The 56,457-nt window shown below is 65.9% G+C and carries 52 protein-coding genes and 1 pseudogene (1 of these 53 only partly in view); 24 read left to right on the forward strand and 29 right to left on the reverse strand.

The window, feature by feature from the left end; translation table 11 throughout:
* The 8 genes from QM685_RS15675 to QM685_RS15710 form a co-directional block, all read right to left on the reverse strand.
* A partial coding sequence (locus QM685_RS15675; RefSeq protein ID WP_415117285.1) for a ribokinase occupies positions 1–686 on the reverse strand: 686 nt, incomplete at its 3' end.
* Between the two features lie 144 nt (positions 687–830).
* Positions 831–2,123 carry a hypothetical protein gene (locus QM685_RS15680; protein WP_415117286.1) on the reverse strand — a complete coding sequence of 431 codons (1,293 nt, stop codon included), beginning with the start codon at positions 2,121–2,123 and terminating at the stop codon, positions 831–833.
* A gap of 81 nt (positions 2,124–2,204) precedes the next feature.
* Positions 2,205–3,248, reverse strand: coding sequence for a LacI family DNA-binding transcriptional regulator (locus tag QM685_RS15685; protein ID WP_415117287.1), 1,044 nt, complete (start codon positions 3,246–3,248; stop codon positions 2,205–2,207).
* Between the two features lie 86 nt (positions 3,249–3,334).
* On the reverse strand, positions 3,335–4,390 hold the full coding sequence (locus QM685_RS15690; RefSeq protein WP_415117288.1) for an ABC transporter permease: 1,056 nt from the start codon (positions 4,388–4,390) through the stop codon (positions 3,335–3,337).
* Positions 4,387–5,982: a sugar ABC transporter ATP-binding protein gene (locus tag QM685_RS15695; protein WP_415117289.1), complete on the reverse strand. Its 1,596-nt coding sequence runs from the start codon at positions 5,980–5,982 to the stop codon at positions 4,387–4,389. The genes QM685_RS15690 and QM685_RS15695 overlap by 4 nt, the downstream gene beginning before the upstream one ends.
* Positions 5,983–6,300: 318 nt before the next feature.
* Complete coding sequence (locus QM685_RS15700; protein WP_415117290.1) at positions 6,301–7,275, reverse strand: sugar ABC transporter substrate-binding protein; 975 nt, start codon at positions 7,273–7,275, stop codon at positions 6,301–6,303.
* A gap of 174 nt (positions 7,276–7,449) precedes the next feature.
* The gene (gene corA, locus QM685_RS15705) at positions 7,450–8,427 is read right to left on the reverse strand and encodes a magnesium/cobalt transporter CorA (RefSeq protein ID WP_415117291.1); all 978 of its coding nucleotides are present in this window, start codon (positions 8,425–8,427) and stop codon (positions 7,450–7,452) included.
* Positions 8,428–8,667: 240 nt separating this feature from the next.
* Complete coding sequence (locus QM685_RS15710; protein ID WP_415117292.1) at positions 8,668–9,084, reverse strand: hypothetical protein; 417 nt, start codon at positions 9,082–9,084, stop codon at positions 8,668–8,670.
* A 375-nt stretch (positions 9,085–9,459) separates the two neighbouring features.
* Between QM685_RS15710 and cydX the strand changes: the two genes are divergently transcribed.
* Both cydX and QM685_RS15720 read left to right on the forward strand, forming a co-directional pair.
* On the forward strand, positions 9,460–9,618 hold the full coding sequence (gene cydX, locus QM685_RS15715) for a cytochrome bd-I oxidase subunit CydX (protein WP_415117293.1): 159 nt from the start codon (positions 9,460–9,462) through the stop codon (positions 9,616–9,618).
* Positions 9,615–10,193, forward strand: coding sequence for an AAA family ATPase (locus QM685_RS15720; protein WP_415117294.1), 579 nt, complete (start codon positions 9,615–9,617; stop codon positions 10,191–10,193). The genes cydX and QM685_RS15720 overlap by 4 nt, the downstream gene beginning before the upstream one ends.
* A 65-nt stretch (positions 10,194–10,258) precedes the next feature.
* Here the strand turns inward: QM685_RS15720 and QM685_RS15725 are convergent, their stop codons facing one another.
* Together QM685_RS15725 and QM685_RS15730 are read right to left on the reverse strand one after the other, a co-directional pair.
* Complete coding sequence (locus QM685_RS15725) at positions 10,259–11,356, reverse strand: saccharopine dehydrogenase C-terminal domain-containing protein (RefSeq protein WP_415117295.1); 1,098 nt, start codon at positions 11,354–11,356, stop codon at positions 10,259–10,261.
* Between the two features lie 244 nt (positions 11,357–11,600).
* Positions 11,601–12,059 carry an Lrp/AsnC family transcriptional regulator gene (locus QM685_RS15730; protein WP_233830395.1) on the reverse strand — a complete coding sequence of 153 codons (459 nt, stop codon included), beginning with the start codon at positions 12,057–12,059 and terminating at the stop codon, positions 11,601–11,603.
* Between the two features lie 338 nt (positions 12,060–12,397).
* Between QM685_RS15730 and QM685_RS15735 the strand changes: the two genes are divergently transcribed.
* Together QM685_RS15735 and QM685_RS15740 are read left to right on the forward strand one after the other, a co-directional pair.
* On the forward strand, positions 12,398–12,922 hold the full coding sequence (locus QM685_RS15735) for a Spy/CpxP family protein refolding chaperone (protein ID WP_415117296.1): 525 nt from the start codon (positions 12,398–12,400) through the stop codon (positions 12,920–12,922).
* A gap of 229 nt (positions 12,923–13,151) precedes the next feature.
* Positions 13,152–13,589 carry a PGDYG domain-containing protein gene (locus tag QM685_RS15740; RefSeq protein WP_415117297.1) on the forward strand — a complete coding sequence of 146 codons (438 nt, stop codon included), beginning with the start codon at positions 13,152–13,154 and terminating at the stop codon, positions 13,587–13,589.
* A 45-nt stretch (positions 13,590–13,634) separates the two neighbouring features.
* On the opposite strand, the gene QM685_RS15745 is transcribed toward QM685_RS15740, so the two are convergent.
* The 8 genes from QM685_RS15745 to QM685_RS15780 form a co-directional block, all read right to left on the reverse strand.
* Positions 13,635–14,000, reverse strand: a complete 366-nt coding sequence (locus tag QM685_RS15745; RefSeq protein ID WP_415117298.1) for a DUF3022 domain-containing protein — start codon at positions 13,998–14,000, stop codon at positions 13,635–13,637.
* Positions 14,001–14,136: 136 nt separating this feature from the next.
* Positions 14,137–15,033: a YhfC family intramembrane metalloprotease gene (locus QM685_RS15750; protein WP_415117299.1), complete on the reverse strand. Its 897-nt coding sequence runs from the start codon at positions 15,031–15,033 to the stop codon at positions 14,137–14,139.
* A gap of 85 nt (positions 15,034–15,118) precedes the next feature.
* The gene (locus QM685_RS15755; protein WP_415117506.1) at positions 15,119–16,240 is read right to left on the reverse strand and encodes a LacI family DNA-binding transcriptional regulator; all 1,122 of its coding nucleotides are present in this window, start codon (positions 16,238–16,240) and stop codon (positions 15,119–15,121) included.
* Between the two features lie 34 nt (positions 16,241–16,274).
* The gene (locus QM685_RS15760) at positions 16,275–17,240 is read right to left on the reverse strand and encodes a 2-hydroxyacid dehydrogenase (RefSeq protein WP_415117300.1); all 966 of its coding nucleotides are present in this window, start codon (positions 17,238–17,240) and stop codon (positions 16,275–16,277) included.
* Positions 17,240–18,529 (reverse strand): MFS transporter, encoded by a 1,290-nt coding sequence (locus tag QM685_RS15765; protein WP_415117301.1) that lies wholly within the window; start codon positions 18,527–18,529, stop codon positions 17,240–17,242. The genes QM685_RS15760 and QM685_RS15765 overlap by 1 nt, the downstream gene beginning before the upstream one ends.
* A gap of 207 nt (positions 18,530–18,736) precedes the next feature.
* Entirely contained in the window at positions 18,737–19,726 is a 990-nt protein-coding gene (locus QM685_RS15770; RefSeq protein WP_415117302.1) for a sugar kinase, read from the reverse strand.
* A 79-nt stretch (positions 19,727–19,805) separates the two neighbouring features.
* On the reverse strand, positions 19,806–20,612 hold the full coding sequence (locus tag QM685_RS15775) for a sugar phosphate isomerase/epimerase (protein WP_415117303.1): 807 nt from the start codon (positions 20,610–20,612) through the stop codon (positions 19,806–19,808).
* 168 nt (positions 20,613–20,780) lie between these two features.
* Entirely contained in the window at positions 20,781–21,674 is an 894-nt protein-coding gene (locus tag QM685_RS15780; protein ID WP_415117304.1) for a LysR family transcriptional regulator, read from the reverse strand.
* A 126-nt stretch (positions 21,675–21,800) separates the two neighbouring features.
* Between QM685_RS15780 and QM685_RS15785 the strand changes: the two genes are divergently transcribed.
* From QM685_RS15785 to QM685_RS15810, 6 genes are all read left to right on the forward strand, one after another.
* Complete coding sequence (locus tag QM685_RS15785; protein WP_415117305.1) at positions 21,801–22,895, forward strand: YeiH family protein; 1,095 nt, start codon at positions 21,801–21,803, stop codon at positions 22,893–22,895.
* Between the two features lie 220 nt (positions 22,896–23,115).
* Complete coding sequence (locus QM685_RS15790; protein WP_415117306.1) at positions 23,116–23,853, forward strand: glutathione S-transferase; 738 nt, start codon at positions 23,116–23,118, stop codon at positions 23,851–23,853.
* Between the two features lie 117 nt (positions 23,854–23,970).
* Complete coding sequence (locus tag QM685_RS15795) at positions 23,971–25,704, forward strand: ClcB-like voltage-gated chloride channel protein (protein ID WP_415117307.1); 1,734 nt, start codon at positions 23,971–23,973, stop codon at positions 25,702–25,704.
* A 151-nt stretch (positions 25,705–25,855) separates the two neighbouring features.
* Positions 25,856–27,193: a C45 family autoproteolytic acyltransferase/hydolase gene (locus tag QM685_RS15800; RefSeq protein WP_415117308.1), complete on the forward strand. Its 1,338-nt coding sequence runs from the start codon at positions 25,856–25,858 to the stop codon at positions 27,191–27,193.
* 255 nt (positions 27,194–27,448) lie between these two features.
* Positions 27,449–27,703, forward strand: coding sequence for a hypothetical protein (locus tag QM685_RS15805; RefSeq protein ID WP_415117309.1), 255 nt, complete (start codon positions 27,449–27,451; stop codon positions 27,701–27,703).
* 119 nt (positions 27,704–27,822) lie between these two features.
* The gene (locus tag QM685_RS15810) at positions 27,823–28,053 is read left to right on the forward strand and encodes a DUF2795 domain-containing protein (protein ID WP_415117310.1); all 231 of its coding nucleotides are present in this window, start codon (positions 27,823–27,825) and stop codon (positions 28,051–28,053) included.
* Between the two features lie 223 nt (positions 28,054–28,276).
* Here the strand turns inward: QM685_RS15810 and QM685_RS15815 are convergent.
* Positions 28,277–29,159, reverse strand: a pseudogene (locus QM685_RS15815) (LysR family transcriptional regulator); the annotation flags it as partial.
* Positions 29,160–29,420: 261 nt separating this feature from the next.
* Between QM685_RS15815 and QM685_RS15820 the strand changes: the two are divergent.
* A complete protein-coding gene (locus QM685_RS15820) occupies positions 29,421–29,633 on the forward strand; it encodes a hypothetical protein (protein ID WP_415117311.1) in 213 nt (70 codons plus the stop codon).
* A gap of 91 nt (positions 29,634–29,724) precedes the next feature.
* On the opposite strand, the gene QM685_RS15825 is transcribed toward QM685_RS15820, so the two are convergent.
* Positions 29,725–30,342 (reverse strand): TetR/AcrR family transcriptional regulator, encoded by a 618-nt coding sequence (locus QM685_RS15825; RefSeq protein WP_415117312.1) that lies wholly within the window; start codon positions 30,340–30,342, stop codon positions 29,725–29,727.
* Positions 30,343–30,561: 219 nt separating this feature from the next.
* On the opposite strand from QM685_RS15825, the gene QM685_RS15830 reads away from it, so the two are divergent.
* From QM685_RS15830 to QM685_RS15840, 3 genes are read left to right on the forward strand one after another with little or no spacing between them, the layout of a single operon-like run.
* Complete coding sequence (locus tag QM685_RS15830; protein ID WP_415117313.1) at positions 30,562–31,707, forward strand: efflux RND transporter periplasmic adaptor subunit; 1,146 nt, start codon at positions 30,562–30,564, stop codon at positions 31,705–31,707.
* Entirely contained in the window at positions 31,704–34,832 is a 3,129-nt protein-coding gene (locus tag QM685_RS15835) for an efflux RND transporter permease subunit (RefSeq protein ID WP_415117314.1), read from the forward strand. Before QM685_RS15830 ends, QM685_RS15835 begins: the two co-directional genes overlap by 4 nt.
* 25 nt (positions 34,833–34,857) lie before the next feature.
* Positions 34,858–36,444 (forward strand): efflux transporter outer membrane subunit, encoded by a 1,587-nt coding sequence (locus QM685_RS15840; protein ID WP_415117315.1) that lies wholly within the window; start codon positions 34,858–34,860, stop codon positions 36,442–36,444.
* Positions 36,445–36,604: 160 nt separating this feature from the next.
* Here the strand turns inward: QM685_RS15840 and QM685_RS15845 are convergent, their stop codons facing one another.
* Positions 36,605–39,106: a penicillin-binding protein 1A gene (locus tag QM685_RS15845; RefSeq protein ID WP_415117316.1), complete on the reverse strand. Its 2,502-nt coding sequence runs from the start codon at positions 39,104–39,106 to the stop codon at positions 36,605–36,607.
* 507 nt (positions 39,107–39,613) lie between these two features.
* Between QM685_RS15845 and QM685_RS15850 the strand changes: the two genes are divergently transcribed.
* The 4 genes from QM685_RS15850 (at position 39,614) to QM685_RS15865 (ending at position 42,701) form a co-directional block, all read left to right on the forward strand.
* Positions 39,614–40,240, forward strand: a complete 627-nt coding sequence (locus tag QM685_RS15850; RefSeq protein ID WP_415117317.1) for a hypothetical protein — start codon at positions 39,614–39,616, stop codon at positions 40,238–40,240.
* A gap of 131 nt (positions 40,241–40,371) precedes the next feature.
* Positions 40,372–40,623, forward strand: a complete 252-nt coding sequence (locus QM685_RS15855; protein WP_415117318.1) for a hypothetical protein — start codon at positions 40,372–40,374, stop codon at positions 40,621–40,623.
* Positions 40,624–40,686: 63 nt separating this feature from the next.
* Positions 40,687–41,367: a PspA/IM30 family protein gene (locus QM685_RS15860; protein WP_415117319.1), complete on the forward strand. Its 681-nt coding sequence runs from the start codon at positions 40,687–40,689 to the stop codon at positions 41,365–41,367.
* 152 nt (positions 41,368–41,519) lie between these two features.
* A complete protein-coding gene (locus QM685_RS15865) occupies positions 41,520–42,701 on the forward strand; it encodes a tetratricopeptide repeat protein (protein WP_415117320.1) in 1,182 nt (393 codons plus the stop codon).
* Between the two features lie 123 nt (positions 42,702–42,824).
* Here the strand turns inward: QM685_RS15865 and QM685_RS15870 are convergent, their stop codons facing one another.
* Positions 42,825–43,496: a TetR family transcriptional regulator gene (locus QM685_RS15870; protein WP_415117321.1), complete on the reverse strand. Its 672-nt coding sequence runs from the start codon at positions 43,494–43,496 to the stop codon at positions 42,825–42,827.
* Positions 43,497–43,672: 176 nt separating this feature from the next.
* On the opposite strand from QM685_RS15870, the gene QM685_RS15875 reads away from it, so the two are divergent.
* Positions 43,673–45,187: a flavin-containing monooxygenase gene (locus QM685_RS15875; RefSeq protein ID WP_415117322.1), complete on the forward strand. Its 1,515-nt coding sequence runs from the start codon at positions 43,673–43,675 to the stop codon at positions 45,185–45,187.
* 73 nt (positions 45,188–45,260) lie between these two features.
* Entirely contained in the window at positions 45,261–46,253 is a 993-nt protein-coding gene (locus tag QM685_RS15880) for an alpha/beta fold hydrolase (RefSeq protein WP_415117323.1), read from the forward strand.
* A 14-nt stretch (positions 46,254–46,267) separates the two neighbouring features.
* Here the strand turns inward: QM685_RS15880 and QM685_RS15885 are convergent, their stop codons facing one another.
* From QM685_RS15885 to QM685_RS15905, 5 genes are all read right to left on the reverse strand, one after another.
* Positions 46,268–46,390 (reverse strand): hypothetical protein, encoded by a 123-nt coding sequence (locus tag QM685_RS15885; protein ID WP_415117324.1) that lies wholly within the window; start codon positions 46,388–46,390, stop codon positions 46,268–46,270.
* Between the two features lie 231 nt (positions 46,391–46,621).
* Positions 46,622–47,440 (reverse strand): ABC transporter permease subunit, encoded by an 819-nt coding sequence (locus tag QM685_RS15890; protein WP_415117325.1) that lies wholly within the window; start codon positions 47,438–47,440, stop codon positions 46,622–46,624.
* Complete coding sequence (locus QM685_RS15895; protein ID WP_415117326.1) at positions 47,437–48,369, reverse strand: ABC transporter permease subunit; 933 nt, start codon at positions 48,367–48,369, stop codon at positions 47,437–47,439. The genes QM685_RS15890 and QM685_RS15895 overlap by 4 nt, the downstream gene beginning before the upstream one ends.
* The gene (locus QM685_RS15900) at positions 48,366–49,535 is read right to left on the reverse strand and encodes an ABC transporter ATP-binding protein (RefSeq protein WP_415117327.1); all 1,170 of its coding nucleotides are present in this window, start codon (positions 49,533–49,535) and stop codon (positions 48,366–48,368) included. The genes QM685_RS15895 and QM685_RS15900 overlap by 4 nt, the downstream gene beginning before the upstream one ends.
* 90 nt (positions 49,536–49,625) lie before the next feature.
* The gene (locus tag QM685_RS15905) at positions 49,626–50,726 is read right to left on the reverse strand and encodes a polyamine ABC transporter substrate-binding protein (RefSeq protein WP_415117328.1); all 1,101 of its coding nucleotides are present in this window, start codon (positions 50,724–50,726) and stop codon (positions 49,626–49,628) included.
* Positions 50,727–51,284: 558 nt separating this feature from the next.
* On the opposite strand from QM685_RS15905, the gene QM685_RS15910 reads away from it, so the two are divergent.
* Both QM685_RS15910 and QM685_RS15915 read left to right on the forward strand, forming a co-directional pair.
* Positions 51,285–52,574 (forward strand): Nramp family divalent metal transporter, encoded by a 1,290-nt coding sequence (locus QM685_RS15910; RefSeq protein ID WP_415117329.1) that lies wholly within the window; start codon positions 51,285–51,287, stop codon positions 52,572–52,574.
* A gap of 100 nt (positions 52,575–52,674) precedes the next feature.
* Entirely contained in the window at positions 52,675–52,878 is a 204-nt protein-coding gene (locus QM685_RS15915) for a DUF1289 domain-containing protein (RefSeq protein ID WP_415117330.1), read from the forward strand.
* A 90-nt stretch (positions 52,879–52,968) separates the two neighbouring features.
* On the opposite strand, the gene QM685_RS15920 is transcribed toward QM685_RS15915, so the two are convergent.
* On the reverse strand, positions 52,969–53,643 hold the full coding sequence (locus QM685_RS15920) for an OmpW/AlkL family protein (RefSeq protein ID WP_415117331.1): 675 nt from the start codon (positions 53,641–53,643) through the stop codon (positions 52,969–52,971).
* Positions 53,644–53,884: 241 nt separating this feature from the next.
* On the opposite strand from QM685_RS15920, the gene QM685_RS15925 reads away from it, so the two are divergent.
* On the forward strand, positions 53,885–54,661 hold the full coding sequence (locus QM685_RS15925; RefSeq protein WP_415117332.1) for a uracil-DNA glycosylase: 777 nt from the start codon (positions 53,885–53,887) through the stop codon (positions 54,659–54,661).
* Positions 54,662–54,999: 338 nt separating this feature from the next.
* A complete protein-coding gene (locus tag QM685_RS15930) occupies positions 55,000–55,512 on the forward strand; it encodes a hypothetical protein (RefSeq protein ID WP_415117333.1) in 513 nt (170 codons plus the stop codon).
* A 188-nt stretch (positions 55,513–55,700) separates the two neighbouring features.
* Here the strand turns inward: QM685_RS15930 and QM685_RS15935 are convergent, their stop codons facing one another.
* Positions 55,701–56,457: the final stretch of an ABC-F family ATPase gene (locus QM685_RS15935; protein WP_415117334.1), read on the reverse strand. The gene runs 836 nt beyond the window's last position; only the last 757 of its 1,593 coding nucleotides appear in the window; the start codon falls outside the window, past its right edge; its stop codon occupies positions 55,701–55,703.

Raw genomic sequence — 56,457 nt, forward strand, 5'->3', positions numbered from 1 at the left:
GGCAAAGCGCGAAATGAACGATAAGAGGCCTGTTGCGCGCGCAGCGCCGCGGCGGCCTTCGCCGCGTCGTCGGGCGAATCGACCGGCAGGCCGCTCAGCGCGGCGGCTTCGAGTTCGTTGGGAATCAGATAGTCGATCAGCGGCAGCCAGTCGGCCGGCAAAGGCCCGGTGGCGGGCGCGGGATTGAGGATCACGGTCTTGCCGAGCCGCCGCGCCGCGGTGAGCGCCGCGCGTACCGACGCCGGCGGCGTTTCGAGCTGGCAGATCACGACGTCCGCGGCGGCGAGCGCCGCCTCGTGACGCGCGATCGTCTCGGGCGTCACTTCGCCGTTGCTGCCCGCGACGATCACGATCGTGTTCTGGCTCGCATCGTCGACCACGATCAGCGCGACGCCGCTCGGCTGTGTGCCGGTCTCCAGCGCCGCGCAGTCGATGCCTTCCGCTTCGAGGTCCGCGCGCAACTGCGCGCCGTTCGCGTCGGCGCCGACGCAGCCGAGCATCGACACCCACGCGCCGAGCCGCGCGGCCGCGACCGCCTGGTTGCCGCCCTTGCCGCCCGCGACCTGCGCGAACGTGCGGCCGGCCAGCGTCTCGCCCGGCTGCGGCAGACGCGGCGCGCGCACCACGAGGTCCATGTTCAGACTGCCGACCACCGTCACGCGCGAGCGCGTTTCGTTGTTTGCCACTTACCTGTCCTCCATTGCATGCGGGGGTAGAGATTGCTGTTTCACGCGCTTTCCGGCCATCCCCGCTTGCCGCCCATGCGCGCCCCGTGACGCGTCGGTCGCGCATCCAGTCCAGACATGAGCAAGTCGCCTTGCGACGGGGCGTCAGTTCGAGTCATTGTCGACCTGACATCCAGCCGATTGCAACGCGGCATGTGCGGCTTGAGTCGCCTGCCGGAAGGCCGGATTCTCCGGCGCAAAGCTCGCCTCCTGGTCGGCCCGATCAGCCTTGATTGCCAGGTCTTCGCAGCGCAGCCTGTTGCTCCACGGACTCCCGTCGTTGCGGACGATCACGAAATCCTCCGGATAGCCGCGCAGATACCGGACGGTGAAGACATCGCCGCGATCGGGGTAGCGGGTGGCATTTCGCGACGGATAAACGTTGAAGTCGTCGCTTCTGAACGTGGCTTCGATGACGGCGCCGCCGGAGGGGCGAATCAAAATGTGATAGCCGACGACATTCTGATTGTTATAGACGTCGTTGGTCGGAAACGTACCGGTGACGGTCGCCTGAGCCTGACTGCCGAAGTGATAGATGAGCGCCACGACCCAATCCGGGCCGATGATCACGTTCACCAGCGCGTAACCGGCGATGACGACTGCAAGCCACAGGATCACGAAGCGGCGCTGGCGGATCGCGATCATGCCGATGAGTAACGAGGACAATATCGCGACCGGCACGAATTCGAAACGCCAGTGCGTCAGCCACCACATCACGTGCACGATTGGCACGAACATCGCGCTGCGGGCCGGCAGAAGACGTTCCGGGGGATGCCAGGCATCGGGCGCGACGGCCGGCGACGGCGCATCGTGGACGGCTTTGGCCGGCTCCGGCGGCGCCGGCACATGGGCGCCGCTGCCGGCCAGGGTCAACGCCTCGAAGCGCGCATCCCAGTCGGGAAGACTCGAAACGGACTGCGGCACCGTTGCACGGGCCACCGCGATTTCCACGCCGTGACGCGCCGCCTTCGTGCCCGGCGAAATCTGGATGATTTCGTCGTCCGCGCTGTCGGTCTGGACGCGCTGCGGCGCGTGCGGCGTGACCCCGAAGCCGCGAAGTTCGGTCCGCGCCCGGGCAACGTTCGAAAAATGGTAGAGATCGATCGTCAGCGTCGCATCGGGCGCCGAGTTGGCTGGCGCGCCGGTCTTCAGCGCCGACCAGACGCAGGTGAGCTTGCCGGGCTCGTCGCGGACGGAATCGACCGAGAAGGTTCCGTCCCCGGGCAATGCAATCAACGCATGAACGGCGCGGTTCTGAACATGCCCGCACATATCGCCGGCGGGAACATCCTCCGGTTCGGTCGCGGCCGTCGCCGCAGTCACCCGGGGCAGAAGATTCGAGACCAGCAGCGCCGCAACGATGGCAGCAGCGAAGTGTCGACCGACACTCTTTCGCACGACGGTCCTCCATGCATGCTGTTGCGGTGGATGATTACGACGTTGCTGGAACAACGATCAACGGCAGCCCACGCATGCCCATCACGCGGCCAGATTCCGCCGCCCTTCGCCGGCCCAGGTCGCGGTCGATTCGCGCACGATCAGCCGCGGCGACACGACGCGCCGGCGCGCCGGCGCGCGCACGCTGTTGGCCGCCGAGGCCGCGGCAATGCGCTCGATCAAGGTCTGCGCGGCCATGTCGCCGAGCGCGCGCACCGACTGACCGACCGTCGACAGCGACGGGAACGTGAAGCGCCCGAGCTCGATGTCGTCGAAACCGATGATCGAGCAGTCGCGCGGCACGCTGATATTGCGCTCCGCCGCCGCGCGCAGCGCGCCGATGCCCATCATGTCGTTGCCCGCGAAAATCGCCGATGGCTTGACTGTGTCGAACAGTTGCGCGGCCGCGCGATGCCCGCCCATCCCCGAAAAATCGCTTTCGACGATCGCCTCGGCCGGAATCTCGATGCCGCGCTCGGCCATCGCGCGAATGAAGCCGTGCACGCGCATCGCGCTGACCGCGGTCTGCACCGGCCCGGTGATGCAGCCGATGCGCACGTGTCCGAGCTCGAGCAGATGGCGGGTCGCGAGATACGCGCCCTTTTCGTGATCGATCTGCACGAGGTCCGCGTTGAGCCCCTCGATATTGCGGTCCACCACGACGAGCGGTTCGTGCGCGTCGGCGAGCGTCTGCGCGAGCACCGCGTCGTCGCCGGCGGACGCGACGATCAGCCCGTCGATGCGCTTTTCCTGCAGCACGCGCAGATAGTTGCGCTGCTTCGCGGGGTCATCGTCGGAGTTGCAGAAGAACACGCAGTAACCGTTGCGCGCGCAGCCGTCCTCGATGCCGCGCGCGAGCTCGGCGAAATACGGATTCGTGCTGTTCGGCACCACGAGTCCGATCGTCGCGGTCGCGCGCGCCTTCAGCGAGCGCGCGACCGCCGACGGCACATAGTGCAGTTGACGGATCGCGTGCTCGACTTTCGCGCGCACATCGGCCGACACCGGCCGCGAGTTGTTCACCACGTGCGATACCGTCGTGAACGACACGCCTGCCACGGCTGCTACATCCTTGATCGTCGCCATAACCTGTTATCCCATGCAAAAACCGTTGCGGCCTGTTTTTCCCGCCGGCCGCGGCGCCAGGGCCACACCCGCGCCACACCATTCCATCACGCGCGCTTGCGGCGGCTGCGGTACGTATCGAGCACCACTGCCACCACGATCACCGCGCCGGTAATCATCCGCTTGGTCGGCTCGTTCGCGCCGATCTGCGCGAGTCCCGCCGCCAGCACCGAGATGATCAACACGCCGAAAAACGTGCTGATCACCGACCCTCTGCCGCCCATCAGGCTGGTGCCGCCGATCACGACCGCCGCGATCACCTGCAGCTCCATGCCGACGCCCGCGTTCGGGTCGGCCGCCTCGAGCCGCGAGATCTGGAACAGCGCCGCGAGCCCCGACAGCGCGCCCATCAGCGCGAACACGATCACCTTGTAAGGCCGCGGATTGACGCCCGCGAGCCGCACCGCCTCCTCGTTCGTGCCGATGCCGACGAGGTAGCGGCCAAACACCGTGCGCGTCAGCACCAGTTGCGCGATCACCATCACCGCGACCGCGATCAGGAAGGCCGGCGAGATGCCGAGCGCGATCGGGTTCGACAGGAAGTCGAACGCGTCGCCGATGTAGGCGGTGCGCGAATTGGTCATCTGATACGCGAGGCCGCGCGCCGCTTCGAGTACGCCGAGCGACACGATGAACGACGGAATCCGCCAGCCCACCGTCACCGCGCCGGTCACGGTGCCGGTCAGCGCCGCGACCGCGACGCCGCACAGCGCCGACGGCAACGGCCCCCAGCCCCATTTCAGCGCGGCCACGCTGACCACCGACGCCCCCAGCGCCAGCACCGAGCCCACCGACAGGTCGATCCCCGCGATGATCAGCACGAAGGTCATCCCGACCGACATCACGACGAGGTCCGGAATCTGGTTCGCGATCGTGCTGAACGTGTCGTAGGTCAGAAAGTGCGAACTCAGCAGCGAGAACAGCACGATCATCGCGAGCAGCGCGCCGGCGAGGCCCAGGTAGTTCGAAAAGCCGAGCCGCGTGCCGGCCGGCTTGCCGCTCGCGAGCGGCGCCGACGGGTCGGCGGGCGGCGCGGCTTGCGCTCCACCTTGCTGGCCGCCCGGCTCCCCGCCCGCCGTTTCGCGCCACGATCGATCGGTCATGACAGACTCCCTGCTTCGTTGGCGCTGTGCGTATGCAGCAGCGCGTCGCGGTTGCGATAGCCGGCGAACGCGGCCGCGAGCAGCGCATCCTGGGTCCAGCTCGCGCGCTCGAACACGCCCGTCATGCTGCCCGCGGACATCACGCCGATCCGGTCGCAGATCAGCATCAGCTCGCGCAGATCGCTCGACACCATCACGAGCGCGCATCCGTCGCGGGCGAGCGCGCCCATCAGGCCGTAAATATCGAACTTCGCGCCGACGTCGATGCCGCGCGTCGGTTCGTCGAACAACAGCACGCGGCATTCGCGCGCGAGCCAGCGGCCGATCACGACCTTCTGCTGGTTGCCGCCCGACAGCTCACCGACGATCTGTCCCGGCCCCGAGCTGCGAATCCGCATCGCGTCGATCTGCCGCTGCGCGAGCGCGTTCTCGCGCCGCGCGTCGACGAGGCCGCGCCGCGCGACGCTGCCGAGATTGCCGAGCGACACGTTGGCCGCGATCGGCTGCGGCAGCAACAGGCCTTCGCCCTTGCGGTCCTCGGTGATCAGCGCGATGCCCGCGCGCACCGCGTCGGCCGGCGTGTCGATCCGTACCGGCGTGGGCGGCGCGCCCGGCGTCGCGGCGAGCGACACGCTGCCGCCGTCCTTCCGGTCGGCGCCGTAAATCAGCCGCATCAGCTCGGTGCGGCCCGCGCCGATCAGGCCGCTCACGCCGAAAATCTCGCCCGCGCGCACCTCGAACGACACGTCGCGCACGACCTTGCCGCGCGAGAGCCGGTCGACCTTCAGCAGCGGCGCGCCGATGTTGCGCTCGCCGAGATCGATGTGCTCGCCGAGTTCGCGCCCGACCATCCACGTGACGATCTGGTCGCTCGTCAGGTTCGCCATCGCATCGACGTGCACGAGACGCCCGTCGCGCAGCACCGCGACCTGTTCAGCGACCCGCGCCAGCTCCTCGAGCCGGTGCGAGATATAGACGAGCGCGACGCCGCGCGCCTTCAGCCGTTCGATCTGCTCGAACAGCAGATCGACCTCGCGTGCGGTCAGCATCGCGGTCGGCTCGTCGAGGATCAGCACGCGGCAGTCGCCGATCAGGTTGCGGGCGATCTCGACCATCTGCTGATGACCGATGCCGAGTTCGCCGACCAGCGTGTCCGGATCGATCGCATCGAGCCCGACCTGCGCCATCGCCTCGCGCGCGTTCTCGCGCAGCCGGCGCCGGTCGATCCAGCCGAGGCTGAACGCGCCCGCGCGCGGCAGCCGGTTCAGGAACAGATTCTCGGCCACCGACAGGGTCGGCAGCAGATTGAGCTCCTGCATCACCATGCGCACGCCGAGCGCTTCGGCTTCGGTGCGGCTCGCCGGCACGTACGGCGCGTCGGCGAGACGCATCGTACCGGTGCTCGGCTCGACCAGCCCGCCGATGATCTTCGACAGCGTGCTCTTGCCCGCGCCGTTCTCGCCGGTCAGCGCCAACACCTCGCCGGCGCGCAGCGACAGCGAGACGTCGGCGAGCACCGGCTCGGCATAGGTCTTGCCGATGCCGCTGACGGACAGTACGACGGGCAACGCGTCGTGATCGGTTGAATCCATTGCGATCCTGGTTCCGTGGCGCTCTCGCGGTTCGTCGGGCTTGCCCAACGAATTTGCCCAGCGAACCCGCCTGGCGGCCACGAGTCATGCCGGCTCAATGCGCGAAATGCGCGCGGAATGCGCGGGCGCTCATCGCCGCGCTTCCTCTCACCGCGCGGCCGCCGTCATGACGTTTATCTCTGACATTAACGGCGGCGCGGCGGGTTTCTTGAGCGTTTGTTGAATAAATACGGATCGGCGGGTTGCCGCGCCGCTGCCGCGACGGGTTTTTGGCCCGGCCCGCGGTGCACGCCGGGCGCGCCGCGCCCACTTGTCCGCTTACTTGAGCGTGTCCTTCGTCACGAGGTCGACCGGCGTTTCGACCACGCCCGACAACTGCGACTGCTTCTTGTTTTCGCTCAATGCCTTCAGCGCGGTATCGATGCCGAACACGGCCTGCTTCGCCGCGTACTGGTCGGCGGTGGCGAGCACGCGGCCGTCCTTCAGCATCGGATGGATCGCGTTGATGTTGTCATAGCCGACCACCAGCACCTTGCCCTGCTTGCCGGCCGCGCGCACGGCCGAGACCGCGCCGATCGCCATGTTGTCGTTGCCGGCGAGCAGCGCCTTCAGGTTCGGATACTCGTTGAGCATCGCCGACGCGACCGCGTTGCCCTTGTCGATTTCCCATTCGCCCGATTGCACCGATACGACCTTCGCGCCGACCGTCTGCATCGCCGCCTTGAAGCCCGCGGTGCGCTGCTGCGCGTTGGTGGTGGTTGACACGCCTTCGATGATGCCGACCTCGTCGCCCGACTTCAGCCGCTTCGCGAGGTAGTCGCCGACCTTCTGCGCGCCCTTGGCGTTATCCGGACCGACGAACGGCACGTTCAGGTCCTTCGACTTCAGCACGTCCTGATCGAGCCGGTTGTCGATGTTGACGACGATGATGCCCGCGTCGACCGCCTTCTTCACGACCGGCACGAGCGCTTTCGAATCGGCCGGCGCGAGCACGATCGCATCGACCTTCGAGACGATCATCTGCTCGACGATGCGGATCTGGTTCGCGGTATCGGTTTCGTCCTTGATGCCGTTCGTGATCAGGTCGAACTGGCCGGGGTTGTGTTTCTGATAGTCCTTCGCGCCGTTTTCCATGGTCAGGAAAAACTCGTTGGCGAGCGACTTCATCACGAGCGCGACCTTGGGTTTATGAGCCGGCGCGTTCTGAGCGTACGCGGCGGAAAAAGGCAGGACGGCGGAGGCGGTGGCGAGAACTGCGACGGCAAGCATGCGGCGACGGATCCAATGGCTCATGCGTATCTCCAAGGTTGTCAGGCTCGCGGGCGAGCCGTATTTTTTTGACGCGCAAACGTTTGCGAGGCCTATTCTCGACGCAAGCCTTCTGGAATGTCAACGACTCGCGGTGTTGCACTGCACCGGGTCCCCCTCGCTCAGTCCGTGCGTGGCGAGGTTGCCGCCCGTTGCAAACTACAGCCAGCCGGCCTTGCGAAAGCGCCCGTACAACACGAGATCGATCACCACCATGACCAGCAGAACGACCGGATAGCCGTACTTGAAATGCAGTTCGGGGATCCGCTCGAAGTTCATCCCGTAGATGCCGGCGATCATCGTCGGCACGGCAAACAGCGCCGCGAACGAGCCGAGCCGCTTGGTGATCTCGCTCTCGGCGAGCGAGATCATGCCGAGATTCACCTGCACCGCGGTCACGACGATTTCGCGCCGGCCCTCGATGGTCCGGACGATCCGCTCGAGGTGGTCGTAGACGTCGCGGAAATACGCCTGCATCCCCGCGCAGACGCTCGGAATGCGGCCGCCCGTCAGCTTGCCGACTGCTTCCTGCAGCGGCACGATATGGTGCTGCAGGATCACGAGCCGGCGCTTCATCGAGTACAGATCCTGCACGATCGCGCGCGAGGCCGCCGAATCGTTCTTTTCGAAAATGCGGTCCTCGAGCGCTTCGAGCTCGGTGCTCATCGCCTCGATGACCGGGAAATAACGGTCGACCACGTCGTCGATCAGCGCATACAAAACGAACGCCGAGCCCTCCTTCAGCAGATGCGGCTCGCGCTCGCAGCGCGCGCGCACGTTCTGGAAGCCGGTGCGCGTGCCGCGGCGCACCGACAGCACATAGTTGGCGCCGACGAACACGTCGATCTCGCCGATCGTCAGTTCGCCGTTGTCGTCCATCTCGACCGTATGCATCACGGTGAACAGTGAATCGCCGTATTCCTCGATCTTCGGCCGCTGATGGCCGTATTGCGCGTCCTCGATCGCGAGTTCGTGCAGGTTGAACTCGTCTTTCATCCCCGCGAGCTCTTCGGGGCTCGGATCCTTCAGCGCAACCCAGACGAAGCACTCAGGGCGCGCGACGTAGTCGCTGATGCTGTCGATATCGATGTCAGCGAGCTTCCGGCCGTCCTGGTAGGCGGCGCAATTGATCAGCATGTTCGAGTTACCTTGCAAGCAGAACAGACAGGGCCGCGCTCATGCGCAAGCGTTATGCAATGGTTGCGTAAGCGTTGCATAAGTCGGGCATCCGGCCTGCATTTAACGGATAAGCGCGCGTCGGCACCGGTTGTATGAGCCGCCATGTTAAGGCGCCGCGGGCGCACTGCGCGTATCGAATTGTTAATTATGAGCATCCCGTGTGAACACCCGATGTGAACGACGTGCGCGAACGGCATGCTATTGCGCGACCCGGTGCAGGCCGATGCGGTGATCGTCGTTGAACGTCACCGACGCGCGATTCGTGTAGCGCGGATCGGCCGTCACCATGAAGTTCAGCTCGACGACCGGGTCGAACTGCGTCGACACGCCAATGCGATGCGCGCCGGGCGGCAGATAGAAGACCACGTGCTCGCCGTTCATCAGGTCGGTCACGCGCTCGCCGTCGATATAAACGAGCGCATCGCGAAAACGCACGATCACGTCGCGTGAACGCTCGCGCCGCACGTCGACCGCGACGAGTCCTGGGCCCGCTTGCGTATAGCCGGCTTTGACGATGCGCCCGGCCGGCACCGGCTTGAACGGGACCGGCTCGGCCGGCGCCGACGCGCAGCCGGCGAGCGTGAGTATCGCGAACGCGGTGAATGCGGCAGTCAAGGTGGCGGCCAGGACGCTGACCAGGGTGTCAACCGGGGTGCCAACGGAGGGGGCGGCGGAGGCGAACGCGGAAATCCGGGTGGCCCGGCCGCGGCGAGACAGGCGCATCGGCATGCTGGTTCTCCGGTGTTGTGGCGCGATCGTCCGCTTGACTGCCATGCATGATAGCAACGCGCGCGCGTTCCGCCAGCCAGGTAGTTCAGCCAGGCGCCGCACCGGTTGCCCGCCGGATCGCTCGGGCGAACGCCGCGCCTCTTGCATGGCGCGGCGTTCTTCTTCATGATCGCTGGAAACGGGGCCGCGCCGGCGGCGCGCCGCGTTCGTCCGCCAGCATTTCGACCCGCGCTGCCGCACGCGCGCTCAAGGAGACTTGCGATGTGGTACTTCACCTGGATTCTCGGCGTGGGCGTGGCCTTGGGCTTCGGCATCATCAACGTGATGTGGCTCGAGACCAACGGCAAGTTCGCGCGCGATCCGCAACACCCCGCTGCCCCCGCCTCCCCCGCGCCCGTGGCTGAGGACAAGTCTTCGTGACCTTGCTGGTTTTCTTTTGCGGTCACGCGGGAACCGGCAAGACCACCCTCGCGAAACAGTTGATCGGCCCGTTGATGAAAGCGGCCGGCACCCCCTTCTGCCTGCTCGACAAGGACACGCTGTACGGCGGCTACAGCGCCGCCGCGATGGCGATGCTGACCGGCGACCCCGGCGACCGCGACAGCCCGCTGTTCCTGCAGCATCTGCGCGACCCCGAATATCGCGGTCTCATCGACACCGCGCGCGACAATCTCGAACTCGGCGTGAGCGCGCTCGTGGTCGGACCGCTGTCGCGCGAAGTGCGCGACAGGAAGCTCTTCGATCATCGATGGCTCGGCGTGTCGACGGACGTGACGCCGCGCGTCGTGTGGGTTCATACGTCGGAAGAGACCGCGCGGCAGCGGATCGTCGCGCGCGCGAATCCGAACGACGCCTACAAGCTCGCGCACTGGGACGAATACCGGCAGCGCCGCTTCGTGCCGGACGGCGCGGTCCGCGACGGTCTGCTGATGTTCGACAATACCGCGCCGACGGCCGCGGATTACGATGCGCTGGTCGCGCGAATCGTCGGCTGATGACCGAACGACGCGCAAAAAAATGCCCCGCCAGGCGGGGCATTTCCACTACAGCGTCGAGCCATTCAAACCGTCGCCGCCGCTTCCAGCGACTGCCCTTCGTACAGCTTGCCGAAGCGGTTCGCGAGGAAATCGCCGAGCGACACCTGCTCCTGACGCACGAAACCCTTTTGCGGCAGCTTGCGCTCGCGAAACAGATCGAGCACCGCGCACATCGCGCCGGCGGTGGTGATCTGGATTGCGCTCATCGGCACGCCGCAGACGGTCTTCGCGAAGATCTTGCGGGTGAACACTTCCTGCACGAGCTGACCGTCGCGCATGCCGCTCACCGTGATGAACACCAGCACGACGTCCTGCGCGGTCGACGGCACCGAGCGGCGCATGATCGTCTTCAGCGTATCGCGATCGCTCGACAGGCGCAGGTCTTCGAGCAGGAACTGCATCAGGTTGCGATGCCCCGGATAGCGCACCGACTTGTAGTCGAGCGATTCGACGCGGCCCGACAGTGTTTCGCACAGCGTGCCGAGCCCGCCCGACGTATTGAACGCCTCGTATTCCGTGCCGTCGAGCGAGAAATGCTCGAGGCCTTCGAGCGGCTGCACCCACTGCGTGCGGCCGTCGCGGATTGCTTCGCACGGCTGGCAGTACTCGTTGATCAGACCGTCGACGCTCCACGTCAGGTTGTACTTCAGCGCATTGGTCGGGAACTCGGGCAGCGCGCCGACGCGCATCTTCACGTCGCGGATTTCCGTGAAGCGGTTCGCGAGCTCGTGCGCGGCAATGCCGATGAAGCCCGGCGCCAGACCGCACTGCGGCATGAACGCGTGGTCGGCGTCATCGGCGATCGCGCGGATCGCGTGGGTGGCGCGCACGTCCTCGGTCAGATCGAAGTAATGCACGCCCGCGCCCTTCGCGGCCGACGCGACGTTCACCGCGAGGTAGTACGGCAGCGCGTTGACCAGCACGTCGAAGCCCTGAATCGCGGCGCGCAGCACGGCGGCGTCGGCGGAATCGACGCGGCGCGTCGGAATGCCCTGGGCGGCGAGCTTGTCGAGCGCGTGCTGATCGCGGTCGAACGCGACGACCTCGTAGTCGCCCGTCTCGCGCAGCATATGAGCAATGGTGTGACCGATCAAACCTGCGCCAACGATCGCTACTTTCATGTGCTTCTCCTTGTTATCCGTGTGCCTGTGTCGAGCTTCAGAAGGGCGCCGCGCGTACCGCGCGGCGCCCGCGGGCCGAACCCCTGAGCAACAGTTTAGGGAGAAGTAAAAACGGTTCATACGCGCAAAATGCTGCGATATGACCATGAACTTCGACGTTATGACGAATGCGCCGAACGTTTCGTCGAAATATCGTAAAAAAGGTGTTAACGAATGTGCCGGGGCGGACGGGTCGGGCGCGATCTCACACCGTGCCGCGATCGATCTTGCGCGCGAGAATGATCGACGTCGTGGTGCGCTCGACGCCTTCGAGACCGCCGATCTGATCGAGCAGGTCGTTGAGCCGGTCCGGCGAATCGGCGCGCAGCCACGCCACATAGTCGAACTCGCCGCTCACCGCGCACAGCAGTTGCACCTCGGGCATTTTCGCGAGGCGCTTCTGCACGGCCGGCCCGTACTTCGGCGCGATGATGATGCCGACGTACGCGACGATGCTCGAATCGAGCACGTCCTGGCCGAGCCGCACGCTATAGCCGGCGATCACGTTGCTGCGCTCGAGCCGCGCGATGCGCGCGATCACCGTGGTGCGCGCGACGCCCAACTGGCGCGCGAGATTGGCGACGCTTTCGCGGGCGTTGGCTTGCAGCAGCGCAACGAGGTTGCGGTCGAGGTCGTCGAGCTGATCGAGGCGCGGAGGTCTCATCGAAGGGAAACAAGGTTGGCTGAAGATGTCGCGGATTATCGCGCGACTTCGCGCGCGGCGGCGCGCTGTCGCGACAGTTGATGACAGTCAGGCGGCACATCGTGGAGTGGCCATAAGTTGCCGCAAGCGGAGCGCATCGGCGGGCCGGCGGCCCGTTTCCCTTTCGTTTCGGTTGTAAGCGTTTGTCGCGCTGGAACCATATTGTAGGAATATCGTGTTACTAATAGCGGCGACGGGCGAATACGGCAGCGGCTCGCCGTGCGCCGCTATTCGCTCTCGGCGCGTGGGGACCGTCCGTGCGCGCCTTGTCCCAATACGAACAGACATCAGGAGTTTCGATGAAAAAAGCACTGGTTATGCTGGCTACCGCCGTTTCGATGGGCGGCGCGTTTGCTCAGGCTTCCACGCCCGCGGCGGCGCCGGAAAATACCGCTTCGGCCCCTGCGGCCAAGGCCGGCTATGAGCGCAACGTCGAAGACCGCATCGCCTATCTGCACGCGCAACTGAAGATCACTCCGGCCCAGGAAGCGCAATGGAAGACCTTCGCCGACGTGATGCGCAGCAACGGCGAAACGATGGGCCAGTTGTTCCAGCAGCGCAAGGCGGCCACCAACGTGACCGCGCTCGACGACATGAAGCAGTACGCGGAGATCGCGCAGGCGCATGCAGACGGCATGAAGAAGCTGGTCGATGCATTCGATCCGCTGTATGGCAGCCTGTCGCCGGAGCAGAAGAAGCTCGCCGATGCGACGTTCCATCGGGGCGGCCCCGAAGGCCCCCACCACCATCGCGGCCATCACGGCAAGGGCAAGAGCAGCAAGCCGGCAGCCGAGCCGGCTAGCGACGCAACCGTGAAGCCGTAACGAAAGCGCGCCCGCGGCGCGGGTTGCCGCGTTGCGGGCGTGGCTGCTTCGGTGTCGGGTGTTGCGGGCTGGAAGGCGGTATGCGCGCGCGGGCGCAGTGCGGTGCTCGCGCGTGCCGGGCGTGTATGTCGGGCCCCCGCTCGGCCCATTCGTCTGGCATGATTCGGGGCGCGGACGCACAATGGATCTACAGCAACGCCACGCCCCCCTCCAACCACCCTCCCGCTTCATGACCGAACTCAGGAATCTCGATCTGCGTGACGATCCGCACGCGCAACGCGTCGTCAAGGACGAAACGGTAAGCGTCGAATTCGCCGCCGCCGAAGGCCAGTTGATGAGCCTCGAAGGCCCGAACCGCTACGTGCACGGCGACGCGCTGATCACCGGTTCGACCGGCGAGCGCTGGGTCGTGTCGCGTGGGCGCTTCGACGCCAAATACGTGCCCGCCAACGCCGCCGTCGCTCACGGCGAACCGGGCACCTATCGTAATCGCCCGGCCGTCGTGCTCGCTCGCCAGATGAACGAAGCGTTCTCGCTCGCGCGCTCCGCGGACGGCGGCGACGTGCTGCACGGCGCGGCCGGAGACTGGGTCATGCAATACGCGCCGGGCGACTACGGCGTCGTGCAGGCCGCGCGCTTCGCGAAGGTCTACCGGCGCGCGGACTGAGGGGCCTCGGTCCGCTTCAAGCCATTTAAGTCCGCCATACAGGCATCAGGCGAACTCGTCGCCGAGATCGACCGTGACCTCGCGCGGCACCGCTTCGCCGTTCGCATACATTTCCTCGAGCGAGCCGAGGCTCGCTTCGACATACGCGCGCAACACCGCGAAGCTGCGTCCGCGCAACCGGGCCGGCAATGCGCGATAGCGCGCGAGCGCCGCCGGCGCGATCGCGACCGTCATCACGATGCGGCGCGCGGTCGAGCCGAAGCGCATCGCGACCCAGTGAATCGTCAGCGCGGGTGTGCCGTCTTCGGCCGCGCGCTCGGTGAACTGCGTCTGCTCGGGAAACAGATCGCTGATGACGCGCGCGAGCTCGTCGAACTCAGGGTGCGCGCAGTCGTATTGGTATGCTTCCATGAAGGCCGCCGGAAAATGGGGATCCTGAAGGGGGTCCTGAAACGTAGGCGCATTTTAGAGAAAGGCTTGCGGGATAGCGAGGCAGGTGAGCCCGGTCCGGACCCGACACGGACCCGCTCCGCGCCCGATGCCTACCTCACGCCGCGGCCGGCCGCCTGTAAGTCCGCATCAGCCATCCCGCGACGAACACCGCCGCCACCGCATATATCGTATCGACCGCCTCGAGCGGCAGAAGCCGTGCCTGCGACATCGCGGCGGGCACGTCGATCAACGCGTGCAGCACGATCGCGAGCGGCAGGATGCCGCGCGAGCCGGCCCGCACGCCGCGCCACATCAGCACCGACAAACCGATCTGGAACACCAGCGCCGCCACGCGCTCGAGCGCGAAGATGCCGGCCAGTTGCGGCGTCAGGCTCGCGAGAATCAGATGCACGCGCATCACCGATTCGCCCGGCAGGTTGCCGAGGTAATCGTCGAGCCGGCCGCGGTTTTCGAGGATCGCGAACACGATCCACTGGAGCTGCACGAGCACGCCGACCATCCATGCTTCCGCGCCACCGTGGCCGAGACCGTAACCGAGCGCGGCACCATCGTCGGCGCGCAACGCGGCGGTACGCGCATCGGCGTAGGCGCGCGTGCCGCTCGTGCCGGCGTCAGCGCCGGCCTCCGGCTTGACGCTGGCCCTCGCGCCCCGGTTCGCCGCCGGGCGCGCCATCGCCCGCTTTATGAGCAACCGCATGCCGAGGAACCGCCCCACTTCCTCGCAGACGCCCGCGGCCAGCGCGCCGTAGACGACGAACGCGAGCGGATGCGACAGGAACGCTGCCGTCGCGTCGTTGCCGCGCAGCAGGTAGTCGTGCAGCGCGCGCTCGATCACCATCGCGAACAGCGCGAACACCGCGACGCCGGCGATCGCGTCGCGCGGCCTGAGCGCGAGCGGCTGACGTAACTGGCGATAGATCAGGAACGGTAAAGCGGCGACGACGAGCGTGGCGAGCACGAGGCTCGCAAGCGTAAGTGGTGCGACGAGCATGAGTTTCCTTGCCGGGTTTTCCGGCGATCACCGGCGCGCAACCGCTGCGCGCCGCAGCCCCGAATGATCGCAGATTGAACGCGGATCAGCGCGAAGTCGATGCACGCACGATCAGTTCGCCAGCCAGCAGGCAGTCGCGCGCGTCCGTCTGCGCGCCCTCGATGCGCTCGTACAGGAATTCGACCGCGCGATAGCCGATCTCGTAAGTCGGCTGACGGATCGTCGTGATGCCGGCGAGTTCGGCCCAGTCGGGGTCGTCGATGGAAAGCAGCGCGACGCGGGTTTGCCAGTGCGCGCCATAACGCGCTTTCAGATGCAGCGCGAGACACAGCGCGACCGGCGCATTGGCCGCGAATAGCGCGACGCGGGCGGGGGCGCCGGGCGTGTCCGCGCCGCGTTCACCACGACCGCCGGAGCCATCGCTAGCGCCGCTGCTTACCGCATCGATCGCGCGGTCCAGCCCGGCGAGGCTGCGCTCGACGTCGGCCGCATCCGCGAGATTCAGCACCAGCGTATGGCCGCGCGCGTGACCGCTCACGCCGCGATGCGCGCGCATCGCGTGATCGAACGCCTGCACCCGCAGTTGCCGCGAGCTGACCCGCTCGAACGGCTGAACGACGAACCAGATATGCTCGAAGCCCTGCTCGAGCAGATGCCGCGTGCCGAGTCCGGCGGCGGCGCGATTGTCGAGCCCGACCATATCGGCGACGAGCCCTTCGACCTGCCGATCGACGAGCACCGCCGGAATCCCGCCGCCGCCGACCGGCCGCAGCGTTTCCTCGCGCACGCCGAGCGCGTTGACGATCACGCCTTCCACGCGGTACGTCGTCAGCAGTTGCAGATAGCGCCGCTCCATCTCCACTTCGTTCGCCGCATGGCAGATCAGCGGCATCAGGCCGAGCGCGTGACACGCGGCCTCGACGCCTTGCAGCACTTCGACCGAATACGGATTGGTCAGATCGGCGACCAGCATGCCGATCAGCCGGTTACGGCCGCGCTTCAGGCCGCGCGCCATCTGGTTCGGCTGATAGTCGAGCCGCGCGATCGCGGCCTCGATGCGCGCGCGCAGCTCGGGCGACAGCACGCTCATCTCGCCGTTCAGATAGCGCGAGATGCTGGTCTTGCCGGTGCCGGCTTCGCGCGCGACATCGGTGATCGTCGCGCGGCGCGGCGCGGCGGGTGGCGTGCCTGGTGGCGTCGTGCTCATCGGCTCATCGCTCATGCCAGCGCCTCGTGCCGCGTCACTTTTTCAGAACGTCACGATTGACGATGTTGGTCGTCAGCGTGCCGTCGAGCGCGGCGACCAGATTCTCCGCCGCATTGCGTGCCATCGCATGACGGGTCTCATGCGTGGCCGAACCGATATGCGGCAGCGCGACCACGTTCGGCATTTTCAAGAGAGGCGAGTCGGCCGGCAGCGGTTCGGTGTCGAACACGTCGAGGCCCGCGCCATGAATCGTGCCGTTTTGCAGCGCCTCGATCAGCGCCGGCTCGTCGACGGTCGCGCCGCGCGACGCGTTGATCAGGATCGCGCTCTTCTTCATCGCGCGCAGCTCGGCCGCGCCGATCATATGCTTCGTCTGCGGCGTGAGCGGCACTTGCAGACAGACGAAGTCCGCGCTCGCCAGCAGTTCGGGCAACTCGACGCGCCGCGCGCGATAGGCCTGTTCAGCGTGCGGATTGGCATGACGGTTCGTGTACAGCACCTTCATGTTGAAACCGAGCGCCGCGCGCCGCGCGACCGCGCCGCCGATTCGCCCCAGCCCGACGATGCCGAGCGTCTTGCCCTGCACGTCGAGCCCGAATTGCGCGGGCCCGATGCTCGCGCGCCACCGTCCCGCCTTGACCCACTCGGCCAGCTCGACCACGCGGCGCGCGGACGCGAGGATCAGCGAGAACACGGTGTCGGCGGTCGATTCGGTCAGCACGTCCGGCGTATGCGCGAGCACGATGCCGCGGCGCGTGAGGTCGTCGACGTCGAACTGGTCGTAGCCGACCGAGATCGTCGACAACGCCTTGAGCCGGCTCACGCCTTCGAGCATCGCCGGCGTGATCTTCACGCTCGCGCCGATGCCGCCATCGGCATCGCGCAGCGCGGCGACGAACGTATCGTGCCGCGCGGGATCGACCTGCACGACCTGCACATGCTGTTGCAGATACGCGAGCACATCCTCGGGCAGCGACTTCCAGGCGACGATCTTCTTCATCAGCTTATTTTCCTTGCGACGGGGGAGCGAGCGGGGTCACGTCGTTCGGCGGCGGCCGGCTTGACGGCGAGCGTCAGGATCACCGCGGCGACGAGCGCCACGCTCATGAATGCATACGATGCCGCCGGCGATCCGGTTGCGCCGTTCAGATAGCCGACCACGTACGAGCCGACGAACGAACCCAACGCGCCCATGCTGTTGATCAGCGCCATCGCGCCGCCCGCGACGTTCTTCGGCAGCAGCTCCGGCACGATCGCGAAAAACGGGCCATACGGCGCGTACATCGCGGCGCCCGCGATCACGAGCAGCGCATACGAGAACCAGAAGTGCGACGAGCCGAGCGCGTACGACGCCGCGAACGCGACCGCGCCGATCAGCAGGAACGGCCACACGAACACCTTGCGGCGGTTGAGTTTATCCGATGCCCACGAAGCTGCAAGCATCGCGATCGTCGCGGCCAGATACGGCAGCGCCGACAGCCAGCCGGTCTCGACCATGCCGAGCGACGAGCCGTTCTTCAGGATCGACGGCAGCCACAGCACGAAGCCGTACACGCCGATGCTCCAGCAGAAATACTGCGCGCTCAGCTTGACGACGGCCGGCGTGCGGAAGGCCTCGCCGTAATTGCGCACCGGCTTGATCGCGGCCTGCTCGGCGCGCAGCGTCTGCGCGAGGTCGTCCTTTTCCTGCTGCGTGAGCCACGACACCTGCTCGGGCTTGTCCTTGACGAGGAACCACCAGCAGATCGCCCAGATGATCGCGGGCGCGCCCTCGGCGATGAACATCTCGCGCCAGCCGAACGAATGCACGAGATAGCCGGACACGACCGACATCCACAGCACCGTGACCGGATTGCCGAGAATCAGGAACGTGTTCGCACGCGAACGCTCGCGCTTCGTGAACCAGTTGCTGATGAAGATCAGCATCGCCGGCATCACCGCGGCTTCGACGACGCCGAGCACGAAGCGGATCACCATCAGCGACGGGATATTGCTGACCATGCCGGTGAGCGCGGCGCAGCCGCCCCACAGGATCAGGCTCCAGAACACGAGCTTCTTCACGCTGCGGCGCTCGGCGTAGATCGCGCCCGGAATCTGGAAGAAGAAATAGCCGAGGAAAAACAGCGCCCCGATCAGCGACGCGAGCCCCTTGCTGATGCCGAGGTCCTGGTTGATGCCGGCTGCCGACGCAAAGCCGAAGTTCGCGCGATCCAGATACGCGAGGCTGTAGGTGATGAACACGATCGGCATGATCGTCCACCAGCGGCGAATCGCAAGCGATGAGGTCATGGGTGTCTCCTTTTACGGCGTCCCGAAACAATGATGAAAAAGGGTGGGCGCGCTGCGGGCGCTCCTGTTGTTGTCGATGGCTGCTGCCGATGCGGCCGGCGGAGTGGCAGTCGTTGCGCTTGCGACGCGTTCGTCGCTCCGTTCGGGCCACATCCGGTGTGGATTCAACTCAAACTCAACTTCGGCTCAACTTCGGCTCGACTCACGTCACGCCGAGGCCGCGCTCGCGACGCCCGGCACCTCGGCCAGTTCGAGCGCATCGAGTTCGGCGCGGCTCGGCAATCCCTCCGAATCGCCGATCACCTGGATCGCGAGCGCGCCGATCCGGTTGCCGCGCGCGACGGCTTGCGCGAGCGTGCGGCCTTCGAGCAGCGCGCTGATGACGCCGACCGCGAAGCCATCGCCCGCGCCCACCGTATCGACCACGTTCGCGACCGGCTGGCCGGCGATCACGGCGGCATCGGCCGCGGTGCGGTAGTACGCGCCCTGCGCGCCGAGCTTGACGATCACGCCGCGCGCGCCGCGCTCCAGATAAAACTTCGCGATGTCCTCCGGCTGCGTATAGCCGGTCAGGATCTCGCCCTCGCCGATGCCGGGCAGCACCCAGTCGGCCAGCGCGGCGAGTGCGTTCAATCCTTCGACCATCGCCGCGCGCGACGGCCATAGCGTCGGGCGCAGATTCGGGTCGAACGAGATCGTCTTGCCCGCTGCATGCATTTCGCGCGCCAGATGGAACGCCAGTTCGCGCGAGCTCGCCGAAATCGCCGGCGCGACGCCGGTCAGATGCAGATGACGCGCGGACAGCACGTAATCGGCGACGTAATCGTCGAGCGACAGATGGCTCGCCGCCGAGCCCTTGCGAAAATATTCGACCGCCGGATCGCTGCCGTCGTCGTTTTTCGACTTCAACTGGAAGCCGGTCGGATAGCGGGTGTCGGTGCTCACGCAGCGCTGGTCGATGCCCTCTTTCGTCAGCGTGTCGCGCACGTACCGGCCGAACGAATCGTCGCCGACGCGGCTCATCCAGCCCACCCTGAAGCCGAGTCGGGACAGGCCGATCGCGACGTTCAGATCGGCGCCGGCGACGCGCTTCGTGAAGTGCCCGACGCCCGCGAGCGGGCCGGCTTCGGCGGCGACGAACATCGCCATCGCTTCGCCGTAGGTGATGACGTCGAGGGCTGGGTGCGGGTGAGTCATGTGGGGGCTCCTGGGTGGCGCTTCGGGTCGTGCTTCTGGTGCGGGGGCTGCGGGTTGTTTCGTGTGCCGGACCGGCGATTCACGCACGGCTCGCCGCCGCCTGAATCCGTGCGAGCCAGTGGACGTAATGCGCGGCATCCGCGTCGATCCGGCTCGCGTCGAACGGAAACTCGATGCCGCGCGGCACATCGCGCGGCAGGCGCTCGAGCACCGCGCGAAAGGATGCGTCATCCTCGGCCGGCGCGACGGGGAAGCGCCGCGCGCCCTCGCCCGCGGCCGTCTTGCAGTGGATGTATTCGACGTGCGGCGCGAGCCGCGCGGCCGCCTCGAGCGGCGCCACGTCGAGCCATGCCCAGTTGCCGATGTCGAAGGTCATCCCGAGCACGCCGGCGTGGCCTTCGCGCGCGAGCGCGTCGAACAGACCGACGAACTGCGCGGGCGAGCCGCCCTCGGCCAGTTGCCCGTTTTCGACGACGAGCCGGGGATGCGCGCCGCGCGTCCCTTCTGCCAACTGCGCGGCAAGCGCGGCACCCTCGGCATTCCTGGCGAAGCCGCCCAACTGCAGCTTGACGAAGCGCGCGCCCAGCGCAGCCGCTTCGCCGAGCGCGAGACGCAGCGCGTCGCTATCGAGCCGGCCTTGCGGGGTGTACAGCGCCGCCGGGGTCGAGAACACCGACCACAGCCCGAGATCGGCCAGCGCCGCGCCCAGCGAACGCAGCCGTTGCAGGCCGGCGTCCGCGTCGCTCGCGAACAGCTCGCGGCGCACTTCGAAACCCGCCGCGCCGGCCCGCTTCGCCGCTTGCGCCCACTTCAGATGACCGTCCGCGCGTACCGCGTCCATCCCGAACGCGCTGGCGACGATTGCGATCTCCACTGCATCAACCATGTCGAATCCGCCCATTTCAGCTGTGAAATTCGCTTTTGGAACCGGTTCCAAAAGCGTTTCGAAAAAAAGCGCCGAGGCGCTTCCGATGCGCGAATAGTGCGCGGGGGCGCCGCCGCGCGCCATAGAGGAAATCCCCAGGCAAAGCAGGCATGCGAGCACAAACGCGACTTACTCGCCCTCTTGCGCCAGACACAGCGCGACAAACTGCTCGACCACCCGCGACGGCGCGCTCGCGTGCGGCACGAGAATCGACAGCCGGCGCGTCAGCGGCGCCGGGCTCAGCGACAGCAAACGCAACGCGCCGTTCTCATGCCGCATCGACATCGCCGACACGAAGCCCACGCCCATGCCGGCCCGCACAGCTTCCTTCACCCCTTCGACGCCGGCGATCTCCAGCGCCACGCGCATCGGCACGCCGGCGCGCGCGAACTCGCGCTCGACGGTCTGCCGCACGCCCGAGCCCTCCTCGCGCAGCACCAGCGGATACGCGCCGAAGGCCGCGAGGCCGATGCGCCCGTCGCCGGCCTGCTGCGCGAGCGGATGCGCGCGCGGCATGATCGCGACGATTTCGTCCTCGCGCCACGCATGCACCGCGGTGTCCGGCGGCAGATCGTCGCCGGGCGGCCCCTCGACCATTGCGATATCGACCGCGCCGAGCGCGCCGACGATCTCGGTCGTGTTGCCGTCGGCGGTATGCACGGTCACGTGCGGATAGCGGCGATGGAATTCGGCGATCAGATATGGCAGCAGATAACTCGCCGGCGTCGTGCTCGCGCCGATCCGCAACGTGCCCTGCTCGAGGCCGCGCAGCGCGTCGCGGTACGCATGCGCCTGCCGCCAGGTGTCGCGCAACCGAGCCGCATAGCTCGCCAGTTGCTCGCCGGCCGGCGTCAGACGCACGCCGCGGCCATCGCGCTGATACAGCGGCTCGCCGAATTCATCCTGCAACTGCCGCAACTGGCCCGACACCGCCGGCTGCGACAGATACAGCGCCACCGCCGCCCGGCTGATGTTGCGATGCTCGGCGACGGCGGCGAACGTTATAAGTTGATCCGGGGTCATCTCGTTGAAATATCTGCTGAACTGATACTTTACATTCTAAATCATGATTTCTCATAACGTTATATCTAATTTAGGATTAGCCCCGTTGAAGCCACTCAAGCCAGTCAGTCAGCCAGGCACCCCATCATGTCCACACCCACCACACCGCTTACCGTCACGTCCGCCGCATCGCCGGCGCTCTCCACGCGCGGCCAGCTCAATGGCGTGCTGTTCGTCGCGCTGTTCGCCGCCGCCGTCACGCGGATCGCGGCAATTCCGGCGATCGCCGGGCTGGGCTTGAGCCCGCTGATCGTCGGCATCGTCGCGGGGGCGATCTACGGCAACGCGCTGCGCGACGGCATGCCGGCCAGCTGGGCGGCCGGCGTCAACTTCTCGGCGCGCAAGCTGCTGCGTATCGCGGTCGCGTTCTTCGGATTGCGCGTGAGTCTGCAGGAAATCGCCCACGTCGGCCTGCCCGGCCTCGCGCAGTCGGTGCTGATCGTCGTCAGCACGCTGGTGATCGGCACCTGGGCCGGCATGAAGATCATGAAGCTCGATCGCGACACGGCCCTGCTGACGGCCGCCGGCAGCGCGATCTGCGGCGCCGCTGCCGTGCTCGCGTTCGAATCGACGCTGCAATCGAAGCCGCACAAGAGCGCGATGGCCGTCGGCAGCGTCGTGCTGTTCGGCACGCTGTCGATGTTCCTCTACCCGGTGCTGTTCAACGCGGGCTGGCTGCATCTCGATACGGTCGGCGCCGGCCTCTTCTTCGGCGGCACGATCCACGAGGTCGCGCAGGTGGTCGGCGCGGCGAGCAACGTGAGCCCGGAAGCGACGCACATCGCGACGATTGTCAAGATGACCCGCGTGATGCTGCTGGTGCCGGTGCTGCTGGTGGTCGGTGTGTGGGTGAATCGCGCGGCGCGCGGCGCGAAGGACGGCAGCGATGGCGCCGCCGGCAACGCCCCGCGCAAGCTCGCGATCCCCTGGTTCGCGCTCGGCTTCCTCGGCTGCGTCGTGATCAACTCGCTGCACGTGCTGCCGCAAGGCGCGACCTCCACGCTGAACCTGCTCGACACCTTCGCGCTGACGATGGCGATGACCGCCCTCGGCATCGAAACACGGATCGCGCAGATTCGCGAAGCCGGACCGCGAGCGCTGACCACCGGCCTGATCCTGTACGTGTGGCTGGTTGCGGGCGGACTGGGAATCACATGGGCCGTCGAGTACCTGTTCCGCTAGGCCGCCCCCGCCTTCGTCGACACCCCGCCGCGCGCGGGGTTTTGCGCATTCTGGCGCCCCATCCGGGCCGCTCACACGGCATACTCGTTGCTGCGAACTTTACTCCCGCAACCCGCCCGGGGGGTATGCGCATGCCACGCCTGTCGCGACGTCCGTTGCCGCGCGCATGGCCGGATTCACGCAACGCGCCCGGGCAACCGGAATGAGGAAGGATCGATCGATGAGCCTGGAACTGTACTACTGGGACGGCCTGCAAGGCCGCGGCGAATTCGTGCGGCTCGCCCTTGAGGAAGCCGGCGCCGACTATGTGGAAGTCGCGCGCGGCAAACCTTCGAAGGGCCTCGGCACCGCGGCGATGATGGCGGTGATGGACAGCCCCGACGAACCCTATCCGCCGTTCGCGCCGCCGTTTCTGAAAGACGGCGATCTGGTGATCTCGCAGACCGCCAACATCCTGTTCTATCTCGGGCCGCGGCTGGGTCTCGCGCCCGCGGTCGAAAGCCTGCGCTATATCGCGAACGGCCTGCAACTGACGATCGCCGACGTCGTCACCGAAGCGCACGACACCCACCATCCGCTTGCGAGCGGCCTTTACTACGAGGACCAGAAAGACGCCGCGAAGCTGCGGGCGCATGATTTCATCGACCACCGGATTCCGAAGTTCATGGCGTACTTCGAGCGCGTGCTGAAGCAGAACCCGGCCGGCGACACCTTCATGGTCGGCGACGCGCTCACTTACGTCGACCTGTCGATGTTCCAGTTGATCGACGGTCTGCTGTATGCGTTTCCGCGCGCGCTGAAGCGCTTCGGCGAGCACTATCCGCGGCTCGCCGCGCTGCACGACAGGGTGATCGAAAGGCCCAACATCGCCGCGTATCTGAAGTCGAACCGGCGCATCGGCCACAACGAGACCTGCATCTTCCGGCACTACCCGGAACTCGACAAGGCGGCGACTTGATCCGCGCCGCGCCGACACCGCCCGCTCACCCGCCGCGGCGCGCCCGCCATCCGAGGCGGGCGCGCCGTTGTCGGGCCGCGCGTTTTTCAACCCTCTCTCACGCCTCGTACCACTGACGTGCTTTCATTCCTGCTGAAGCTGCGCACCCGCGCCCAACGCATTTTTCGCCTCTCCGAAGCCCACACGATGCTGGTCTGGTCGGTCGTGGTCGGCATCGCCGGCGCGTTCGCGACCATCCTGTTTCGCAAGGGCATCGAACTGCTGCAACTGGCGATGGCGGGCCGCGCCGGCAGCTTCGTCGAAATGGCGCGCAGCCTGCCGTGGACGACGCGCATCTGGCTGCCGGCCGCGGGGGGTCTGATCGCCGGCGTGTTTCTGCTGATCGCGCGGCGTCACGCCGACAAAAGCGCCCACACCGACTACATGGAAGCGGTCGCGATCGGCGACGGCGTCGTGCCGGTGCGGCTGAGCCTGTGGCGCAGCGTGTCGTCGCTGTTCACGATCGCGAGCGGCGGCTCGATCGGCCGCGAAGGTCCGATGGTGCAGCTCGCGGCGTTGGGCGCGTCGCTGATCGGCCGCTGGGTCCACTTCGATCCGCCGCGGCTGCGCCTGCTCGTCGCGTGCGGCGCGGCGGCCGGTATCACGTCCGCGTATAGCGCGCCGATCGCGGGCGCGTTCTTCGTGACCGAGATCGTGCTGGGCTCGATCGCGATGGAAAGCTTCGGTCCGGTACTGGTCGCGGCGGTCGTCGCCAACATCACGATGCGCGAATTTGCCGGCTACAAGCCGCCGTACGAGATGCCGGTGTTCCCGACCGTGACCGGCCTCGAAGTGCTGCTGTTCGTCGCGCTCGGCGCGCTGTGCGGCGTGGCCGCGCCGCAGTTCCTGCACCTGCTCGACGCGGCGAAGAAAGCCTTTCGCAAGCTGCCCGCGCCGCTGCCGCTGCGGCTCGCGCTCGGCGGCCTCGTCGTCGGCATCATTTCGATCTGGGAGCCCGAGGTGTGGGGCAACGGCTACAGCGTCGTGAACTCGATCCTGCATTCGCCGTGGACGTGGTATGCGCTCGTGCTCGTGCTGGTGTGCAAGCTCGTCGCGACCGCGGCGACGGCCGGCTCCGGCGCGGTCGGCGGGGTCTTCACGCCGACGCTGTTCGTCGGCGCGGCGGTCGGCTCGCTGTTCGGCCAGGGCATGAACGCGCTATGGCCGCATGCGACGTCCGCGGCGTACGCGTATGCGATGGTCGGCATGGGCGCGTTCCTTGCGGGCGCGACCCAGGCTCCGCTGATGGCGATCCTGATGATCTTCGAGATGACGCTGAGCTATCAGGTCGTGCTGCCGTTGATGCTGTCGTGCGTGGTCGCGTATTTCGTCGCGCGCGCGATCGGCAAGACCTCGATGTACGAGATCACGCTGCGGCGCAATCGCGAGGAACAGGAGCGCTCGCGCCTGCGCGCAACGCAGATGCGCGAGCTGATCCGCCCCGCGCAGACGGTCGTGCCGCCGAACGCGACCGTGCACGACATGACGCGCGTGTTCCTCGAATATCCGGTCAAGTACCTGTACGTCGCGAATGAATCGGACGCGTTTCTCGGCGTGGTCGCGCTGAAGGACATCACCTCCGATCTGCTCGACAAACGCGACACGTCGGCGAAGACCGCGGCCGATTATCTGCAACCGCATTTCGACGTGCTGACGCCCGACATGTCACTCGGCGCCGCGCTGCAGCACTTCATGGCATTTCAGGGCGAGCGCCTGCCGGTGATCGAAAGCACCGCGCATCCGAAGCTGGCGGGCGTGGTCTACAAGACCTCGCTGCTCGACGCTTACTTCCGCATGAATCCGTCGCGCTAGGGCCCGTGCACGCTCATCGCGGCTCGCCCGGCGCGATGCAAAGCGCCGCAGATTTTCTACAATGAACACACCGCCGCGGCGCATATCAACGATGCGCGCGCGACGTCAGCAAGAGCGTACCGAGAACGCCCGCCATCCGAACGGAGCGAAGATGAGCGAATCGTCCCCCGAGGCCGTGCGCCGCGATCAGGCCGGCTGGATTTTCGTGCATATCGAAGGCGAGCCGTACGATCGCGGCGAGCAGCACGGCCAGTTGCTCGCCGCCGAAATCAGAAACGCGATCCGCACTGCCCGCTACCTTGCGAAGTGGGATACCGGCGAGGACTTCGACACCTTCGTCGATGCCGCGACGAGCCAGTTCGCAAGCAAACTCGACACCGAATTCGCCGACGAAATCCAGGGCATCGCCGATGGCGCGAAGCTGCCGTTCGCGGAAGTGCTCGCGTGGAACGGCTACATGGATCTGCTGCAAAGCTGGTGGCCGACGCACACCGCGCAGCAGCGGCCGCAGCTCGGCGTGAAGCCGTGGCGCGGCCGGCGCGGCCACCATTGCAGCGCGTTCATCGCGACCGGCAGCGCGACGCGCGGCGGCCGCATCGTGATGGCGCACAACTCGTGGGACCGCTACGCGGCGGGCGACGCGTTCAACGTCGTGTTCGACATCGTGCCGGACCGCGGCAACCGCATCCTGATGCAGGGTCTGCCGGGCTGCATCTCGAGCCTCACCGACTTCTGGATCACGGCGGCCGGCCTGATGGTGACCGAAACGACGATCTCGAACTTCGCCGGCTACAACGCAGCGGGCGCGCCCGAGTTCTATCGCTCGCGGCGCGCGTCGCAGTATGCGAACAGTATCGGCGAATGGTGCGAAATGTTTTCGCTCGCGAACAACGGCGGCTACGCGAACAGCTGGCTGCTCGGCGACACAAAGACCGGCGAGATCGCGCGCTATGAACTGGGACTGCACTATTCCGGCTTCGAAACCACCAAAGACGGTTTCTACAGCGGCTACAACACCGCGACGGATCTGAAGATCCGCAACCAGGAATGCATCGGCGAAGGCGAGGACTATACCGACGTGCGCAAGAACGGCGCGCGGCGCCTGCGCTTCATGCAGCTCGAGGAAATGCATCGCGGCAGGATCGACGTGGAGCTCGCGAAAGAGATGATCGCCGATCATCACGACGTCTATCTCGATCGCAACGACAACCCGTGTTCGCGCACGATCTGCGGACATCTCGAACTCGACGATGCGCGTTTCGGCGGCACCGATCACGGGCCGTTCAATCCGTGGGGCGCCAACGACGGCAAGGTCGCCGACAGCGAAATGGCGCGCGAGATGGCGTTCACCGCGCGCTGGGGTCATCCGTGCGGACGGCCGTTCGACGCGCAGGCGTTCATGAAGCGGCATCCGCAGTGGAACTGGCTGAACGGCTATATGCGCGACCGGCCGTCGTGGCCATGGACGCGCTTCGACGCGCTGCGGTAGCAGTTGCCGCCGGTTGGCCGGTGAGACGCCTGCCCGGCGCTACCTGGCCCTGCCTCATTCGTGCCATTATCTGAAATCTACAATACGGTTTTGCCGCAAATGCGCGCGCGTTGCAGGATTTGCCATCTACCATGGTAAAGAGGCGCGGGCCCGCGCGGCACCGCACCGCCTGTAGCTTGCGCCTTCCTTTCGACGCGGGGACGGCACAGGGTTTGCTCAACTGTCAGCGCCGCATGAGCTTAGGAGGGTCGGGCGATGAAAACCTCGACACTGTTGATCATGGTGACGCTGTCCGCTTCGTGCTTTGCCGCGCCGATCCGTACCGCGCCGGACAGCACGGATTCCACCACACTCGCCCAACGCGCGAATGCCGCGCCGGTCGCGCCGCCGGCCCCGGATGTCCCGGGCGCCGACGACAATCGTCCGCAGCAATGGGAGCACATTGCGCTGCCGAAGTCGCGTCATCTTGAACGCAGCCTGACCGGGCAGAACGAGCATTTGACGACCTGACGGCGAGCGATAAATGGGTGGCGTGGAGGCGTGGATGTGCGGCCGCGGTTCGCGGCCGGGTGTCGTGATGGTTGGATTCCGCAACGGCAATAACAACAGCAAGCAACAGGAGCACGCGCATGACTGCTTCGGCCATCCCCGGCGAACCGATCGATCTGCAGATCGCCGACCTTCTCGGCGAAGTCCAGTTCCCGACCAACAAGGACGCGCTCGTCGACGCCGCGCGCGAAGCCGGCGCGAGCAACGAGGTATTGGCGATGCTCGACGGCATGCCGGAACAGGACTACGTCGATATCGCGTCGGTCACGCGGCTGATTGGCGGCAACTACAGTCCGGGGCTCGGGATCTAGGCGCAGGCCTGGGCGGTCAGAGGACCGCGCGCCGGCACCGCGACTCAAAATTGCGACGCCGTCGCGATCCGCGTGTGCGGCACGCGCGGCAGACGGCGCGTCGTTCCGCCTGCCTCGAGCGCATCATCGGCCACGTCGGGCGCGGCTGCCTCATCCGGCCCGGCCGTCCGCGCGAGCGCCTGCGCCACACGACGCGCATCCTGCGCGGACTCGCTACCGGGCTGGAAATACTCGACCAGATGGTCGATGAACGTGCGCACCTTCGCCGGCAGATGCAGCCGGCTTGGGTAGGCAATGGTGATTTCGATCGGCGGCAGACGGTAGTCGTCGAGCAGACGCACGAGCCGCCCCGATGCCAGATCGCGCCCGATCAGGTAGCTCGGCAAGATCGCGACGCCCATGCCCAGCAGCGCGAACTGCCGCAGCATCTCGGTATTGTTCGCCGCAATCGCGTTGACGGGCCGCACCCGCACTTCGCCCTCCGGTCCCGCGAATACGCGCTCCTCGCCGCCGCCCTGCTCCGCCGGCCGGCTCAGACACGAATGCTTGAGAAGATCTTCGGGGCGCGTCGGCGTGCCGTGCTGCGCCAGATAGGCGGGCGTCGCGCAGACCGTCATGTAGCCGGTCGTCAGCCGCCGCGTGACGATGCTCGCGCTGCGCATATGCCGCGCGACCAGGATGCCGACGTCGAAGCCTTCCTCGACGAGATCGACCTGACGGTCGGCCAGCGTGACATCCGGCCGGACCTCCGGATAGCGCGCCGCATACGACTGCACGACCGGTGCGAGGCTGTGCAACCCGAACACCACCGGCGCGACGATGCGCAGCGTGCCGACCGGCTCGTGATTGCGCGCGACCACCATCTGCTCGACGCCTTCGAGATCGGCGAGGATGTGGCGCACGCGCTCCAGATAGGTCGCGCCGGACTCGGTCAGCGAAAGGCGGCGCGTGGTGCGATTCAACAGACGCGTGCCGAGCCGCGCTTCCAGATCCGCCACGTGGCGCGTGACCACCGCGGTGGACAGATCCAGCGCGCCCGCCGCGCCGACGAAACTGCCGAGGTCCGCCACCTTGACGAACACGCGCATCGATTGTAGTTGATTCATGGGACGACTCCTGCCTCGGTAAAGCCGGGCCGGCGCGACCGTGCCGCCTGTGTCGACCCGTGCGGCCTTGACGCGCGCGGGTTTGCCCAACGAATCGATTGTATCGATCCGATCATGTCCCAACCCTGACCCGGACATGACATTCCGGTCAGGTTTGGCGCGGCGTGGCTGCCGCACCACTATTTCAACGTCTATTATGGCTATTAGCTAGGTATAAACCCTGATTAACTGGTAACATAGCGGCCAAAGGAAATTACCGCTATGCCACATCGTTTTCAGCTTCTGGAAAAAATCGCGTTCTCGCTGGTTTGCTGGTCCGCCGCGGCCAGCTCGGCTTACATCGCTTATGAGCGCTGCCCGGACATCAAGGTCGCGCTGCACGACGGGGAGAAAATCCTCAGCTACAGCGGCCAATACGCATTCGCCTGCACCACGCCGGCCGCCGACGTCTGCGCGCAATTGCCGGCCGACTGATTTTTATATTTTTGCCGTACATGACGCACGATCCCGCCGGATCGGGCGTTTGCGTGTTCGCGCATCCCTCTTCACGCGTCCCGCCTGACGCTCACGCATCGCGCCCGAACACCACGCGCGAGAAAAATCCCGCCAGCACCATCTCGGCCATCTCCGTCGGCACATTCTGCGGATCGACCGTGTAGAAGAACTGCACGCCGTCGCACAATCCCATCAGACCGATCGCCAGTTGCTCCGGCGGCATCGACATCGGCGTACCGACGCGCGCCGAAAACTCGCGAACATACGCGCTCAACTGTTCGACCTTTTCATGCATGAACGCGTTGAAGCGCACGCGGAAACGGCCGTCGCGAACCGCGAGCAGCTTCGCCTCGACCCATAGCAGAAAACATTTGTTCTCGCGATGAAGCGTGCTGTAGTAGCGCAGCACGCGCGCTTCCATCTCCTCGCGCGACGCCGCGCTGTCGAAGATCGCGTGCAGGCCCGCCTGCATCGTTTCGTGATCGCGCCGCAACAGTTCCAGAAACAGTTCGCTCTTGCTACGGAAGTTCGAATAGAACGCGCCGCGCGTATAGCCCGCCGCCTCCGCGATGTCCTCGACGCTCGCCGCGACGAAACCCTTCTTCATGAAAGTCGCCTGCGCGGCATCGAGCAGGCGCGCGCGCGTCTGGTCCTTGCTTTGCTCTCTTGTCAGTCTTTGCCGTTTCATGGGCGCAAGTCTAGCATCGAAAAGAATTCCAATTCATCTGCACATTCAAATACATCAGTGTATTAGAATGCATCACATCATTCAAAGCCATTTCTGTATGCCATTTGCATGACGCGGCGTGCAGTTACTTATTGGCGGGCCGCTGCGGCTTGCCGTGTTCGTTCGCTGTCTCCAGTTGGGGTAATTGTGAAGCGTCCCGGTTCTCCCGCATCGTCAGCGATGCGCCAGCAGTCTCCCCCTCATCCGCAACGCGGTCTCTCCAGTCTCACCCGCGCCATCGCGCTGGCCGGCGTCCTCGCGCTCGCAGCCTGTTCGAAGAAGGAAGCCGCGGCGCCCGCGCCGCGTCCGGTGGTGGCCGTCGCCGTGCACGCGGACGGTCACGCGCTGCAGGCAGCGGCGCTGCCCGGCGAAGTGCAGTCGCGCTATTCGACGCCGCTGTCGTTTCGCGTCGGCGGCAAGATCATCGAGCGGCGCGTGCGGCTCGGCGACACGGTGAAGAGCGGCGAAGTCGTCGCGCTGCTCGATCCGGCCGATGCGCAGAAAAACGCCGCGAGCGCGCAGGCACAACTGGATGCCGCGCAGCACGGCCTTGTCTATGCGCAACAGCAGCTCGAGCGCGACAAGGCCCAAGCGAAAGAAAACCTGATTGCGCTGGCGCAACTCGAACAGACCACCAATGCATACGCGTCCGCGCTCGCGCAGCGCGATCAGGCGCAGCAGCAGTTGGCGCTCGCGAAAAACCAGTTGCAGTACACGACGCTCGTCGCCGGTCATGCGGGCGTCATCACCGCCGAACAGGCCGACACCGGGCAGAACGTGTCCGCCGGTCAGGCCGTCTACAACCTCGCGTGGAGCGGCGACCTCGACGTGCTGTGCGATGTGCCCGAAAGCGCGCTCGCTGGCTTCGCGGTCGGCCAGAACGCCAGCGTGACGCTCGCCGCGCTGCCGAACCGCAAGTTCAACGCGCGCGTGCGCGAGCTGTCGCCGGCCGCCGATCCGCAAAGCCGCACCTGGCGCGCGCGTCTGACGCTCGACAATCCCGGCCCCGACGTGCGCCTCGGGATGACCGCCGACGTCACGCCGGCCGTGCCGCTCACCGCGTCGGCACAGCACGGCGTGTTCACGCTGCCCGTCACCGCGCTGTTCCATGAAGGCCGCCAGCCGGCCGTATGGGTCGTGCGCGCCGCGGACAACACCCTCGAACTGCGCCGCGTGACGGTCACGCGCTACGACGAGCGCACGATCGTCGTCAGCGAAGGCCTGAAGGACGGCGAAAGCGTCGTGCTGCAAGGCGTGCATACGGTGAGCGCCGGCGAGAAAGTCCGCGCGATCGCGCCGCTGCATCCCGAGGACTTCGCTTCATGAGCACGCCGCACGAAGAAGGACGCTTCAACCTGTCCGCCTGGGCACTGCGTCATCAGGCGCTGGTCGTCTTCCTGATCGCGCTCGCCACCGCGTTCGGCATCCTCGCGTACACGCGGCTCGCGCAGTCCGAAGACCCGCCCTTCACGTTCCGCGTGATGGTGATCCGCACGTTCTGGCCGGGCGCCACCGCGCGCCAGGTGCAGGAGCAGGTAACCGACCGCATCGGCCGCAAGCTGCAGGAAACGCCGTATATCGATTTCGTGCGCAGCTACTCGCGCCCCGGCGAATCGCTGATCTTCTTTACGATGAAAGACTCGGCGCCGGTGAGCCAGGTGCCCGAGACCTGGTATCAGGTGCGCAAGAAAGTCGGCGACATCGCGACGACCTTGCCGCAGGGCATTCAGGGCCCGTTCTTCAACGACGAATTCGGCGACGTCTACACGAACATCTACACGCTCGAAGGCGACGGCTTTTCGGCCGCGCAACTGCACGACTACGCGGACCAGTTGCGCTCGGTGCTGCTGCGCGTGCCGGGCGTCGGCAAGGTCGATTATTTCGGCGACCCCGATCAGCACATCTACATCGAGATCGCCAACACGCAGCTCACCCGGCTCGGCATTTCGCCGCAGCAGCTCGGCCAGGCGATCAACTCGCAGAACGCAATTGCACCCGCGGGCACGCTGACCACCCATGACGACCGCGTGTTCGTGCGCCCGAGCGGCCAGTTCAACGACGTCAACGCACTCGCCGACACACTGATCCGCATCAACAACCGCACGTTCCGTCTCGGCGACATCGCGACGATCAAGCGCGGCTACGACGATCCGATCGTCACGCAGATGCGCTTTAACGGCCAGCCGGTGCTCGGCATCGGCGTGACGATGCAGCCGGGCGGCGACGTGATCCGCCTCGGTAAAGCGCTCGACCAGCAGATGACACAATTGCGCGCGGCGCTGCCCGCGGGCCTGAAGCTCGTCGAAGTGTCGAGCATGCCGCACGCGGTCGCGCGCTCGGTCGACGACTTCCTCGAGGCGGTCGCCGAAGCGGTCGCGATCGTGCTGATCGTGAGCCTCGTATCGCTCGGCGTGCGCACCGGCATGGTCGTCGTGATCTCGATTCCGGTCGTGCTCGCGGTCACCGCGCTGTGCATGTATCTGTTCGACATCGGCCTGCACAAGGTGTCGCTCGGCACGCTGGTGCTCGCGCTCGGCCTGCTCGTCGACGATGCGATCATCGCGGTCGAGATGATGTCGGTGAAGCTCGAGCAGGGCTGGAACCGCGCGCGCGCGGCGGCCTTCGCGTACACCAGCACCGCGTTCCCGATGCTGACCGGCACGCTCGTCACCGTCTCCGGTTTTCTGCCGATCGCGCTCGCGAAATCGAGCACCGGCGAATACACGCGCTCGATCTTCGAGGTGTCGGCGATCGCGCTGATCGCATCGTGGCTCGCGGCCGTCGTGCTGATTCCGCTGCTCGGCTATCACATGCTGCCGGAGCGCAAGCGCCACGCGCACGAGCCCGACGATCACGAGCACGATATCTACGACACGCGTTTCTATACGCGTCTGCGCGGCTGGATCGGCTGGTGCATCGAGCGGCGCTTCGTCGTGCTCGCGATCACGGTTGCGCTCTTCGTGCTCGCGATGGCCGGCTTCACGCTCGTGCCGCAGCAGTTCTTCCCGAGCTCGGACCGGCCCGAGCTGCTGGTCGACGTGCGGCTGCCCGAAGGCGCGTCGTTCGACGCCACGCTGCGCCAGGCGCAGCGCCTCGAACAGGTGCTGAAGGGACGCCCGGAGATCGATCATTCGGTGAGCTTCGTCGGCACCGGCGCGCCACGCTTCTATCTGCCGCTCGATCAGCAATTGCCGCAGCCCAACTTCGCGCAGTTCGTGATTACCGCGAAGTCGGTGAAGGACCGAGAGAAGCTTGCGCAGTGGCTCGAACCGGAGTTGCTCAACAACTTCCCCGCGATCCGCACGCGCCTGTCGCGCCTCGAGAACGGGCCGCCGGTCGGCTATCCGGTGCAGTTCCGCGTGAGCGGCGACGACATCGCGACCGTACGCTCGATCGCCGAACGCGTCGCTGCGACGATGCGCGCGGATCGCGGCACCCGCAACGTGCAGTTCGATTGGGATGAACCGGCCGAGCGCTCGGTGCGCTTCGAGATCGACCAGAAACGCGCGCGCGAACTCGGCGTCACCTCCGAAGACATTTCGAGCTTCCTCGCGATGACGCTATCCGGCTACACGGTCACGCAGTACCGCGAACGCGACAAGCTGATCAGCGTCGACCTGCGCGCGCCGCGCGCGGAACGCGTCGACCCGTCGCAGCTCACCGCGCTCGCGATGCCGACACCGAACGGGCCCGTGCCGCTCGGCACGCTCGGCCATCTGCGCAACGAGCTCGAATACGGCGTGATCTGGGAACGCGACCGTCAGCCGACCATCACCGTGCAGTCCGACGTCGCGCCCGGCGCGCAGGGCATCGACGTCACGCACGTGGTGGACCGTGCGCTCGGCCCGATCCGCGCGACGCTGCCGGTCGGCTACCGGATCGAAATCGGTGGCTCGGTCGAGGAAAGCGGCAAGGGCCAGACGTCGATCAACGCGCAGATTCCGATCATGGTGATCGCGGTGCTGACACTGCTGATGATCCAGCTACAAAGCTTCGCGCGCGTGCTGATGGTCGTGCTGACCGCACCGCTCGGGCTGATCGGCGTGGTGCTCACGCTGTTGCTGTTCGGTCAGCCGTTCGGCTTCGTCGCGATGCTCGGCGTGATCGCGATGTTCGGCATCATCATGCGCAACTCGGTGATTCTGGTCGATCAGATCGAGCAGGACATCGCGGCGGGCCACAAGCGTTTCGATGCGATCGTCGGCGCGACCGTGCGGCGCTTCCGGCCGATCACGCTGACCGCCGCGGCCGCCGTGCTCGCGCTGATTCCGCTGCTGCGCTCGAATTTCTTCGGGCCGATGGCGACCGCGCTGATGGGCGGCATCACGAGCGCGACGATCCTCACGCTGTTCTATCTGCCCGCGCTGTACGCCACGTCGTTCCGCGTGCGGACCGACGAGCGCGAGCCGCCGGCGCCGGCCGGCTCCGGCGTCGCGCATACAGGAAATTGAGGGGCAACCGAGCATGAGCAAGAGCATGGGTACTTCCGCACTGTTCCGTTTGTCCGGTTCGTCCGGTTCGTCCGGTTCGTCCGGTCTCCGCGGTCCGTCCCGCGCACCGCGTTTCGACGCGCTGGCCCGCGCCACGCTCGCCGCGAGCATCGCGGGCGCGCTGGCCGCCTGCTCGTTCGGGCCGAACGGCGACGCGCCCGCGATGCCGCAGCCCGCGCACTACGGCGCCGAGGCGCTGCCGACGCAGACCGTGCCCGCGCAAGGCGTCACGCAGCAATTCGTGGTCGGCGCGAAGCCGGTGCCCGAATGGTGGAAGCTGTACCGTTCGGACGCGCTGGACGCGCTGGTCGACGAAGGCCTGCGCAACAGTCCGACGCTCGCCGCGACCGACCGCAGTCTCGCCGCCGCGCGCGAGCAGTTGCGCGCGCAGGTCGGCAGTTCGCTGCTGCCGACGATCGACGCGGGTGGTCAGGCCACCCGCAATCGCGCGCTCACGATTCCCGAGGCCGGCCCGAACACGTTTCTGTACAACGTATTCGTCGGCCAGTTGCAGGCGCACTACACGTTCGATCTGTTCGGCGCCGCGCGTCTCGCGAACGCCGCGCTCGCCGCGCGCGTGAACGTACAGGTCTACCAGTTCGACGCGGCGCGCCGCGCGCTCGCCGCGAACATCGTGAGCGCGACGATCACGAGCGCGGCGCTGCATGCGCAGATCGACACGACCGAACGGCTCGTGACGCTTGCCAACGATCAGGCGCGCGATACCGCGCGGCGCTATGAGCTCGGCGCGGTATCGCATGCCGATCTGCTGAGCGCGCAGCAAAACGCGGCGAGCGTATCGGCGAGCCTGCCGGCGTTGAAGCAGCAGTGGCTGACCACGCGCCACGCGCTCGCGGTGCTGCTCGGCCGCACGCCGGACGCCGCGCCCGACGACATCGATCTCGCGCAACTGCACGTGCCCGGGCAGGTACCGGTCGTGGTGCCGTCGGAGCTGCTGCGCTCGCGGCCCGACATCCAGGCCGCCGACGCCGCGCTGAAAGCGGCGGCGGCCGACGTCGGCGTCGCGACCGCGCAGATGTTCCCGAGCCTGTCGCTGTCCGCGTCGATGGGACAAGGCGGCTTTAGCTGGCCGGTCGCGCTGTCCGGCGCGGGCGCGATCTGGAGCATCGGCGCGTCGCTGTCGCAGCCGCTCTTTCATGGCGGCGCGCTCGTCGCGCAGCGGCGCGCGGCACAGGACACGTACGACGCGACCGTGTCGCAGTACAAGCAGACCGTGCTCGCCGCGTTCCAGAACGTCGCCGACACGCTTGCCGCGCTCGAACACGACGCGCAGTCGCTCGATGCCGCGAATGTCGCCGCGCGCTCGGCGCAGGGCGTGTTCAACGACACGTCGGCGCGCTACCGGCTCGGCGCGCTGCCGGTTGCGTCGACGCGTTCGAGCGAACAGCAGTGGCGCAACGCGCAGCTCGACGAGATCCGCTATACGAGCGCGCGTCTGACCGATACGGCGGCACTGTTTCAGGCGATGGGAAATCCGCCGGTCGATGAGGCCACGGCCTCCGCTTCCGCATCTACTCCTGCTGGGACGACGACCCCCGCCGCCTCCAACTAGGCTTCGCGAGCGGATAGAGGTCGCCGGTTCGATCAGCACGTCCCGCCGCGCCGACATCGGTGTACACAGACGCTGGAAGAAAAAAAGGACTCGTCTGAGCACACCACGAACAGTTTTTCGTGGCGCACCCTGATGAGTCCCTTCGTACGAGGCTTGCGGATTACGGCTTGTTCGATTCGAACAGATCCATGATCTGCTTCTTCTCGCTCGTCGACACGCTCGGCGGCGGCACCACCGGCGGCGTCATGCCGGCCGGCCCCACGCCGCCGACCGCATCGCTCGCGCCCGCCATCGGGTTGCCCGAATCGAGGCCGATGCTCGCGACGAAACCGCTTCCCGGCAGCATGTCGCTATAGAACAGCTCGCCATTCATCACCGTCACGCCGTCCGGCTGCTGCGGCTCGGACTGCGGCACGCCGCGCAGCGCGCGCTGCATGAACTCGACCCAGATCGGCAGCGCGAGCTGCGCGCCGAATTCGCGGCTGCCGAGGCTCTTCGGCTGGTCGTAGCCCATCCACGCAACCGCCACCAGCGACTGCTGATAGCCGGCGAACCAGCCGTCCTTCGCGTCGTTGGTGGTACCGGTCTTGCCCTGCAGGTCCGAGCGATGCAGCACGTTGGTGCCGGCGCCCGTGCCCGCGGTCGCGACCGAATGCAGCAGGCTGTTCATGATGTACGCGTTACGCGGCTCGAGCGTGCGCGGCGCGTCGCGGCCCGCCACGAGCGGCTGCGCGCGCGAGATCGGCACGCCGCGCGCGTCGGTCACTTCGCTGATCAGATACGGATTGATCCGGTAGCCGCCGTTCGCGAACACCGCGTACGCGCCCGCCGACTGCAGCGGCGTGACGAGGCCCGCGCCGAGCGCCATCGGCAGATACGGCGGGGTCTTGTCGGGGTCGAAGCCGAAGCGCTGCGTAACGAAGTCCTGCGCGTACTTCGTGCCGATGAACGACAGGATGCGGATCGACACGAGGTTCTTCGACTTCTGCAGCGCGACGCGCATCGACATCGGACCGTCGGGCTGATCGTCGTCCTTCGGTTCCCACGCGTCGCCGCCCGGCGTGCTCGGCGGGAAGTACAGCGGCGCGTCGTTGATGATCGTCGCCGGTGCGAGCCCCTTGTCGAGCGCGGCCGAATAGATGAACGGCTTGAAGCTCGAACCCGGCTGACGCCAGGCCTGCGTCACGTGGTTGAACTTGTTCTTGTTGAAGTCGAAGCCGCCGATCAGCGCGCGGATCGCGCCATCCTGCGGCGTCAGCGACACGAGTGCGCCTTCGACCTGCGGCAACTGCGTGATCTGCCAGTTGCCCTTGTCGTCGGCGACGAGGCGCACGATCGAGCCCGGCCGGATATGCAGCGCCGCGCTCGCGCGCGGGCTCAGCGCGGCGGCGACGAAGCGCAGGCCGTCGCCCGCCACCGTCACCTGGGTGCCGTCGACCAGTTGCGCGACCACCTGCTTCGGACTCGCCGCGGTCACGACGCCGGCGATGATCTCGCCGTTGTCCGGATGATCGGTGAGCGCGTCGTCGATCGTCTGGTCGCGATCGTCGCCCGGCGCCGGCAGTTGCACGAAGCCTTCCGGTCCGCGATAGCCGTGGCGCCGCTCGTAGTCCATCACGCCCTTGCGCACCGCGCGATACGCGGCGTCCTGATCGGCCGAATCGATCGTCGTGGTCACGTTCAGGCCGCGCGTATAGGTTTCGTCCCGGTACTGCGCGTACATCATCTGCCGCACCATTTCGGCGACGTACTCGGCGTGCACGCTGTACTCGTTGCCCGGATTCTTCGTGTGAATCTCTTCCTTGACCGCCTGGTCGTACTGATCCTGCGTGATGTACCTGAGCTCGAGCATGCGCCGCAGGATGTACTCCTGGCGGATCTTCGCGCGCTTCGGATTGACGACCGGGTTATACGCGGACGGCGCCTTCGGCAGACCGGCGAGCATCGCGGCCTCGGCCAGCGTGATGTCCTTCAGGTCCTTGCCGAAGTACACGCGCGCGGCCGCGGCGAAGCCGTACGCGCGCTCGCCCAGATAGATCTGGTTCATGTAAAGCTCGAGGATCTGGTCTTTCGTCAGCGCGCGCTCGATCTTGTACGCGAGCAGCATCTCGTAGATCTTGCGCGTGTAGGTCTTCTCGCTGGAGAGAAAGAAGTTGCGCGCGACCTGCATCGTGATCGTGCTCGCGCCCTGCGACGCCCCGCCATGCGCGAGGTCGGCGAAACCGGCGCGCAGAATGCCGACGAAGTCGACGCCGCCGTGCTCGTAGAAGCGATAGTCCTCGATCGCGAGCACCGCTTTTTTCATCTGGTCCGGAATGTCCTGGAAGCGCACGAGGCTGCGCCGCTCCTCGCCGAATTCGCCGATCAGCACGTGGTCCGCGGTATAGACGCGCAGCGGCACTTTCGGGCGATAGTCGGTCAGCGCGTCGAGCGACGGCAGTTGCGGCCCCATCACGACGAGCGCATAGCCGACGATCAGCGCGCCCACCACGACGACGGTCGCGATCAGGCCGAAGAACCACAGCACGAGCGACGCACCGATCGAGCGGCGGCCGCGTTCGGGCTCGCGCGAAGCGGCATTGCGTCCTGGAGTGCGTTGGTGGGAGTCCCGGTCCTGGCCGGCCGGAGATTGGGAGGAATGCGGTCGTTTGATGATTGGCATGACTGGAATAGTGGACGTGCAACGGCACGCCTTTCTGCCTGCGATTTTCGGCGCGGGCACGCTCGTGATCGAGCATCCTGGCCGGGACGTACGCTCCCGCGCGGACCTTGCCCCCGGCCGGCCGCGCGGCACGCCCCGAATCCTGCTGAAACGCTGCCCGGCGCAACGTAACAGCGCATTTTAAAGAAATCGAACGAGGTCCAACGCAGTTTTTTTGTAAGAATTCCCTTCGCGCGACGCGATTCTGTAGTAAGGGTCTGTAATTTCGCGCAGCCCGCGATGCGGCCCCGGCGCGATGCGCGGATTATGCGAGGTTATACACAGAAAATGTTGAAAGGCCTGTGGACAAACCGTCCGGAAACGCTACAACTCGTTGAAGTCATGGGATTTTCACACCGCGCCCGTTTCGCGGCGAGGCAACTCGTCATATGATGAAACCCGGCGATTCCGGCGCCATGTCCGGATACCGCCCTGACCTGCCGATACTATCCAGCCTGCGAGCCGATCATGACCAAGCCCAGCGAGCGCATCGTCGTATTCGTCACGACCGCGCAAAAACGCGCGATCACCACGACCGCGGAGGATCTGGGCATCAGCGTGAGCGAACTGATGCGGCGCGCGGTGCTGAGCTTCGGCGCAACGAGCGAACAGGTGAAGGCGGCGAGCATCGTCGACCGGCTGCGCGCGCCGCGCGCGCCCGATGCGCTGAACGTCGCGCTACAGCGCGTCGCGCGCGGCACGCGCCATGCCCGCGCGGCATTGCCGGCGTCGTTAGAGGGACGCGAGGCCGGCGCTACCGATGCGGCCGTGGAGCGCGCGGCGGCGAGCGATGCCGCGGAACCGGCGGCGACGGGCGGGGCGAGCAATTCCGCGCCTGAACCCGCGCCGCTGCTGCCGGCGGGCGTCGCGGCCGCGCTAGCGGCCGAGCAGGACGAACAGGCCGCGGCAACGGCCGAAGCCGTCGCGCGCCTCACGGCTGCCAGAGCCGCGGAGGCCGACGATCCGGCGCAGCAGCAACAGGCCGGCACGCCGGCGCGTCCGCGCAATTCGCTGAAACGCCCGCGTATCGACAAAACCCCCGACGACGACGAATCGCACGGCGACCCGAGCACCGAAGGCGGACGCTTCGCGTGACAAAAAACTGCGTCGCGTGACGCAACGTGTGAACGTGCGCCACCACGCGCAAACGCACGGATGAGCGGTGCCTGTTGCATATCGTTACATCGGCGTGCGGCGCGCGAGCGCGCCTTTCGATATGGCCGGACATGCCGTCGAAACAGCGCTTTTCCAGCGCTGCAAAATCCCGCGCACCCGCCTCGCGGCCGTCATTTCAAGAGAAAGCCGATGGTGTAATATCCGCCGTCAAGTTCATCTCCCTGGCGGTTTCTGATTCACGACACATCGTCAAATCCGGTATCGCGTCCGGACAATTCGAGGCCGCGCTATTGCAATTGGCCGGCGCGCCCCGAACTCCGGTCCGAACGTTGCGCAGCTTCGCGCGCAGCGGCGTAAAGTAGCAGTTCAAGGCAGTCTCGGCGCGCGGACATCGTCGGCGCCGCTTACATTCTCTGGAGGTTTTCATGTCGCTTTTTGACAGCATTTCGCGCACGCTCAAAGGTCTTCTGAACGACGCGGCCGACTCGGTGCAGGATCCGTCGCGCGATTCGCGCCAGATCGTGCGCGAACTCGACGACAGCATCGGCCGTGCCGAAAACTCGCTGATCGAGATTCAGGCGCAGGTCGCCACTCAGCAGAGCAAGCGCGATGTTGCCGCGGACAAGGCGAAGAAGTACGAAGACGGCGCGAAGCGTGCGCTGCAGTCCGGCGACGAAGCGCTCGCGCGCGAGGCGCTCGGCGCGCAGGCCACCGCCGAAGCCGAACGCGATGCGCTGACGAAAGAACTGACCTCGCTGGAGCCGTCGGTCGCGCAGTTGAAGAGCCAGATCGAAGACATGCGCAGCCGCCGCAACGACCTGAACGCCCGCTCGAACATCCTGCAGGCGAAGCAGCAGATCGCCGAAGCGAAGGACGTCGCGGCCACCGCGCTGGGCGGCATCGGCGGCAAGAACCTGTCCGAGGATTTCCAGAAGCTCGAAGACAAGGTCGCGCTGTCGAACGCGCGTTCCGACGCGCGCCTGAATTCCGCGGACGTAAAAAGCGGCAAGGCGCTCGACGACAAGCTCGCGGATCTGAACCACGGGCCGTCCGTCGACGAACGTCTCGAAGCGTTGAAGAAGCAGCTCAATACGCCGGCGCAGTAAGTACGCGCGCGGTCAGCGCGCAGCGAGTGCCGCATTGAACGTCCATGCAGGCATGGCAGTACATGCCGGGGCGCACGCCCCGGCATACCGGCCGCCACACGCGGCCACCGCAATCGACTGATGGAGACGGGCGCGCCGCGCCCGGTCCGGATATGAAAAAATTTCTCGCAACCGCTTTCGCTTCGCTGCTGCTGGTGTCGGCCGCGGCGTTCGCGGTGCCGACGGTTCAGCAGATCGAATCGGCGATGTCGCAGGGCAACTGGCAGCAGGCCGACGCCGGTCTCAGCGAGGTGCTGCAAGCGCATCCGAACAACGCCCGCGCGCACTATCTGTACGCGCAGGTGCTCGATCGCGAAGGCCGCTACAGCGAAGCGCTCGACCAGGTGCAGCAGGCAAAAACGCTCGATCCGCAGATCCGCTTTACCGACCCGGGCCGCTTCGCGCAAACCGAAGCGCGCCTGCGCCGCGACGCGCAAAGCGCGGGCGGCAACGTTACCCGTCACGCCGCGAATCCGTTCGCGCAGCAGAATGCGCCTGCTGTGCAGCAACAGTCGGCGATGATGTCGCAAGCGCAACAATCGCATGGTCCGGGGGTAGGTATGTGGATCGGTATCATCGTTCTGATCGCCGTCATCGCGTTCGTGCTGCGCTGGACCTTGCGCCGCGCCCGCACGCAGGAAGATACCCGTGCCGACGAGGATCGCCGCGCGCAACTGAAGCGCGCGACGGATATGCTGACCGCCGTGCGTTCGCTCAAGCTCGACGTGAAGCTCTCCACCGCGCCGGGCCATGAAGCGCTCGAGAAAGACGTCGAAGCGACCGAGGAGCAGTTGCGCGGCGCCGTCGAAACGCTGTCGAACGGCAAGAATCCGCTGCCGCCGTATCAGCTCGACGAATTCGAGCAACGCATCGCGAGCCTGCGCGCGCGCGCCGACGGCCGGCCTGACCCGACCGCCGCTTCCGTGGGCGCCGGCCAGCAATCGGCGTATGCGCAGGAAGCCGAGCGCTTCGGCAACCCACAGCCGCCTTATCCGCAGCAGGCGCCGTATCAACAGCAGCCGCAGGTCATCGTGCAGCAAGGCGGCGGGATGGGTGGCGGCATGGGCGGTCTCCTGACCGGCGTGCTGCTCGGCGAAGCGCTGAATCACGGGCGTGATCGTGTCGTCGAACGCGACGTGATCGTCGACGACGACGAACTGCGCCGCCGCGCCAACGACGGCGGCAACGGCGGCGGTCTCGATTTCGGTCAGGGCTCGAACGACTGGAACGACAACGGCGGCGGCGACATCGACATGGGCAGCAACGACGATTCGGGCGGCTGGACCGATACCTGATCGACCCGCGCCGGTCAGTGTTCAGGTAGCGCGACGCATCACACGAAAAACAGGCTCCTTCGCGGAGCCTGTTTTTTTCGCGCCGGCTTTGCATGCCGGTTTTGCGGCCCAATCACGTGCCCATCAGACCCGCCCCGGCGCCTCCGCCCTCGCCGCCTCGTGCTGCGCCAACACCACCGCCCCGGCGAACAGCCGCACGATGAACCGTTCCGCGTAATCGATCAACGCATCGCGGCGCACGGCGTCCGCGTCGATGAACTCGGCGGACAGATGAAACAGTTGCAGCACGATCTGCGTGCAGATTTCGTCGACGGTCTCGCGCGCGAGCTGTGGCATCAACGCGAGCTGCACGACGTCGTCCGCCATTTCCGCGGATATCTCGTGCAGATTCGCGCGCACCGCCTCGCGCAACGCAGGCGACGTGCCGTGGTATTCGGCGAGCGCGCTCAGGAACGCCTCGCGGTTCTCCAGCGCGAACGCAAAGAATGCAACGCACGCGCGCCGCGGCACGCTATGCGGTTCGTCGTGCGCGGCGAGCCAGCGCTCGCGCCGCAGCATCGGCCGCAGACGCCGGCTCACCGACTCGACGGCTTCGCGCGCGAGCTCGTCGAGCGCGCCGAAGTGACGATAGAACGTGTTCGGATTGAGCCCGGCCTCGCGCGCGAGCTCGCGCAAGCCCAGGCTCGCGAAACTGCGCCCGCCGGCGGTCAGGCGCAGCGCGGCTTCGATCAGCTTGCGTTTGCCGGGCGGCAATTCCGGGCCGGCGGCGAGTGCCGCTTCGGGGACGGTGGTCATGGCTTGCAATCACCGCGCGGTATGCGCGTCTAATAGCAGCACTCTAATCGATCTTGACGCGATGTGTACAGTTGTCTACGCTGCGCTTTATGCTGCATGTAGACAGATGTAGACGCACCAGGCTTGCGTACGTGAGCTTGCCGTGCTGTCCACCGTTTCACCCGCTGCTTTCGCCCATGCCGGAGACCGCCGTGACGCCTGCCCCTTCCGTCTCATCCGCCGCGCCGCGCATTGCGATCGTCGGCAGCGGCTTTGCCGGCATCGGCATGGCGATCCGTCTGCAACAGATAGGCATCACGTCGTTCACGATCTACGAGGCGGCGAGCGGCGTCGGCGGAACATGGCGCGACAACACCTACCCCGGCGCGGCCTGCGATATCCCCTCGCATCTCTATTCGTTTTCGTTCGAGGCGAATCCGTCGTGGTCGCGCGCGTTCAGCGGCCAGGCGGAAATCCTCGACTATCTGCAGCATTGCGCGCGCAAGTACGGCGTCGAGCGTTACGTGCGCTGCAACGCGAAAGTCAGCGCCGCGCGCTTCGACGAAGCGCGCCAGGTCTGGCTCATCGACATCGACACGAGCGGCGCGCAAGGCGCGCGCGAAACCGTCGAGGCCGACGTGCTGATCGCCGCGAGCGGTCCGCTGTCGCGTCCCGCGTTGCCGCGCATTACCGGCATCGAACGTTTCGAAGGCCGGCTGTTTCATTCGGCGCGCTGGGACCATGCGTATCCGCTCGACGGCAAACGCGTCGCGGTGATCGGCACCGGCGCGAGCGCGATCCAGTTCGTGCCGCAGATCCAGCCGCGCGTCGCGCATCTGGACCTGTTCCAGCGCACCGCGCCGTGGATCATGCCGAAGGCCGACAAACCGGTCGGCCCGCGCGCGCGGTGGCTGTTCCGCACGCTGCCGTTCACACAGCGTTTCGTGCGCGGCGCGCTCTACTGGCAGCACGAGTCGCGCGCCATCGCCTTCGTCGTCAATCCGAAGCTGATGAACGTACCGATGAAGTTCGGCCTCAGCTATCTGGAACGACGCGTGAAGGACCCGGTGCTGCGCGCGAAGCTCACGCCGGACTACCGCTTCGGCTGCAAGCGCGTGCTGCTGTCGAGCAACTACTATCCGGCCGTCTGCCAGCCGAACGTCGACGTGGTGACGAGCGGCATTCGCGAGATCGTCGCGGACGGCATCGTGACCGAAGACGGCGTGCATCGTCGCGCGGACGCGATCATCTGCGGCACGGGTTTTCAGGTCAACGACGTGCGCGCGCCGTTCGAGGTGACGGGGCTCGACGGCGCGGACCTGAGCGCGCTGTGGCTGCGCGACGGCCCCGAGGCTTACCTCGGCGTCAGCATCGCGAACTTCCCGAACTTCTTCATGATCGCCGGCCCGAATACCGGGCTCGGCCACAACTCGATGATCTACATGATCGAGTCGCAACTGCAATACATCGTCGATTGCCTGCGCGTATTGCGTGAGAACAATGCGCGCACGATGACGTTACGCGCCGACGTGCAGCGCGATTTCAACGCGCGTCTGCAGAAAGAGATGGGGCATTCCGTGTGGACGAGCGGCTGTCATAGCTGGTATCAGACGAACAGTGGCAAGATCACCGCGCTGTGGCCCGGCTTCACGTTCAGCTTTCGCAAACGCACGCGGCGCGTGCGGCCACAGGACTACCGCTTCGCGCGTTGATGTCGTGAGCGTTGCGCGCGCCGCGCCGGCCTTTTAAATAAGAGCGACCATCCTGCATGGGAGACAGAAAAGCATGACAGGCATCGAATCGACCCAATCCGCGTCCACCCGGGCGCTGCCGCGGCGCCCGCTCGCCGCGCGCCTCGGTATCACGAGCGTGTCGCGCGCCGACCTGCGGCGGCGCTACACGCAAAGCGGCTCGAAGTTCGTGCGGATCATGGGCGCCGACGTGCACTACGTCGACGAAGGCCGGGGCGACCCGATCGTGATGATTCACGGCTTTGCGTCGTCGCTGCATACGTGGAACCGCGTCGCCGATGAATTGAAGCGCAGGCATCGCGTGATCCGCCTCGATCTGCCGCCGTTCGGCGTGACGGGACCGCTGCGCTCCGCGAGCGGCGCGATCGAAACGATGAATCTGGCCGCCTATCGCCGCTTTATCGACACGTTCATGCAGGCGCTCGGCATCGAGCGCGCGACGCTGATCGGCAATTCGCTCGGCGGGCTGATTTCGTGGGATTACGCGCTGCGTCATCGCGGCGCGGTCGAGCGGCTCGTGCTGATCGACTCGGCCGGCTTTCCGATGAAGCTGCCGATCTACATCGGCCTTTTCAACAACGCGCTCGTGCGCGTCAGCTCGCCGTGGTGGCTGCCCGAGGCGATCATCAAAAGCGCGGTGCGCAACGTGTACGGCGATCCGCGCAAACTCGACGCGGCCACGCTGCGCCGCTATGTCGAGTTCTTCCACGGTGAAGGCACGCGCGTGGCGATCGGCAAAATGGTGCCGACGCTCGACTTCCGCGAAGTCGACACCGATACATTGAAGACGCTCGACGTGCCCACGCTCGTACTGTGGGGCGCGAAGGATCGGTGGATTCCGACCGCGCACGCGGCCGAGTTCACGAACCGCATTCCGGGCGCGCGATCGGTCATGTATGCGGGGCTCGGCCATATACCGATGGAGGAAGCGCCCGAGCGCGTGCTGAGCGATCTACGCGCGTTTCTGGACGCGCCGGCCGCCGCGCGGGAACCAGCGGCCGGACGGGCACACCGCGCGCCCGTGTGAGCCGGCACGTTCGTTCATCCGCCACCACCGCCCAACAGAAGCAACAGGTCCCACAGAAACTTGCAGATCATCACGATCAATTCCCACAGGCGAAAAAGCGGCTGCCAGTCCAGCACACGCAGAAGAGACTCGATCATGGTTAGCGTCGGAAAAAGTAGCGGTCGCTTGCTGCGACTCCTCCGGCCATCATAGCGACTGCGGGATATCCCGTATCAAGTCGATTCATGGGCGGCGGACAGTTCACGGTGATGAAGGATGCGTCGGCGCCGGTGTTCGTCGGCGACCGGCATTGGAGCGCGGTGAGGATCGCCTGCAAGGTCTGATGTGACGCAGAGCCGCTGAAGCGACGGCGAAAGGCGCGCCCCGCGTCAAACCGCCATCACCGCGCGCTTGCGCTCCGCGCGCTGCATGAAGAAGTTCGCGGCAACCACACCCACCGTGACGACCGCGATAAACAGCGTCGCGAGCGCGTTCATCTCCGGATTCAAACCGAGCCGCACGCGCGAGAACACGACGAGCGGCAGCGTCGTCGAACCGGGACCGGACAGGAACGCCGACAGCACGAGGTCGTCGATCGACAGCGTGAACGACAGCAGCCATCCCGACACGAGCGCCTGCGAAATCAGCGGCAGCGTGACGAAGAAGAACACCCGCAGCGGCGTCGCGCCGAGGTCGAGCGCGGCTTCCTCGAGCGACGGATGCAGCTCCCGCACGCGCGACTGCACGATGATCGCGACGTACGAAATACACAGCATCACGTGGCCGATCCAGATCGTAAAGATGCCGCGTTCGGCCGGCCAGCCGATCAGGCGCGCCATTTCGATAAACAGCAGCAGCAGCGAGATCCCCTGAATCACTTCCGGAATCACGAGCGGCGCGTTGATCATGCCCGTGTACAGCGTGAAGCCGCGAAAGCGCCCCATGCGCGCGAGCACGAAACCGGCCCACGTGCCGATCACCACCGACGCGAACGCGGTCATCAAGCCGATGCGCAACGACAGCCACGCCGACGCGATCAGTTCGTCATCCTGCAGCAGCGCCGCGTACCAGCGCGTCGAAAAGCGCGTCCACACGGTGACAAGCTGCGATTCGTTGAACGAATACACGACGAGGCTGACGATCGGGATATACAGAAACAGGAAGCCGATGCCAAGCGCGATCAGTTGCAACATGCGGTTCGGCTTCATTGACGGCCCTCCTCCAGCGCCTTCGCCTGCGCATGCTGGAACAGCGCCATCGGCACCAGCAGCAACAGCACCATCGCGCAGGTGACGGCGGACGCCATCGGCCAGTCGGCGTTGTCGAAGAACTCATTCCACATCACGCGGCCGATCATCAGCGTGTTCGCGCCGCCGAGCAGTTCCGGAATCACGTACTCGCCGACCGCCGGGATGAACACCAGCAGACAGCCGGCGATGATGCCGTTCTTCGACAGCGGCAGCGTGATCTGCCAGAACGCCTTCCACGGCTTCGCGCCGAGGTCGTAGGCGGCCTCGAGCAAGGTCAGGTCCATCTTCACGAGGTGCGCGTAAAGCGGCATCACGAGAAACGGCAGGTACGAATAGACCATGCCGATATAGACCGCGGTGTTCGTGTGATACAGCTCGATCGGCGAATGGATCAGCCCGATCGACATCAGGAAGTTATTCAGCAGCCCGTTGTTCTTCAGAATGCCGATCCATGCATACACGCGGATCAGGAACGACGTCCAGAACGGCAGCATCACCGCCATCATCAGCAGATTGCGGGTGGCCGGATTCGAGCGCGCGATGTAATACGCCATCGGATAACCGATCAGCAGACACAGCACGGTCGAGATCGCCGCGACCACCACCGAATTCACATAGGTCGCGAAATAGAGGCTGTCGGTCAGCAGAAACGCGTAATGCGACAGATCGAGCGTGATGTGAAGCGCGCCTTCCGCGAAATTGACGAGCTGCGTGTACGGCGGAATGCCGAGCTGCGAATCGGCGAAGCTGATCTTCACGACCAGCAGGAACGGCACGAGAAAAAACAGCAGCAGCCAGATGAACGGCCCCGCCACCACCGCGGTGCGGCCGGTCAGCTTCAGGCGCCGCACCGGCCACGCGAAGAATGCAGCAAGCGCCTCTTTCATGACGTCAGCACCACGCCGGCCGACGCGCTCCAGCGCACGTACACTTCGTCGCCCCAGGTGGGCGGATCGATTTCGGTGAGCGCGAGGCTCGTCACGTTCGCGATCACCGTCTTGCCGCCGTCGAGCTTCACGTGATACAGCGAATAGCCGCCCATGTACGCGATATTCGTGACGACGCCCTTGCCCCAGTTGTACGCGCCCTCGGGCGGCTTGCGCGTGAGCGCGATGCGCTCGGGACGCACCGAGATCGTCACCGGCATGCCGAGCGGTCCGCTGATGCCGTGATTGACGTGCAGACGGCACGGCAGGTCCGGTGTTTCGATGAACACGTGATCCGGTTCGTCCTCGACCGTATGGCCTTCGAACAGATTGGTCGAGCCGATGAACTCCGCCGAAAAACGGCTGTTCGGATACTCGTAGACTTCATGCGGCGTGCCGAGCTGAACGATCTGGCCTTCGCTCATCACCGCGAGCCGGTTGGCCATCGTCATCGCTTCTTCCTGATCGTGCGTGACCATCATGCAGGTCACGCCGACCTTGTCGAGAATGTTGACGAGTTCGATCTGGGTGCGCTGGCGGATCTGCTTGTCGAGCGCCGACATCGGCTCGTCGAGCAGCAGCAGCTTCGGCCGCTTGACGAGCGAGCGCGCGAGCGCGACGCGCTGCTGCTGGCCGCCCGATAGCTGATGCGGCTTGCGCTTCGCGAAACGGCCCATCTGCACGAGTTCGAGCGCATTGCGCACGCGCTCTTTCAGTTCGGCCTTCGGCACGCCTTCCTGCCTGAGGCCGAACGCGACGTTCGACTCGACCGTCATATGCGGAAAGAGCGCGTACGACTGGAACATCATGTTGACCGGCCGGCGGTACGGCGGCAGTTGCGCGAGGTCTTCGCCGTCGATCAGGATGCGGCCCGACGTTACCGTTTCGAGCCCGGCCATCATGCGCAGCAAGGTCGACTTGCCGCAACCCGAACTGCCGAGCAGCGCGAACAGCTCGCCCTTCTTCACCGACAGGTTGACCCCCTTGACCGCGACGGTCTCGCCGAATTTCTTCACGACGTCGACGATCTGGATGAACTGGTCCGCTGGGTCGTCCGCAACGGCGTGCAAGCCCGGGGACGGCGCGCCGGCCCCCGCCGGCGCGCCCGGCTGGTCACTGCTGATCATAATGCTGCTTCACTCCGGCGTTTGACGAACAAAGCCCCCGGTGAACACCGGGGGCTTCATGACGATGCCTGTTCCCGATTCAGGCCGCCATCAGCGGCCGGACTTGAACTCGGTCCACAGCCGCGTTTGCAGCCGCTGGATTTCCTGCGGCAGCGGCTTCAGCAGGAACAGCGTCTTGATGGTCTCGGGCGACGGGTACACGGCCGGATCGTTTGCCACGTCCTTGTCCACGTACTTGCGCGCTTCCATGTTGACGCTCGGGTAGTACACGGCGTTGGTGATCGCGGCGTGCACCTGCGGCGTCTCGATGTAGTTGATCCATTCGAGCGCGGCTTCCTTGTGCTTCGCGTCCTTCGGAATCGCCATCACGTCGAACCAGACCGGCGCGCCGCCCTTCGGGATGTAGTACTCGATCCTGTACGGCTTCTTCGCCTCGATCGCGCGGTGCTTGGCGATCACGACGTCGCCCGACCAGCCGTACGCGAAGCAGATATCGCCGCCGACGAGGTCGTTGATGTAGCCCGACGAGTTGAACTGCGTGATGTACGGACGGATCTTCTTCAGCATTTCGAGCGCGGCGCGATAGTCGGCCGGGTTCGTGCTCATCGGGTCCTTGCCCATGTAGTGCAGCGCGGCCGCGAACATCTGGTCCGGCGCGTCGAGCACCGACACGCCGCAGGCTTTCAGCTTCGAGAGGTTTTCCGGCTTGAACAGGATGTCCCAGTTGTCGAGCGGGGTGTTCTGGCCGAGGATCTGCTGGACCTTCGTCACGTTGTAGCCGAGGCCGGTCGTGCCGTAGGCCCAGGGCACCACGTACTTGTTGCCCGGATCGGCGCCGGCGACGAGCGCCATCAGCGACGGGTCGAGGTACTTGAGGTTCGGCAGCTTCGACTTGTCGAGCGGCGCGAAGATGCCCGCGGCGATCTGCTTGCCCGCGTAGTTGCTGGTCGGCACGACGATGTCGTAGCCCGAATTGCCGGTGAGCAGCTTGGCCTGCAGCGTGTCGTCGCTGTCGTAGTTGTCGTACTTGACCTGCACGCCGGTCTGTTTCGTGAAGTTCGGGATCGTGTCCTTCGCGATGTAGTCGGACCAGTTATACACGTTGAGCTGCGTATCTTTCGCAGCGGCCGTCAACCACGGCGCCGCGCACAAGATCAGCGCCGCCACCCGTCTCACTACCCGTTTGTTCATCCCGTTCTCCGATCCCGTCGTCACTCAAGCCGCGAAGTCGCGCGGCCCCCTGAAAACCCCGAAAACTACCATCAATTATTGCGCGCTCCAAAAAAAACGCGGAGCTGTCGCGCAAACGGTACAGGCTCAGGCCGCAGCACTGCAAAATGGGCGCAATTTTAACGGGTTATCGGCGCGTGTCCACCGAAAAAATACGCGCGGGACGGCGGCGTCGCAACCCTGCCGCGCCGGGGGTTGCGGGCCGTTGCCGGTGACGTTGCCGGCTCGCGTTGTTATCTGGTTGTCAGGTCGGGACCCGTTCGCGCTTACGGGTAGCCGGCCGCCGCCCACGCGGCGCGCGATCGCGATGCCGCGCCGCATGGGGGCCGTGCCGTCGCGGGGCTGGCGCGGGCCTCCAGCGGGCGCAAGCCGTATTGTTTCCGACAGTGCACAATAGCTGAGCGAAACCGTCGCGCGATGAATGCGCGCTCACCGCCGCGCGGCCCGCTCCGCGCGCATTGCAGGCCTGCAATGGGCACGCGGCTTGCACGAGGATGCGATTCCGGAATTCAGGCACCGATGAACACCAATCCCTTCACGATGCGTCCCAGTCGCCGCCGCCGTCTGCCGGGCGAGCCGGCGCCTCCGGCGCACTGGTTCTCGTTCCTCGGCGCCGGCGCCCTGATCGCGGTCGGCTATATCGACCCGGGCAACTGGGCGACCGCGCTCGGCGCCGGCGCGGGCTACGGCTATCGCCTGCTGGGCATCGTGCTGATGGCGATGCTGCTGCAATGGCTGTCGTCGCGGCTCGGGGTCGTGACCGGGCGCGATCTCGCGCAACTGTGCCGCGAGCGTACCGGCCGGCGCGGCACGCTGTTCCTGTGGCTCACCAGCGAAGTCGCGATCATCGCCTGCGACGTCGCCGAGGTGGTCGGCAGCGCCGTCGCGCTGCAATTGCTGCTCGGCGTGTCGCTGACGGTCGGCGTGCTGATGTCGGCGGTCTGCACGTTCGCGCTGCTCGCGCTCCAGCAGAAAGGCGGCCGCAAGCTCGAAGCGGTGATCGCCGCGCTGATCGGCTTCGTCGGCCTGTGCTTCGTGGTCCAGCTCGCGCTCGCGCGGCCCGACTGGCACGCCGCGCTGGCCGGCACCGCGCCCAGCATCGAGCTGCTGAGAAACGCCGGCATGCTGTGGCTCGCGGCGGGCATCGTCGGCGCGACGGTGATGCCGCACAACCTCTATCTGCATTCGGCGCTCGTCAAACATCACGCGCCGGAGCGCAGCGACGCGCAGATCAAGGTCGCGCTGCACGTGGTCAATCTCGATACCTTCGGCTCGCTCGCGTTTGCATTCGTGATCAACGCGGCGCTGCTGATCGTCTCGGCCGCCGTGTTCTACGCGAGCGGCCATCGCGACGTGACCGACCTCGCCGACGCGCATCGGCTGATCGCGCCGCTGGTCGGCAGCCACTGGGCCGGCATCCTGTTCGCGGCGGCGCTGCTCGCATGCGGGCTGAGCGCGACCGTCACCGGCACGCTGGCCGGTCAGACCGTGATGGAAGGCTTTCTGCAGTTACGGTTGCCGCGCTGGAAGCGCGCGCTGCTCACGCGCGCGCTCGCGATCGGGCCGGCGCTGCTGGCGGTCGCGATGTTCGGCCAGCACGGCTCGAATCAACTGCTGGTGGCAAGCCAGGTCGTGCTGAGCCTGCAATTGCCGCTCGCGGTCGTGCCGTTGATCCGCTACGCGTCCGATGCGACGCTGATGCGCGGCTGGCGGGTGCGCGGCGCGCCGCTGGCGCTCGCGTGGCTGTCGGCGGCGTTCATCATCGTGCTCAATGGCGCGCTGTTGTGGCAACTGGCGGTGGGCGCGTGAGGGCGGGCGGCTGACGGCGGGTGGAGGTGGCCGACGACGTGCCCCGCGCCGCGCATCGGCTAACATAGCGGAACTTCGCTTCTTCGCCTCAAGGTTTCCGATGACTTCGAATCTCCACGATCTTCCCGACAGTCCGTGCATCGGCGTCTGCTCCACGCTGTTCGACGAGGTCTGCAAAGGCTGCGGCCGCACCGCCGCCGAAGTGTCCAACTGGGTGTTTCTGAGCGACGAGGAAAAACGCGCGATCTGGGCGCGTATCGAACGGGAAGGCACGGCGATGCGGTTTCAGAACGACAAGGTGTAGGCAGCGCGGCTCCGCGGCGCGTTGCCTGTCAGCATGAGAAATGCCGGGATATCCCGGCATTTTTTTGGCTCGCGCCTTCGCATCGGCCGCTCAGAAGCGCATGCCGACCCCGACGCCCACGATCAGCGGATCGATATTCAGCCGTCCGAGCGGCTGGCCACCGAGCGATGCGTCGGTATGCATCCAGATTTTCTTGATGTCCGCATTGACGAAAAGCGTGCGGCTGACCTGCACGTCGACGCCGGCCTGCAACGCGGGACCGAAACTGTGGTTCGTGATCGAAATCGGCTGGCCGCCCGCGCTCAGACCGTTGTTGTAGAACAGCGTGTAGTTGAGGCCGGCGCCGACATACGGACGGATGCGTCCCGCGTGGTTGAAATGATATTGGAGCAGCAGCGTCGGCGGCAGCACGTTCACGCCGCCCAGGTTGCCGAGGCTCGATGTCAGTTGATGGCGCGACGTACCGAGAATCAGCTCGACGCCGAGATAATCGCGAATCATGTAGGTCAGATCGAGCTCGGGCACGATCGCATTGTTGACGCCGACGTTGAGCGCCGACAGCGTCTGGTTCGTGCGCACGTCGGGCATGATGCTGATCGCGCGCAGACGCACGAGCACGTCGCCGGCATGGATGCCGCTCATCGTGTCGTTGTCGTTGCCGGTGTCGTTCCCTGCGGCGTGGGCGCTGGGCGCGAAAGCGGTTACGCATAACAGGCTGCTGATGAAAACAGCGGCTTTGATTCGCTTGTCGGGCGAGTGCTTCATGGGCTTCCCCGTTTGATTGATGGACGTCGTGCGGGGATTGTCGGGCGGCGTGACGCGCTGCGCATTGACGCGGGTCAAACGTGACGGGGACGATGGCCGGGACTGTGACAGTGGGTCGCGGGGGCGATCGCATGGCTAACCGGAAACGCCGGAAAAGGCGCGCACCTCACTGCATCGAAGGCAGCGGATCGACCGGCCCGGCTGATAGAGTGGCGACGACGCCCCGCCCCATATTGCCGCCATGACCACCGCTCACGACTTCGCTCAGCGCCTCGCGCAATGGCCCGCCATGGCCGACGTGTTCAACCCTTGGTCCCAGGCGGATGAACGCGACCGGCCCGGAGCCAATGCAGCGCTGATTCGCCGGCAACAGCTTGCCGCCTACATCGACGCCCGCCGCTCGAAGGCCAGGGTGATTCTGATCGCTGAGGCGCTGAGCTGTCGTGGCGGTCGCTTTACCGGCATTGCCATGACCTCCGAGCGGATTCTGCTGGGCAACGATACGGTACTCAACCGGCTCGCCGCGAGCTCGGACGCCAGCCCGCCACCTGACTATCTACCGGGTCGGGCAAGCCGCACCAGCAATCCCGGTGAGCTATCCAGAGGCACGGACCGGGAATATGGCGTTTATGAAAGAACGGCGTCGATCGTATGGCGGACGATGCTAGCCAATGGGTTCGGACCGATGGAATTTGCGCTGTGGAATGCATTCCCGTTCCATCCGTTCATAACCGGAAACGCTCAGAGCAATCGCCGCCCCTCTGGCTGCGAATTGCGCGAGACCGGCCAGATTCTGCCTGACTTCATCGGCCTGTTTCCTCATGCGGTCTGGTTCGTTGCGCTTGGAAGAGAGGCGGAAAGCGCGTTGCCAGATCATCTGGCGCCATCCGCGGTCAAGCATGCGAGGCACCCTGCTGCCAGAGCGATCAGGCCTTCGGAGAGCACAAGTCGGGGAAAGGAAAGTCCGATGCGAATGTTGGGAGAAGTCATTCGGGAAATCGCGCAAAGCGGGCGATAGTCCGGGCGTCCAGATACCTTCGGCGACTCACGAGGCGCGCAACAGATTGACGCTACGCGGGCTGCTGATCCTTGCTATGTGTTGGCTTGTCCGAGGTAGGCGCGGCGCGCTGTACGCGAGCCGCAAACGCATCCCGACGCACCGCACGTACTGCGCGGGCAGGACCATCGAGCGGGCACCGTGGCACCCTCTGCGGCTGGAAAGATGCGCGCGGGCTCGCCTACGGGGAGCGCGGGCGCGAGCGGGCGACGTAAGTGCCCGCGAATAATCGCAGCAAAATTGGGTTCCAGGTTGGAGTAAGATCGCCCTAGCTGCCAAGCGGAATACGGAGGAGGACCATGATACAAACTGGCCCTACTGGCACGATTGTCAAGGCCATTAATTCGCTTGATGGTTCACATTACGGCTCATCCATCATCGCGGCGCGGAAACGAGTCCGCATCCCACTCAAACTCCCCGAAGGCCCGACGGGCGGCGCATTGGCCGCAGCCTTGGGACGGGACATGACATTCGACGTTGAGCAAGAAGCTGCGGTTTGGCGTGGCGACATAAAGCCTCTCAGCAAGCCGCTACTGGTAATTCAACTCACCTTCTCAACCAAACAACTCAGCCAAGAAGAGTTCGGCGCGGTGGTAGAGACCGTGCTGACTAACGGAGACCTTTCCGAATCGGGTGCCGACGATCTTGAGCAGATGCTTCATAAGTGGGGATTCCGGTCATGGCGTCACGTGTTACGGACATTCCCGCTGATGAAGAAGATACCTGTGCTTTGCGTTCAAGCCATTGACCCCGATGACGAGCACGACCAGTTGCTCCGGGAAATGGGATGGGACTCTTCTGGGGGGAAATGAATCCTGCCGCATGCTTTCAAGCTCCTCGTGCCGCCACCGGCTGTCACTACGGCTGATTAGAAGGCTGTCATGCCAGCCGCTGCGGCGGGCTGCTGGACGACGGTTGGCGCGGCTAATGAATCGTACGTCCCGATGCGCCATTGTCCCACTGGGACAATGGCGTCACATGAATGGGCGCTGTGGGACAATTACTCCACCCCCTGACTCTTCAGGAAGTCCTCGTAATTACCACCGAAGTCATTGAGCGTGCCATTGGTCTTCACTTCGATGATCCGGTTCGCGAGACCGCTCACGAACTCGCGGTCGTGCGACACGAAAATCAACGTGCCGTCGAACTTGTCGAGCGCGATCTGCAGCGATTCGATCGACTCCATGTCCATGTGGTTGGTCGGCTCGTCCATCATCAGCACGTTGTGGCGGCCGAGCATCAGCTTGCCCCAGATCATGCGGCCCTTCTCGCCGCCCGACAGCACCTTGACCGACTTGCGGATGTCGTCCGCGTTGAACAGCAGCCGGCCGAGCGTGCCGCGCACCATCTGTTCGTCATCGCCTTCCTTGCGGTACTGGTCGATCCACTCCATCAGCGTGACGTCGGCTGGAAACTCCTCGTACGTATCCTGCGGCATGTAGCCGACGTTCGCGTTTTCCGCCCACTTGACGGTGCCGTGATCGAGCTGCAGATTGCCGAGCAGCGAGCGCAGCAGCGTGGTCTTGCCCGCGCCGTTCTCGCCGATGATCGCGATACGCTCGCCCGGCTGCACGCTGATGCTGAAGTTGTTGAAGATCGAACGCTCGTATTTCTTCGAAATGCTCTCGGCGACCACCGCGATGTTGTGCAGCTTCTTGTCGAACTCGAAGCGGATGAACGGGTTCTGCCGCGACGACGGCTTGAATTCCTCGATCTTGATCTTGTCGATCATCTTCAGACGGCTGGTGGCCTGGCGC

This window comes from Paraburkholderia sp., from assembly GCF_047605525.1.
Lineage (GTDB): Bacteria > Pseudomonadota > Gammaproteobacteria > Burkholderiales > Burkholderiaceae > Paraburkholderia.

What these genes read in the sequence shown, in the direction of transcription:
- QM685_RS15835 (WP_415117314.1), top strand. Translation starts at nt 31,704, where the DNA reads ATGAGCACGCCGCACGAAGAAGGACGCTTCAACCTGTCCGCCTGGGCA.
- QM685_RS15830 (WP_415117313.1), top strand. Translation starts at nt 30,562, where the DNA reads ATGCGCCAGCAGTCTCCCCCTCATCCGCAACGCGGTCTCTCCAGTCTC.
- QM685_RS15820 (WP_415117311.1), top strand. Translation starts at nt 29,421, where the DNA reads ATGCCACATCGTTTTCAGCTTCTGGAAAAAATCGCGTTCTCGCTGGTT.
- QM685_RS15910 (WP_415117329.1), top strand. Translation starts at nt 51,285, where the DNA reads ATGAACACCAATCCCTTCACGATGCGTCCCAGTCGCCGCCGCCGTCTG.
- QM685_RS15925 (WP_415117332.1), top strand. Translation starts at nt 53,885, where the DNA reads ATGACCACCGCTCACGACTTCGCTCAGCGCCTCGCGCAATGGCCCGCC.
- QM685_RS15760 (WP_415117300.1), bottom strand. Translation starts at nt 17,240, where the DNA reads ATGAAGAAGATCGTCGCCTGGAAGTCGCTGCCCGAGGATGTGCTCGCG.
- QM685_RS15905 (WP_415117328.1), bottom strand. Translation starts at nt 50,726, where the DNA reads ATGAACAAACGGGTAGTGAGACGGGTGGCGGCGCTGATCTTGTGCGCG.
- QM685_RS15800 (WP_415117308.1), top strand. Translation starts at nt 25,856, where the DNA reads ATGAGCGAATCGTCCCCCGAGGCCGTGCGCCGCGATCAGGCCGGCTGG.
- QM685_RS15900 (WP_415117327.1), bottom strand. Translation starts at nt 49,535, where the DNA reads ATGATCAGCAGTGACCAGCCGGGCGCGCCGGCGGGGGCCGGCGCGCCG.
- QM685_RS15775 (WP_415117303.1), bottom strand. Translation starts at nt 20,612, where the DNA reads ATGGTTGATGCAGTGGAGATCGCAATCGTCGCCAGCGCGTTCGGGATG.
- QM685_RS15850 (WP_415117317.1), top strand. Translation starts at nt 39,614, where the DNA reads ATGACCAAGCCCAGCGAGCGCATCGTCGTATTCGTCACGACCGCGCAA.
- QM685_RS15865 (WP_415117320.1), top strand. Translation starts at nt 41,520, where the DNA reads ATGAAAAAATTTCTCGCAACCGCTTTCGCTTCGCTGCTGCTGGTGTCG.
- QM685_RS15885 (WP_415117324.1), bottom strand. Translation starts at nt 46,390, where the DNA reads ATGATCGAGTCTCTTCTGCGTGTGCTGGACTGGCAGCCGCTTTTTCGC.
- QM685_RS15930 (WP_415117333.1), top strand. Translation starts at nt 55,000, where the DNA reads ATGATACAAACTGGCCCTACTGGCACGATTGTCAAGGCCATTAATTCG.
- QM685_RS15810 (WP_415117310.1), top strand. Translation starts at nt 27,823, where the DNA reads ATGACTGCTTCGGCCATCCCCGGCGAACCGATCGATCTGCAGATCGCC.
- QM685_RS15860 (WP_415117319.1), top strand. Translation starts at nt 40,687, where the DNA reads ATGTCGCTTTTTGACAGCATTTCGCGCACGCTCAAAGGTCTTCTGAAC.
- QM685_RS15790 (WP_415117306.1), top strand. Translation starts at nt 23,116, where the DNA reads ATGAGCCTGGAACTGTACTACTGGGACGGCCTGCAAGGCCGCGGCGAA.
- QM685_RS15755 (WP_415117506.1), bottom strand. Translation starts at nt 16,240, where the DNA reads ATGAGCACGACGCCACCAGGCACGCCACCCGCCGCGCCGCGCCGCGCG.
- QM685_RS15685 (WP_415117287.1), bottom strand. Translation starts at nt 3,248, where the DNA reads ATGGCGACGATCAAGGATGTAGCAGCCGTGGCAGGCGTGTCGTTCACG.
- cydX (WP_415117293.1), top strand. Translation starts at nt 9,460, where the DNA reads ATGTGGTACTTCACCTGGATTCTCGGCGTGGGCGTGGCCTTGGGCTTC.
- QM685_RS15690 (WP_415117288.1), bottom strand. Translation starts at nt 4,390, where the DNA reads ATGACCGATCGATCGTGGCGCGAAACGGCGGGCGGGGAGCCGGGCGGC.
- QM685_RS15920 (WP_415117331.1), bottom strand. Translation starts at nt 53,643, where the DNA reads ATGAAGCACTCGCCCGACAAGCGAATCAAAGCCGCTGTTTTCATCAGC.
- QM685_RS15875 (WP_415117322.1), top strand. Translation starts at nt 43,673, where the DNA reads ATGCCGGAGACCGCCGTGACGCCTGCCCCTTCCGTCTCATCCGCCGCG.
- QM685_RS15700 (WP_415117290.1), bottom strand. Translation starts at nt 7,275, where the DNA reads ATGAGCCATTGGATCCGTCGCCGCATGCTTGCCGTCGCAGTTCTCGCC.
- QM685_RS15915 (WP_415117330.1), top strand. Translation starts at nt 52,675, where the DNA reads ATGACTTCGAATCTCCACGATCTTCCCGACAGTCCGTGCATCGGCGTC.
- QM685_RS15825 (WP_415117312.1), bottom strand. Translation starts at nt 30,342, where the DNA reads ATGAAACGGCAAAGACTGACAAGAGAGCAAAGCAAGGACCAGACGCGC.
- QM685_RS15725 (WP_415117295.1), bottom strand. Translation starts at nt 11,356, where the DNA reads ATGAAAGTAGCGATCGTTGGCGCAGGTTTGATCGGTCACACCATTGCT.
- QM685_RS15750 (WP_415117299.1), bottom strand. Translation starts at nt 15,033, where the DNA reads ATGCTCGTCGCACCACTTACGCTTGCGAGCCTCGTGCTCGCCACGCTC.
- QM685_RS15805 (WP_415117309.1), top strand. Translation starts at nt 27,449, where the DNA reads ATGAAAACCTCGACACTGTTGATCATGGTGACGCTGTCCGCTTCGTGC.
- QM685_RS15695 (WP_415117289.1), bottom strand. Translation starts at nt 5,982, where the DNA reads ATGGATTCAACCGATCACGACGCGTTGCCCGTCGTACTGTCCGTCAGC.
- QM685_RS15880 (WP_415117323.1), top strand. Translation starts at nt 45,261, where the DNA reads ATGACAGGCATCGAATCGACCCAATCCGCGTCCACCCGGGCGCTGCCG.
- QM685_RS15845 (WP_415117316.1), bottom strand. Translation starts at nt 39,106, where the DNA reads ATGCCAATCATCAAACGACCGCATTCCTCCCAATCTCCGGCCGGCCAG.
- QM685_RS15840 (WP_415117315.1), top strand. Translation starts at nt 34,858, where the DNA reads ATGGGTACTTCCGCACTGTTCCGTTTGTCCGGTTCGTCCGGTTCGTCC.
- QM685_RS15770 (WP_415117302.1), bottom strand. Translation starts at nt 19,726, where the DNA reads ATGACTCACCCGCACCCAGCCCTCGACGTCATCACCTACGGCGAAGCG.
- QM685_RS15895 (WP_415117326.1), bottom strand. Translation starts at nt 48,369, where the DNA reads ATGAAAGAGGCGCTTGCTGCATTCTTCGCGTGGCCGGTGCGGCGCCTG.
- QM685_RS15765 (WP_415117301.1), bottom strand. Translation starts at nt 18,529, where the DNA reads ATGACCTCATCGCTTGCGATTCGCCGCTGGTGGACGATCATGCCGATC.
- QM685_RS15735 (WP_415117296.1), top strand. Translation starts at nt 12,398, where the DNA reads ATGAAAAAAGCACTGGTTATGCTGGCTACCGCCGTTTCGATGGGCGGC.
- QM685_RS15870 (WP_415117321.1), bottom strand. Translation starts at nt 43,496, where the DNA reads ATGACCACCGTCCCCGAAGCGGCACTCGCCGCCGGCCCGGAATTGCCG.
- QM685_RS15745 (WP_415117298.1), bottom strand. Translation starts at nt 14,000, where the DNA reads ATGGAAGCATACCAATACGACTGCGCGCACCCTGAGTTCGACGAGCTC.
- QM685_RS15740 (WP_415117297.1), top strand. Translation starts at nt 13,152, where the DNA reads ATGACCGAACTCAGGAATCTCGATCTGCGTGACGATCCGCACGCGCAA.
- QM685_RS15730 (WP_233830395.1), bottom strand. Translation starts at nt 12,059, where the DNA reads ATGAGACCTCCGCGCCTCGATCAGCTCGACGACCTCGACCGCAACCTC.
- QM685_RS15890 (WP_415117325.1), bottom strand. Translation starts at nt 47,440, where the DNA reads ATGAAGCCGAACCGCATGTTGCAACTGATCGCGCTTGGCATCGGCTTC.
- QM685_RS15780 (WP_415117304.1), bottom strand. Translation starts at nt 21,674, where the DNA reads ATGACCCCGGATCAACTTATAACGTTCGCCGCCGTCGCCGAGCATCGC.
- corA (WP_415117291.1), bottom strand. Translation starts at nt 8,427, where the DNA reads ATGCTGATCAATTGCGCCGCCTACCAGGACGGCCGGAAGCTCGCTGAC.
- QM685_RS15785 (WP_415117305.1), top strand. Translation starts at nt 21,801, where the DNA reads ATGTCCACACCCACCACACCGCTTACCGTCACGTCCGCCGCATCGCCG.
- QM685_RS15855 (WP_415117318.1), top strand. Translation starts at nt 40,372, where the DNA reads ATGCCGTCGAAACAGCGCTTTTCCAGCGCTGCAAAATCCCGCGCACCC.